At 34.6% G+C, this 53,637-nt stretch carries 50 protein-coding genes, 3 tRNA genes and 1 rRNA gene; 32 read left to right on the top strand and 22 right to left on the bottom strand.

What is annotated here, in order from left to right:
• Nucleotides 1-463: 463 nt before the first annotated feature.
• The 4 genes from X926_RS10205 to X926_RS08630 all read left to right on the top strand — a co-directional run bounded on the left by X926_RS10205 (nucleotide 464) and on the right by X926_RS08630 (nucleotide 6,285).
• Nucleotides 464-616 (top strand): hypothetical protein, encoded by a 153-nt coding sequence (locus X926_RS10205; protein WP_158245239.1) that lies wholly within the window; start codon nucleotides 464-466, stop codon nucleotides 614-616.
• A 681-nt stretch (nucleotides 617-1,297) separates the two neighbouring features.
• Nucleotides 1,298-1,675 (top strand): transposase family protein, encoded by a 378-nt coding sequence (locus X926_RS08620; RefSeq protein WP_103065785.1) that lies wholly within the window; start codon nucleotides 1,298-1,300, stop codon nucleotides 1,673-1,675.
• Between the two features lie 651 nt (nucleotides 1,676-2,326).
• Nucleotides 2,327-3,511: a flagellin gene (locus X926_RS10380; protein ID WP_103065786.1), complete on the top strand. Its 1,185-nt coding sequence runs from the start codon at nucleotides 2,327-2,329 to the stop codon at nucleotides 3,509-3,511.
• A 146-nt stretch (nucleotides 3,512-3,657) separates the two neighbouring features.
• On the top strand, nucleotides 3,658-6,285 hold the full coding sequence (locus X926_RS08630; RefSeq protein ID WP_103065787.1) for a glycosyltransferase: 2,628 nt from the start codon (nucleotides 3,658-3,660) through the stop codon (nucleotides 6,283-6,285).
• 76 nt (nucleotides 6,286-6,361) lie between these two features.
• Here the strand turns inward: X926_RS08630 and X926_RS08635 are convergent, their stop codons facing one another.
• The 4 genes from X926_RS08635 to X926_RS08650 are packed head-to-tail and all read right to left on the bottom strand — an operon-like array spanning nucleotide 6,362 to nucleotide 9,055.
• Nucleotides 6,362-7,054, bottom strand: a complete 693-nt coding sequence (locus X926_RS08635; protein WP_103065788.1) for a PHP domain-containing protein — start codon at nucleotides 7,052-7,054, stop codon at nucleotides 6,362-6,364.
• The gene (locus tag X926_RS08640; protein ID WP_158245240.1) at nucleotides 7,023-8,108 is read right to left on the bottom strand and encodes an ATP-grasp domain-containing protein; all 1,086 of its coding nucleotides are present in this window, start codon (nucleotides 8,106-8,108) and stop codon (nucleotides 7,023-7,025) included. Before X926_RS08640 ends, X926_RS08635 begins: the two co-directional genes overlap by 32 nt.
• Nucleotides 8,092-8,844 carry a hypothetical protein gene (locus tag X926_RS08645; protein WP_103065790.1) on the bottom strand — a complete coding sequence of 251 codons (753 nt, stop codon included), beginning with the start codon at nucleotides 8,842-8,844 and terminating at the stop codon, nucleotides 8,092-8,094. The genes X926_RS08640 and X926_RS08645 overlap by 17 nt, the downstream gene beginning before the upstream one ends.
• Nucleotides 8,834-9,055: a DUF2283 domain-containing protein gene (locus tag X926_RS08650; protein ID WP_103065791.1), complete on the bottom strand. Its 222-nt coding sequence runs from the start codon at nucleotides 9,053-9,055 to the stop codon at nucleotides 8,834-8,836. The genes X926_RS08645 and X926_RS08650 overlap by 11 nt, the downstream gene beginning before the upstream one ends.
• A 302-nt stretch (nucleotides 9,056-9,357) precedes the next feature.
• Between X926_RS08650 and X926_RS08655 the strand changes: the two genes are divergently transcribed.
• Nucleotides 9,358-9,432 (top strand) — tRNA-Val (locus tag X926_RS08655).
• A gap of 7 nt (nucleotides 9,433-9,439) precedes the next feature.
• Here X926_RS08655 and X926_RS08660 read toward each other — a convergent pair.
• The 8 genes from X926_RS08660 to X926_RS08695 all read right to left on the bottom strand — a co-directional run bounded on the left by X926_RS08660 (nucleotide 9,440) and on the right by X926_RS08695 (nucleotide 19,983).
• Nucleotides 9,440-10,303 (bottom strand): deoxyribonuclease IV, encoded by an 864-nt coding sequence (locus X926_RS08660; protein WP_103065792.1) that lies wholly within the window; start codon nucleotides 10,301-10,303, stop codon nucleotides 9,440-9,442.
• Nucleotides 10,304-10,523: 220 nt separating this feature from the next.
• On the bottom strand, nucleotides 10,524-11,879 hold the full coding sequence (locus X926_RS08665; protein WP_103065793.1) for a GlmL-related ornithine degradation protein: 1,356 nt from the start codon (nucleotides 11,877-11,879) through the stop codon (nucleotides 10,524-10,526).
• Nucleotides 11,876-13,033 carry an aspartate aminotransferase gene (gene aspC / locus X926_RS08670; RefSeq protein WP_103065794.1) on the bottom strand — a complete coding sequence of 386 codons (1,158 nt, stop codon included), beginning with the start codon at nucleotides 13,031-13,033 and terminating at the stop codon, nucleotides 11,876-11,878. Before aspC ends, X926_RS08665 begins: the two co-directional genes overlap by 4 nt.
• 295 nt (nucleotides 13,034-13,328) lie before the next feature.
• Nucleotides 13,329-14,669 (bottom strand): 23S rRNA (uracil(1939)-C(5))-methyltransferase RlmD, encoded by a 1,341-nt coding sequence (gene rlmD / locus X926_RS08675; protein WP_103065795.1) that lies wholly within the window; start codon nucleotides 14,667-14,669, stop codon nucleotides 13,329-13,331.
• A 295-nt stretch (nucleotides 14,670-14,964) separates the two neighbouring features.
• On the bottom strand, nucleotides 14,965-16,260 hold the full coding sequence (gene murD, locus X926_RS08680) for a UDP-N-acetylmuramoyl-L-alanine--D-glutamate ligase (protein WP_158245241.1): 1,296 nt from the start codon (nucleotides 16,258-16,260) through the stop codon (nucleotides 14,965-14,967).
• On the bottom strand, nucleotides 16,257-17,180 hold the full coding sequence (gene mraY, locus X926_RS08685) for a phospho-N-acetylmuramoyl-pentapeptide-transferase (RefSeq protein ID WP_369973692.1): 924 nt from the start codon (nucleotides 17,178-17,180) through the stop codon (nucleotides 16,257-16,259). The genes murD and mraY overlap by 4 nt, the downstream gene beginning before the upstream one ends.
• 8 nt (nucleotides 17,181-17,188) lie before the next feature.
• Nucleotides 17,189-18,481 carry a UDP-N-acetylmuramoyl-tripeptide--D-alanyl-D-alanine ligase gene (murF, locus tag X926_RS08690; protein WP_103065798.1) on the bottom strand — a complete coding sequence of 431 codons (1,293 nt, stop codon included), beginning with the start codon at nucleotides 18,479-18,481 and terminating at the stop codon, nucleotides 17,189-17,191.
• Nucleotides 18,481-19,983, bottom strand: coding sequence for a UDP-N-acetylmuramoyl-L-alanyl-D-glutamate--2,6-diaminopimelate ligase (locus tag X926_RS08695; RefSeq protein ID WP_103065799.1), 1,503 nt, complete (start codon nucleotides 19,981-19,983; stop codon nucleotides 18,481-18,483). Before X926_RS08695 ends, murF begins: the two co-directional genes overlap by 1 nt.
• Before the next feature lie 111 nt (nucleotides 19,984-20,094).
• Between X926_RS08695 and X926_RS08700 the strand changes: the two genes are divergently transcribed.
• The 11 genes from X926_RS08700 to rpmB all read left to right on the top strand — a co-directional run bounded on the left by X926_RS08700 (nucleotide 20,095) and on the right by rpmB (nucleotide 30,369).
• Nucleotides 20,095-21,102, top strand: a complete 1,008-nt coding sequence (locus X926_RS08700; RefSeq protein ID WP_012209609.1) for a heat-inducible transcriptional repressor HrcA — start codon at nucleotides 20,095-20,097, stop codon at nucleotides 21,100-21,102.
• A gap of 173 nt (nucleotides 21,103-21,275) precedes the next feature.
• Complete coding sequence (locus X926_RS08705; RefSeq protein WP_103065800.1) at nucleotides 21,276-21,980, top strand: nucleotide exchange factor GrpE; 705 nt, start codon at nucleotides 21,276-21,278, stop codon at nucleotides 21,978-21,980.
• Nucleotides 21,980-23,116, top strand: a complete 1,137-nt coding sequence (dnaJ, locus tag X926_RS08710; RefSeq protein WP_369973693.1) for a molecular chaperone DnaJ — start codon at nucleotides 21,980-21,982, stop codon at nucleotides 23,114-23,116. Before X926_RS08705 ends, dnaJ begins: the two co-directional genes overlap by 1 nt.
• Before the next feature lie 22 nt (nucleotides 23,117-23,138).
• The gene (locus tag X926_RS08715; protein WP_103065802.1) at nucleotides 23,139-24,035 is read left to right on the top strand and encodes a YitT family protein; all 897 of its coding nucleotides are present in this window, start codon (nucleotides 23,139-23,141) and stop codon (nucleotides 24,033-24,035) included.
• A gap of 17 nt (nucleotides 24,036-24,052) precedes the next feature.
• Nucleotides 24,053-25,399 carry a hemolysin family protein gene (locus X926_RS08720; RefSeq protein ID WP_012209613.1) on the top strand — a complete coding sequence of 449 codons (1,347 nt, stop codon included), beginning with the start codon at nucleotides 24,053-24,055 and terminating at the stop codon, nucleotides 25,397-25,399.
• The gene (gene cdd, locus X926_RS08725; protein ID WP_103065803.1) at nucleotides 25,392-25,790 is read left to right on the top strand and encodes a cytidine deaminase; all 399 of its coding nucleotides are present in this window, start codon (nucleotides 25,392-25,394) and stop codon (nucleotides 25,788-25,790) included. The genes X926_RS08720 and cdd overlap by 8 nt, the downstream gene beginning before the upstream one ends.
• Nucleotides 25,791-26,054: 264 nt before the next feature.
• Nucleotides 26,055-26,585: an NUDIX domain-containing protein gene (locus tag X926_RS08730; RefSeq protein ID WP_103065804.1), complete on the top strand. Its 531-nt coding sequence runs from the start codon at nucleotides 26,055-26,057 to the stop codon at nucleotides 26,583-26,585.
• 131 nt (nucleotides 26,586-26,716) lie between these two features.
• Nucleotides 26,717-28,183 carry a glutamate--tRNA ligase gene (gene gltX / locus X926_RS08735; protein ID WP_103065805.1) on the top strand — a complete coding sequence of 489 codons (1,467 nt, stop codon included), beginning with the start codon at nucleotides 26,717-26,719 and terminating at the stop codon, nucleotides 28,181-28,183.
• A gap of 14 nt (nucleotides 28,184-28,197) precedes the next feature.
• Nucleotides 28,198-29,589 carry a cysteine--tRNA ligase gene (gene cysS, locus X926_RS08740; RefSeq protein WP_369973694.1) on the top strand — a complete coding sequence of 464 codons (1,392 nt, stop codon included), beginning with the start codon at nucleotides 28,198-28,200 and terminating at the stop codon, nucleotides 29,587-29,589.
• Nucleotides 29,590-29,685: 96 nt separating this feature from the next.
• The gene (locus X926_RS08745; RefSeq protein ID WP_158245242.1) at nucleotides 29,686-30,087 is read left to right on the top strand and encodes a chemotaxis protein CheX; all 402 of its coding nucleotides are present in this window, start codon (nucleotides 29,686-29,688) and stop codon (nucleotides 30,085-30,087) included.
• Between the two features lie 90 nt (nucleotides 30,088-30,177).
• Nucleotides 30,178-30,369 carry a 50S ribosomal protein L28 gene (rpmB, locus tag X926_RS08750; protein WP_012209619.1) on the top strand — a complete coding sequence of 64 codons (192 nt, stop codon included), beginning with the start codon at nucleotides 30,178-30,180 and terminating at the stop codon, nucleotides 30,367-30,369.
• A gap of 45 nt (nucleotides 30,370-30,414) precedes the next feature.
• Here rpmB and X926_RS08755 read toward each other — a convergent pair.
• The 10 genes from X926_RS08755 to X926_RS08800 all read right to left on the bottom strand — a co-directional run bounded on the left by X926_RS08755 (nucleotide 30,415) and on the right by X926_RS08800 (nucleotide 39,842).
• Nucleotides 30,415-30,491, bottom strand: a tRNA-Arg gene (locus tag X926_RS08755).
• A gap of 24 nt (nucleotides 30,492-30,515) precedes the next feature.
• Nucleotides 30,516-30,605 (bottom strand) — tRNA-Ser (locus X926_RS08760).
• Between the two features lie 69 nt (nucleotides 30,606-30,674).
• Entirely contained in the window at nucleotides 30,675-32,390 is a 1,716-nt protein-coding gene (locus tag X926_RS08765) for a diguanylate cyclase (RefSeq protein WP_103065807.1), read from the bottom strand.
• 12 nt (nucleotides 32,391-32,402) lie between these two features.
• The gene (locus X926_RS08770) at nucleotides 32,403-33,434 is read right to left on the bottom strand and encodes a BTAD domain-containing putative transcriptional regulator (protein WP_103065808.1); all 1,032 of its coding nucleotides are present in this window, start codon (nucleotides 33,432-33,434) and stop codon (nucleotides 32,403-32,405) included.
• Nucleotides 33,435-33,527: 93 nt separating this feature from the next.
• Nucleotides 33,528-34,607, bottom strand: a complete 1,080-nt coding sequence (locus X926_RS08775) for a hypothetical protein (RefSeq protein ID WP_103065809.1) — start codon at nucleotides 34,605-34,607, stop codon at nucleotides 33,528-33,530.
• The gene (locus tag X926_RS08780; RefSeq protein WP_103065810.1) at nucleotides 34,604-35,770 is read right to left on the bottom strand and encodes a type II secretion system protein GspD; all 1,167 of its coding nucleotides are present in this window, start codon (nucleotides 35,768-35,770) and stop codon (nucleotides 34,604-34,606) included. Before X926_RS08780 ends, X926_RS08775 begins: the two co-directional genes overlap by 4 nt.
• Complete coding sequence (locus X926_RS08785; RefSeq protein WP_103065811.1) at nucleotides 35,767-37,251, bottom strand: hypothetical protein; 1,485 nt, start codon at nucleotides 37,249-37,251, stop codon at nucleotides 35,767-35,769. The genes X926_RS08780 and X926_RS08785 overlap by 4 nt, the downstream gene beginning before the upstream one ends.
• Before the next feature lie 190 nt (nucleotides 37,252-37,441).
• Nucleotides 37,442-37,894 (bottom strand): hypothetical protein, encoded by a 453-nt coding sequence (locus tag X926_RS08790; RefSeq protein ID WP_012209625.1) that lies wholly within the window; start codon nucleotides 37,892-37,894, stop codon nucleotides 37,442-37,444.
• 133 nt (nucleotides 37,895-38,027) lie between these two features.
• On the bottom strand, nucleotides 38,028-38,480 hold the full coding sequence (locus X926_RS08795) for a hypothetical protein (protein WP_012209626.1): 453 nt from the start codon (nucleotides 38,478-38,480) through the stop codon (nucleotides 38,028-38,030).
• A 159-nt stretch (nucleotides 38,481-38,639) separates the two neighbouring features.
• Nucleotides 38,640-39,842: a hypothetical protein gene (locus X926_RS08800; protein WP_103065812.1), complete on the bottom strand. Its 1,203-nt coding sequence runs from the start codon at nucleotides 39,840-39,842 to the stop codon at nucleotides 38,640-38,642.
• Between the two features lie 196 nt (nucleotides 39,843-40,038).
• On the opposite strand from X926_RS08800, the gene X926_RS08805 reads away from it, so the two are divergent.
• The 16 genes from X926_RS08805 to X926_RS08880 all read left to right on the top strand — a co-directional run.
• A complete protein-coding gene (locus X926_RS08805; RefSeq protein ID WP_103065813.1) occupies nucleotides 40,039-40,581 on the top strand; it encodes a hypothetical protein in 543 nt (180 codons plus the stop codon).
• A 150-nt stretch (nucleotides 40,582-40,731) separates the two neighbouring features.
• Nucleotides 40,732-41,295, top strand: a complete 564-nt coding sequence (locus X926_RS08810) for a DUF177 domain-containing protein (protein ID WP_103065814.1) — start codon at nucleotides 40,732-40,734, stop codon at nucleotides 41,293-41,295.
• A gap of 27 nt (nucleotides 41,296-41,322) precedes the next feature.
• On the top strand, nucleotides 41,323-41,505 hold the full coding sequence (rpmF, locus tag X926_RS08815) for a 50S ribosomal protein L32 (RefSeq protein ID WP_012209630.1): 183 nt from the start codon (nucleotides 41,323-41,325) through the stop codon (nucleotides 41,503-41,505).
• Nucleotides 41,506-41,509: 4 nt separating this feature from the next.
• Nucleotides 41,510-42,490 (top strand): phosphate acyltransferase PlsX, encoded by a 981-nt coding sequence (gene plsX, locus X926_RS08820; RefSeq protein ID WP_103065815.1) that lies wholly within the window; start codon nucleotides 41,510-41,512, stop codon nucleotides 42,488-42,490.
• 15 nt (nucleotides 42,491-42,505) lie between these two features.
• On the top strand, nucleotides 42,506-44,344 hold the full coding sequence (glmS, locus tag X926_RS08825) for a glutamine--fructose-6-phosphate transaminase (isomerizing) (RefSeq protein WP_103065816.1): 1,839 nt from the start codon (nucleotides 42,506-42,508) through the stop codon (nucleotides 44,342-44,344).
• 132 nt (nucleotides 44,345-44,476) lie between these two features.
• The gene (gene rsfS / locus X926_RS08830; RefSeq protein ID WP_012209633.1) at nucleotides 44,477-44,824 is read left to right on the top strand and encodes a ribosome silencing factor; all 348 of its coding nucleotides are present in this window, start codon (nucleotides 44,477-44,479) and stop codon (nucleotides 44,822-44,824) included.
• A gap of 111 nt (nucleotides 44,825-44,935) precedes the next feature.
• The gene (gene rpsB, locus X926_RS08835; protein ID WP_103065817.1) at nucleotides 44,936-45,802 is read left to right on the top strand and encodes a 30S ribosomal protein S2; all 867 of its coding nucleotides are present in this window, start codon (nucleotides 44,936-44,938) and stop codon (nucleotides 45,800-45,802) included.
• Nucleotides 45,803-45,864: 62 nt separating this feature from the next.
• Nucleotides 45,865-47,184 carry a tRNA (N6-isopentenyl adenosine(37)-C2)-methylthiotransferase MiaB gene (gene miaB, locus X926_RS08840; RefSeq protein ID WP_103065818.1) on the top strand — a complete coding sequence of 440 codons (1,320 nt, stop codon included), beginning with the start codon at nucleotides 45,865-45,867 and terminating at the stop codon, nucleotides 47,182-47,184.
• Nucleotides 47,185-47,218: 34 nt separating this feature from the next.
• Entirely contained in the window at nucleotides 47,219-48,049 is an 831-nt protein-coding gene (locus tag X926_RS08845) for an alpha/beta hydrolase family protein (protein ID WP_012209636.1), read from the top strand.
• 16 nt (nucleotides 48,050-48,065) lie between these two features.
• A complete protein-coding gene (locus tag X926_RS08850) occupies nucleotides 48,066-48,602 on the top strand; it encodes a folate family ECF transporter S component (protein ID WP_012209637.1) in 537 nt (178 codons plus the stop codon).
• 1 nt (nucleotide 48,603) lies between these two features.
• Nucleotides 48,604-49,452 carry a 50S ribosomal protein L11 methyltransferase gene (locus X926_RS08855; RefSeq protein WP_103065820.1) on the top strand — a complete coding sequence of 283 codons (849 nt, stop codon included), beginning with the start codon at nucleotides 48,604-48,606 and terminating at the stop codon, nucleotides 49,450-49,452.
• Nucleotides 49,419-49,967, top strand: coding sequence for a DUF501 domain-containing protein (locus tag X926_RS08860; RefSeq protein ID WP_103065821.1), 549 nt, complete (start codon nucleotides 49,419-49,421; stop codon nucleotides 49,965-49,967). Before X926_RS08855 ends, X926_RS08860 begins: the two co-directional genes overlap by 34 nt.
• Nucleotides 49,968-50,157: 190 nt before the next feature.
• Nucleotides 50,158-51,882, top strand: a complete 1,725-nt coding sequence (gene uvrC / locus X926_RS08865; protein WP_103065822.1) for an excinuclease ABC subunit UvrC — start codon at nucleotides 50,158-50,160, stop codon at nucleotides 51,880-51,882.
• A gap of 1 nt (nucleotide 51,883) precedes the next feature.
• Complete coding sequence (locus X926_RS08870) at nucleotides 51,884-52,669, top strand: DUF4895 domain-containing protein (RefSeq protein WP_103065823.1); 786 nt, start codon at nucleotides 51,884-51,886, stop codon at nucleotides 52,667-52,669.
• A 58-nt stretch (nucleotides 52,670-52,727) separates the two neighbouring features.
• Nucleotides 52,728-53,252, top strand: a complete 525-nt coding sequence (locus X926_RS08875; RefSeq protein ID WP_012209642.1) for a hypothetical protein — start codon at nucleotides 52,728-52,730, stop codon at nucleotides 53,250-53,252.
• 157 nt (nucleotides 53,253-53,409) lie between these two features.
• Nucleotides 53,410-53,637: ribosomal RNA gene (locus tag X926_RS08880) — 16S ribosomal RNA — on the top strand; the annotation flags it as partial.

A 53,637-nucleotide genomic window follows, 5' to 3' on the forward strand; every position in this document is an offset into this window, starting at 1 on the left:
ACTTCCCAAATGAACGGTTATTCATTAACTGTACTTCTTTCGTCTTTATTTTTCCTAAAAAATTCTTCAATCCTAATTACTTTTCAATTTTTTGAAGAATTACTTCGATTTTCAAAGAGCATTTTGGATAATTATCCAATATTTTAGTTCTTTTTCTTCTTGTCTTAACTTACTTTACCTTTCGTTAATCGTTGCTTTGACCTATTTCTGAAGTGGGTATTTTGATAAAAGTGTCTTCTATAATATTTGATGATACAATATAAGCATAAACAACTATTTTCTTTAAAAAAATGAGTGGGTAGTAGAACGCTTGTACTCTCTGAGCTTTTAAGTTCGTTCTAAAGCTTGTTCGCTACCCACCTTCCGCCCATAAATCCGACACTTAATCGGCCTTTCAAGGCCGTATTAGAAGGATAATTGTAAAAGGCGACCCTTAAACAATACTAAAGTGGGGTAAAAAAATATGTGTTTTGTAGGTATTGACATTTCTAAAAATTCTTTTCCTTACTACGTCCGGAATTCAAAAAGGATCAAAATCCTTTCTTCTTCTGCCTTAGTGGCTTTCGTTGGCATCGATTCTCGTGCAGAGGAATCAGGTCAAATGAAAAAAGGTTAGTTTATCAATAGAAAAGGTAACAGGTTCCTAAGAAAAGTTGTTTACATCGCTGCCACCGTTGTTATTCTAAACAATAAATACTTCAAAAATTATTACATAAAACTACGTACTCGAGGTAAATCACATTCTGTTGCTGTGTTAGCTGTAGTGGGGAAATTGTTGAGAATAATATATTCACTGGTGAAGAACAAAAAAATATGATCCTAACTATTATTACAAGTTACAAAATCAAGAACTGAGAGTTCATAGCAATTATACAACAAAAAATATCAAAAAGAAAAAGAGAAATAGTAACTTGAATAAACAACAACCGCTACTTTCAACTTAGAAGTATGACTGAATAAGGATTTTTGAAAATATTTAAAATTTTTTAATTAAATAGGGGACTATCATACTTGACTACTCCGGATATTATATTTTATTATATTTTACCTTATTCATCCGGAGTTATTGTCACCTCTTGATTTTTATCATATCATCTCTTTTTAAGTAATTGTTTATCGTCTGGAATTTGCGAGTTTTTAGCAGACTTTTCCGAAAGTGAAATTTCTGCCTAAAATTTTTCCAAAAATTGTTGCTTTTAATTTTACGCTTACTAAACGAAAAGAAGTTGGTTCTTTCCATCAATGTTAACTTGATTAACTTCAAGTGATGCAATGGATGAAAATCACTTAAAAGAGGATGAAAGGGACGGAAGAAATAGTTAAGTTGTTGGATGAGTGCTTAGAATACGTTAAGCATGAAGTATGGGGAGATAGAATAACGAATTGGGTAAAATCAGCTAAAAAAGAATTAATCTGTCCGTATTGTGAGAAGCTATCCAAAAAAGTACATTCAAGGTATGAAAAAAGTTTTCAAGATTTACCGATACAAGGTAAAAAAACAACGATAGTTGTTATAAGAAGAAAGATGTTTTGTGAAAGCAAAGAGTGTAAGAAAAAGACGTTTGCTGAACCTCTTGACTTTGTGGAACCAAAATTCAAAAGAACGACAAGGTTGGAGAAGGAAATACTGAATATAAACTTGAGCATGAGTTCTGTACAAGCAGCTAAGTTATAGGTAAAAGTTCAATATGCAACTTTTTAAAAAAATAATCCCCATGATAGACAAAAGGAAAGTAGAAAAGGTAAGCATCAATGTTTTTGCAATACCCACTTCAGAAATAGGAAAAAGTAACTAAAGGTAAAGTAAGTTAAAGGAAGAAGAAAAAGAACTAAAATATTGGATAATTATCCAAAATGCTCTTTGAAAATCGAAATAATTCTTCAAAAAATCGAAAAGTAGTTTGAATTGAAGAATTTTTCTGGAAAAATATGCATGAAAGAAGGTTGTAACAGGGGGAGTACTTGGAGTTTTATAGGAGGAATTATGGGGGATGAAAGTTATAAGAAAGATGGCTCTTTTACGGAAATAGTTAACAATTAAACTGGAGAAAAATTAAGTTTATTAATGATCTACCACACTTTTTGGAAGAGACTCACTAAAGGCTAATCATACCCTCTGAATATGTCAAGGGCATTATGAGTAGTTAAGGGAAGTTTTAGCTATGTTCAAGAAACGAAAAAAATTAAAAAGCGATTTAATTTATAAAAACACTAAAGTTTTTAGAAAACTGTTCGATAATATTTATGAAAATCCTTAGCGCTAAGGGAAAAATCCTTGTCCAAGGAAGGGCAAGAAACAAAAAAATCACATGGAGGTGTATGAATTATGAGGATTAATCACAACATTAGTGCATTGAATGCATGGAGATCGATGGATCAAGTAAACCAATCTATGGGTAAAACACTTGAAAAACTTTCTTCTGGTTTAAGGATCAACAGAGCAGGAGACGATGCAGCGGGATTAGCAATATCCGAAAAGATGAGAGGTCAAATTAAAGGTTTAGAAACTGCTGTAAAAAATGCACAAGACTCTATATCTTTGATACAAACAGCAGAAGGAGCTTTGACAGAAACACACTCTATACTTCAAAGAATGAGAGAATTATCGGTTCAAGCTGCATCAGATACCAACACAAATGTTGATAGAAATCAAATTCAGTTAGAATTAGATCAACTAAGAGAAGAGATCGATAGGATTTCAAGAACTACAGAGTTCAACACACAAAAATTGCTTGATGGAAAGATTGAATCATTCAGAGGTAGTGAGGATATTAAAGTTGTTACGGGAGGAAACATAAACGTTGAAGTTCATTCATTAGCGTCACCGTCTGCTACATCTCCTATTTTTGTAGAAGAAGGTACTTACGTTATAGAAGTTGGACAATTAAATGGTGGTGTGTCCTCCTCTTTGGATGTTAGAATAACTCAAATAACTGCTGGTGGAACAACTACAGCGGTAGTCTCTTTGAATGCGGGAGAAACTAATCTCGGAGGTATTTCATTCACATGGACTTCCACAACTTTTAATCTTGGTGATTTTGGGGGATCATTACCTTTAAATGAAATTGTAGATAGTGCCGTTGTTAGAGTTGAAGGAACTTATACCACGAATGATCAGCTTGTTTTCCAAATAGGGGCGAATGAAGGACACAACATTGTACTTGGAATAGACGATATGAGTGCGGGAGCACTTGGGCTCACAACCAGTTCGCTCGTTGCTACAAATCAAGATAGTGCTGAAAGATCGATAATGGTTGTGGACGCCGCAATTCACAAAGTAAGTACAGCAAGGGCATCACTTGGTGCTGTTCAAAACAGATTGGAACACACTATATCCAACTTGGGTGTAGCGTCGGAGAACTTAACCGCAGCAGAAAGCAGAATCAGAGATGCAGACATGGCAAAAGAGATGATGGATTTTACAAAGCAACAGATACTCATGCAAGCATCGAATGCAATGTTGGCACAAGCGAATACAATTCCACAAAATGTTTTGCAGTTGTTGCGATAAAGGGAAATTTAAAGAGGGGGCCTTCGGCCCTCTTTTTGTTAGTTGTATATCTATTTTATCTATTCCCGCCCACCATCCCTTAAGGAAATGGCGGGTATGAACAAGAATGATATAATAGAAGTAGCTTTTTGATGGGAGGCAAGCGTATGAGTGCTGATAAAGAAAAATTGTTATCTGTTGCTATGATCGTTAAGGACGAAGAGACGAATATTAGACGGGCTTTAGAGGCTATTAAAGATGTGGCAGATGAGATAATCGTTGTTGATACGGGTTCTACAGATAGAACACCCCAGATAGTTAAAGAGTATACAGATAAGTTGTACTTTCATGAGTGGCAGAATGATTTTTCTGAGGCTCGAAATTATTCTTTGAAGTTTCCAACTTGTGAGTGGGTTTTGATTTACGATGCGGATGAAGAAGCAACAGAATCCTTTAAAAAAAATATAAGAGAGTTTCTTATGAAACAGCCTAAAGATGTTAATACTGTCTATCTACCAGCAATCAGCTATATGGATATTAACTACACAAGAACCGAAGTTGCTTCGACTCCAAGAATTTTTAGAAAAGGTGCTATTGAATACAAAAACGTTGTACATAATCAAGCTATATATAAACCTAAAGTCGTTCGAGGTAATTTTCCAATTCTTCATTACGGTTACATCTGGACGAGATCATTGAAGAGAAAGAAGTATGAAAGAACCGATACTTTAATAAGAGAGCAATTAAATGAAGCGAAGCATCCTATCGAGAGGTTGTATTACTTAGTCCAGCTGTACAAAACAGAGTCTATCGGGGGGTATACGTATAAAAAGAACCAAGTCGCTTGGGAGACGTTGGCAGAGATAAGAAAAGTGGGAAGAGTTCCTGCCATAGGGCTTGAGTTTTTGTACATGTTTGGATTGGATTGTGTGTTTGGGGGTTTAAAAGGCCTTGGAAAGGAATTGCTACAAAAGTGTATAGATGCTACTCCTCAGTATCCTGATCCTTACTTTGGTATGATGGCTTTGTACGAAAGATCAGCCGATTGGGATGAGCTAATCAGGTGGGGGAAGAAGTTTTTTAATGTCTTAGACGAAGCTATGAAGAATGTTGAGAATTTTGATTGGACTATTATGTCTTTTAAGCAAGTGCCTATGGCACATATTTTGATGGCTCGTGGAATGTTGAAAAGAAAAAATTTTGAAGGATTCAACGATCATGTTTCCCTTGCTTTTGCTGAAGATGAGAACATTAGTATCGATAAAAAGAATTTGTATGTTTTGCTGAACGATATGAAAGAAAATATTGAGAGTAAAGAAGAGTGGGAAATAGTATTACCTGGGCTTAAAGTTATGGTTGAAGGTGTAGAAAAATCAGGGATTGTTATTTATTATGATAGCATCGTTGAAAAGATTGCTGAATTAGAAGTTGAAGTCGATGAAAACTTGTTAGATAAATTATCTTGTAGAAATGAACTTTCAAAATACATAATAAAGAAAATGAAAACATCAGAAGATCAACTTTTAGATTTTTTAACTAAAGATGATTATCTTAATTTTGTAGAAAAAAATGGTATACCGGGAATTTTGCTTTTTTATTCAGTTTTGCAAAATACAAAAGATACTATTGATACGTTGAAGACCCTTTCTACTTTAAGAAAGATTGAAGACGAAAAGATTCAAGGAGTTTTATACGCCTTATTGGGGGATTGTTATCTGAGGTTAAAAAGGTTCAAAGAAGCCCTGAGTCAGTATAAAAAGTCTTTAGAAATACTTCCTGAGCTCTCACGGTTTATTAAGCCTATAATTGAGGATTTGAGCACGAAGTTAGACCCTGAGATGGATGGGGTTTACGAAGAGATATATGCCCATTTTGCTTCTGGGAAAGATTTCATTTTCGACATTATGGGGTACGTTGGACAAGAGAATGCACAGAAACTCTATCTTATTTCTGATGCTCCATTGGCTTTGTACGTTTCGGGGATATCTTTGTTTCAAAAAGACCCACAAAAGGCTGAAACGTTGTTGAAAAAAGTAGAAAATACTGAAGAATTTCCTTTTTATTATTATAGGCTCGCTAAGATATACGAAAAAAAAGATATTAAAAAAGCCTTTGGTTTGCATGTAAAAGCTGTAGAAGAGAATAACAAACTTGCTGATTTGGCACTTGGTAGATACAGTTATTCCGGCCTTTATCCAAATACTCAGATTAGTTTTATGAAAAGCGACGATGAAATGATTTGGGTAGGGAATATTTCAGAAAAGTTTTCCACGCTTGGAATTATTCATCCCATTAGGAGTTGGAAGAAATCAGATACTTTTTTGTACGCTTCTCCTTATCCTTCTGATGAGGCTTTGAGGATTTACGAAGAGCGTGAGAAAGGAGCTTACAAGTCTATTCCTTTGGAGATCAAAAAGGAAATTATTTTAAAGGGGCTAATTGATAGCGGTTTTAAAGATGTCAAGGTTCTTGGAGTTGATAAAGAGAAGTATGAAAGTGTTTTTGAAGATTTGGGTGTTTTTGTAAAAGATACTTCTAACAATCTTTTAATTGTAGGGGAGTTTGAGAAAAATTATGATGTGAGTGATATTTTAAAGGGAGCAAAAAATGTTTTAGCCTTTGTATATGTTCCTGATTTAAAAGATAGAGAGAACGTAGTTTGGTTTATTCCAAAGTTTAGGGTGCTTAGAACAACGAGTCAGTTGATTTCGTTATTTAGGAAAGAAGGGTTTAAGGTTTCAAAGGTTGAGGTTGTCGATGGAAATTTGAGATTTATTGAAGCATATAAAGAGTAGTTTTTGGTTTAAGACTTTTTAATCAACTACTCTTCGCCTATAGAGGCGAGGGTAGTTGACTTAATAACTAAGATATTTATGCTTTGCTCAGCTCCTCACGAAACGATTGCTCAATTGAGGTAATCTCTTCATTTCTTTCTTTTAGATCTTTCACCGAATGTCCATCAATCCCGAGAACCTTTCGTTGCGGAGGGATCAGGTATTGAAGATTTACCGGAGGTAATCCATATTTAATATTATACTCTACATACACACCTTGGTGAATTGCCAAATCTAACAGATACGAGAATAATCTGTTCTCTGTTATGTTGTTTTTCTTGAAGAAAAGTCCTGGATGCACCCAGACTCGTAAAAGATCCTTAGCATATGACTCTTTCAGAACATGTTCCATAGCTTTAGTGTACATTTCAACATCACTAGGAAATGAGTGGCAGGCAATACCTAGTACATCGACTCTGTCCAGTACTTCTTTCGATACATCCAGTGTTCCGTTGGGTAGAAGCTTAGCTTCTACCCCCAGTGAGATTTGCAATGATGGAAATCTGTGACGTGCGTCTTCGAGAGCACGCTCGAATTCCTTAAAATCGTAAGTGCATACCTGCCTTACATGCTCAGTGAAAATCAAGTATTTATAACCATTATTCATAGCAAATGTACAATAATCCTCTATTGAACTTGTGCCATCAGTGAAGTTAGTATGCAAATGGAAAAGGTATGGATGTTGTCGGAGCATTTCCTCAAAACCGACCGAGAAATTCGGTGTCTTCATAGACAGCAACACCTCCCCAGTAGCGAAGGAACCTCAAACCGTCCCGCAAATTTGTCGAATCAAAATGATCAACAGGCTCCCCCATAATTTCCTTAATTGCGTAATAGATCAAGTTGAACCCTGCAAATACCCCTGCAACCATTGTGCCTTGAACTCTAGGGTTACATTCCAGAACTTTTGGAGTTCCATCTTTGTCTAGCTTGAATTGGAACCCAAAGCAATACCGAAGATCAAGATGATCCCCCAATGCGAGCGAATAGTCAATCAGATCCTTGCGCAATTCTGTTAAGCTTTGAAAAGTGATACCGCTTCTAATCTGCTTACGTAGTCGAGGAATAGCTATTTTTAGGTTCTTTCCTCGGAACATGTCTACAGAATATTCCGGGCCTGGTAGATACTCCGAGACTATTAACTCAGGCCAAACACCATGGCGGAGAATGGCAAGAAGATTTTCCAGTGAAATTTCCACTCCTTGTGGTTTCTCCTCAAGGAATCTTTTCACATCCCAGGGTTGACTTGAAATAATCCGCAACCCTCGCATACCATTAGAAACCAGAGGTTTGACCACCACCTTGTTAGCAGGATAGCCAAAGGAATTAACAGCCTCTATAAGTTGCTGCTCGTTCTTAGCCAATCGGTATTGAGGATAAGGTACGTTGGTTTGTTCAGCCGCTATCAGGACATTGAGTTTGTTATTAGCCTTTTGAATGGCGGAGTAAGAAGAGACAATAACTTTTACGCCGGCCGATTCAAATTGATCCTGCATTTGGGCCAAGAGCGATAATTCATGTGTCACTTGAGGAAGAACAACGTCAACATTCTCCTTCTTTACAATCTCAAGGAGCAAGGAAATGAAGGCAGGATCCTGGGCAGATGGCACCGTGTAAAAGACATCAGCAAGATATTTTCCAACCACCTCGTCATGCATGTCAACAGCCACAACTTTTATGGGGAGGTCATCAGGGTTGTTCCTCAAGGCATGGATTGTCCCAGCTGTTCCAGGGGCTCCTGCTCCTGTGACTAATACGGTTAGTGACTTATTCTCCTTGATCATTATTGCACCTTCTTTTCTCGTATAGCACATCCTTGAAGGGTGTGATATTCGTTGCCAAGTATTCTCTGACTTCTTTTAACCTTTCTTGAAGCACAGATTCTCCAAGAGTTCTCAGATCATCTTCATCTCCCCACCAGATGGGATGTACCAAGAGTTGAATTTGATCGAACCGCACTTCCTTCAAAAATTTGCAAGGATCACCTTCCCGCCATATGCGGCGACTATCAGAAATATATTTGATTTGGGAAAAGAAGCGAGGTTCATATGTGCTAGTAAACTGGGGAAATTCTTTGTTTAGGACTTCAGGACTTGGACGATGAAAGGACACTACACGTTCAATGGGAATCATCGCTTCAAAATGATCCAGCAACACCTCAACCAGCTGACTTACAGAGTCCAGTCTCATTTCAGCACACATTGTCGGATCAATATGCAAACCCAGCCAGTGGCCCAGAGATTTGATCTCTTGGATGTAAGTTAACGACCTTGTTTCTAGAAGATTGTATAATGGACTATTTAGAAGAAGGAAATAGGTAGCACTGATTCCCATCTCTGATTCGATCTTTGCCATTGTAAGCGCTTTAGTTAGATTGCCGTCAACATCGTGCCGAAGATATAGCACTTTTTTACTTTCATCAACAGGCGAGGAATCATGAAAACTGGTTATTTGATAACCGGCTTTCAAAGCATTTTCTAAAATCTCTCTATAATGGGAATACGTAAAGTCATAATTCATAGTGTTGATCCTCCTTCAATTCTTTTGCTAGGTTTTTAGCCACCATTTTTGATATGTGATAAATCTCTATTCCAATAATTTGGTCGTGTGCGTCATATTCTACTCTTATATTATCTGATACCTCTTCGGAATCTACTGCGGCACCTTTTCTAAGCGATATATAAAGTATATCATTATCTTCATCAAACCATACTTTTATATTCTCGCCCATCTAATATTCTCCTTTTTGTTTATGCTCCAATTGATTTTAATGATTTAAGAATTTTATATGAATTCCTAAAAGTTGCGAAGGTACCATTGCACGATTAAACATTTTTGCTTAAAAAGAAGATAATGGTAGACTTTCTTCGATTTAATTATACCATAAGTTTGTGGGAATTTGTATTTACTCACATTCAAGTTAAAAGAGAAAAGGTTTGACCGAAGAAGAAAATCATGAACTATATTTGACAAGGAACCACTTTTCATTGACAATATTTGAAATATATTGTATAATTATTTAGAAGAGTTTTGGGGCGCTTAGCTCAGTGGGAGAGCGTCTGCTTCACGCGCAGAAGGTCGTAGGTTCAAACCCTACAGCGCCCACCATCTTTTTTTAAAGCTTTCCTAATTCCTTGAAGATTTCTTTTACTACTTTTATATCTTGGCTATGCTCTGGATCATCTCCAGGGGTTTCAAGGATCAGAGGTAGCTTAGATATTTCATCGAAAGAGAGAAAGGTTTTAAATCCTTCTCTTCCTATGTATCCTTTGCCTATAAATTCGTGTCGGTCTTTAGCTGCGCCCACGTCATATTTTGAATCGTTGAGATGGATCATTTTTAATTTATTTAAGCCGATGTATTTGTCAATTTCGTCTATTAATCTTTGTACCTCTTCTTTTTTTCTTATGTCGTAGTTTGAATCGAATCCATGGCAAGTATCGTAGGTTATGCCTAATCTTTCTTTCCATGGTGATTTGTTTATTATTTTTCCCAATTGTTCCATAGTGTATCCTATGTTTGAACCCTTTTGGGCAACGTTTTCGAGCAAGATAGTGACTTTTGTATTCTGAACTTCTTTGAAGATGATATCTAAACCTTCCAATATTTTGTTTATGCCGAATTCTTCTCCTTCACCTAAATGGCTTCCGGGATGGAAGTTGTAGTGAAGTATTCCTAATTCGTCTGTGGCTTTGATTTCTTCTATCATTGCGTTTATGGATTTTTCTCTGATGTCATCTTTTGGAGAGGCTAGATTTATTAAGTAGCTTGAATGAACTAAGACGTCTTCAAAATGTATGTTGAATTCGTTCATTGCGTTTTTGAAGCCTTCTACATCGTTTTCTTTTAACGGGTTTACTTTCCAAACCCGTGGTGAACTTGTGAAGATTTGGAAGGTGTTGCCTCCTATGTTTGCTGTGTCAGGAGGGACTTTTTTGAAGCCTTTTGAGATTTTCATATGTGCGCCGATTTTTATCATTTTTTTTCACTCCTAGTCGTTGTTAGTTTGCGGATTTGCGGCCCTTTCCCCCGCACCCCACCCGTCTAAGGAAGGACCCGCGGTCCTTTATAACCAACAACGGGAGAGGGCTGCGCCCTGTACCCCTTTTAAAATTGATATCTTATTTTTGGAAAGTTGAACTTTTTTGTAAGCAACGCTTAGTTTTTATTAGCGCCCTTCCACCCCGCTCCCCACCCATCTAAGGAAGGCATTCTATGTCATTTTGTAGTATTTTCTTTGCTATTTCTTTGTCGAGGTTTGCGATAACACCAATGTTTGCGAATATGTAATTTTTGTCGTAGGCGAAGGTTACGTCTTTTGGCGGTAGTAGTAAATCTTCTGAATTTTTTAGCTGCTTTAAGCTTTCAAATATTTCCTTTTTGTATTTTGATCTGGATAGTATTCCTCCAGTGCCAAAGATGATTTTTACGGCGGTTAGATCTTTTCCCTGAGCAACCTTTTTTCTTCCGGTGGGGGTAAAGATGTAATCAATTCTTCCAGCATGTCTTTTTAGGGATGTTAAGAAACAAAACTTTGCCAAGTAAGCTGCAAATTTTTCTTGTTCGTCGTTTTGTGGATATGGGGATATATTTTTTAGTATCTCTTCGTAGTTTTCAAAGTCTTTTTTTATTTGTTCTTTGCCGATCATTTCAACTACGTTATATGCGTTTACGTATATTCCCATGTCTCCATCGACCGTTCTTTTGGAACGAGGTTGTGGAGATACCAAAATCTTTTGAATTTCTGGTGAACCATCGGTAACGGAGTCTATATCAGTTGTGGCTCCTCCAATGTCAACTGTTAGAACATCTCCATACAGTTCATTTAGTAATTCTGTGGTGTTCATAACAGCGGCTGGGGTTGGGATGACTTCTTCATCTACTACATCGTAGATTTTTTCCATACCAGGGGCATGAATTATGTGTTTTGAGAAAACTTCCTGGATTATTTTTCTTGCCGGTTCAACGTTGAGGTGATCTATTTTTGGGTAGACGTTTTCTGTTATGATTATGTTTTTGTTCTTTTCTTTGAAGATTTCTTCTATTTCTTCTTTCACAGCAGTGTTTCCTGCGTATATTATAGGAATGTCTAATGGCAAGTTAGAGAGTAATTCTGCATTGTAAAGAACGGTTTCTTCTTCTCCGTAATCAACCCCGCCTGATAAGAGGATCAATTTTGGCTTAATTTTTAAAATTTGCTTCAAATGGCTTTCTCTAAGTTTTCCGGATGTGATGTATTTTAAAATAGCTCCAGCCCCTAAAGCCGCTTCTTTTGCTGCCCTGACTGTCATATCGTATACCAGTCCGTGAACCGTCATACTTAGTCCACCGGCAGCAGAAGAGGTTGCTAAAAATTTTTCCCAACTTATTTTATCTTTAACTTTTTCTTCCATATTTTTTAGTGCCTTTTCTATTCCAATTGTTACATCACCTTTGTCTATGGTCGTGTAACTTTCTGTTTGAGCTATTATTTCAACGTTTTTTTCGGTGAGCTGGTAAGCTGTAATCACCGTTGTTGTACTTCCTATCTCAGCTACTAATAAATCAATTTTCATACCTTTTCCTTCTCCAAATCCCTTAGGAACTTTTTAAGTATTTCAACCGCTTTTTGCAAATCATCCATAGAGGCTGCAAAAGAGAGTCTAATATGCCCTTCGGAAAAGAAAGCAGAACCTGGGACGACTGCCAGTCCATAGTCGAGTAATTTTTCACAGAATTCTTTATCGTTCAATCCATACTTCGATATGTCGATAAAATAATAGAAGGCACCTTTTGGTTTGTTAAATGTAAAACCGAGTTTTTTGAATTCATCGTACAAGTAGTCCCTTCTTTTTTTGAATTCTTCTACCATGTAAGAATTGTCTGTTTCTAAAGCTTTGAGTGCAGCATATTGAGAGGGTGTGTTCACATTAGAAGTGGAGTGAGATTGAATCTTAGCCATCTGAGTTATGAGTTTTTCGCTGGCAATAGTATATCCCACTCTCCATCCTGTCATTGACCAGGTCTTTGAAAAACTGTTTATAAATATTGTTCTATCTCTTGATTCTTCAAAGGTTGCCATAGAAGTGTAGTTACCATCGTAAATAAGGGTATCGTATACCTCGTCACTTAAGATGATGATGTCATGTTCGATGGAGAGCTTTGAGATAAATATCAAAAATTCTTTATCGTAAACCACACCTGTTGGGTTGTTGGGAGAATTAATTATAATTGCTTTTGTCTTTTTGGTGATAGCTTTTTCTAAATTTTTTTCTTCAGGGATGTAGTTATTTTCTTTTGTAGTTTTAACGTGAACGGGGATTCCGCCAACCATTTTGATTTGTGCATCGTAACTGACCCAAGATGGATCAATAACGATTATTTCATCGCCTGGGTTTGTTATCAAAAAAAGTGAGTTAAATAAGGATTGTTTTCCACCATTAGTTACGATTACATTGTTCTCATTGTAATTAGTTGAGTATTTTTTATTTGTATATTGAGCTATCTTGTGTCTGAGTTCTTTTATACCCTTGTTGTCGGTGTATTTGGTTTTTCCTTCTTTCATAGCTTGGTAAGCTGCGTTTATTATAGGCTGGGGAGTGTCAAAATCAGGTTCTCCAGCCGTCAGCCTGACGATTCGGTATCCTTTGTTTTGTAGTTCTAAAGCCTTTGAGTTTAACTCGATAGTTGTTGAGGGTTGAATTGATTCTATTTTTGTAGAAAATTCCATAGGAACCTCCTTTTTAATTGTTGGGAGTTTATTAGCGCCCTTTCACCCCGCTCCCAGACATTAAGGGGCAAGCCCCTTAAAAACCCCAAATTTAAGGTCAAAATCATTTAAAAACATGGTTTGCATACTGCAACAAACAGGGCTTCGCCCTGTAACCTTTTGAAAATTAAGAAGTTTCTAAGATGTTTATTCTATCTATGTTTGCGCCCCTTCGCCCCGCAGCCCGCCCATTTAAGGAAGGGGCCTGCGGCCCCTTAAACCCAGCAGGGGAAGTTCTTTGCCATGTAACCCCACTTCAATTTTTTTCTAAAATGCCTACGTTTTCGATGTGGTAGGAGTGTGGAAACATATCAAATGGTTGAATTGATTTTAGAGTGAATCCATTTTTTGTAAATAGATTTAGATCTCTGGCAAAAGTTGATGGGTCACAGGATACATAGATTATCCCTTTTTTTGCCATAGAAGAAAGTAATTGGATTTCTTTCTTTTCCAGCCCTTTTCTTGGGGGATCCAAGATGACATAGTCAAATCTTTTATCAGAATTTTTCATGAGATACGGTTTTGAGCTTGCGAGAATGAACCGAACGTTTCTAATAGAATTTATATGAGAATTTGAAATTGCTGCCTTTACTGAAACTTTGGAGGTTTCAACGGATTCTATATGTTTAAAGAGTGGTGAAAAGTATATTGAGAATAAGCCAACACCAGAGTATAAGTCTAACATAGTGTCATCTTTTTGTGTGTTGTTTTTGAAATATTCTAATATGTGTCTTAATAGCTTTTGTGTAACATTGTAGTTGTTTTGAAAAAAGGAGGTTGGTGGAATTTGGAATTTAAAATCATCAAACTCCTCATTTAATACACCCTCACCGAGAAGCGTTTTGTATGGACCTCGTAGTACAACGCTATCCGAACTGTTCATTAGGTGAATTAGTGAATATGGCTGGAAATTCTGTTGAAAAAACTGTTTTATCTCTTCTTCGTAAGGCAAATATTCTGTGTTGGTAACGATAATTACCATCGTTTGATTTTTGGAAAATGATCTTCGAATGACTAAATGTTTCAAGATTCCTTTTTTTGTCTTTTTGTCGTATATTTCGATATTCAATTTGTTAACTAGTTCTCTGAATTTATTTCTTATGTTATCGAATAAGTTTGGTGAGATTGGGCATGAGTAGATATCTAGAACATTATTTGAATTGGCAATATTTAAACCCAGTTTTAGATTGTTATTTTTCTGAAAGGCGTATTCCATTCTGTTTCTGTAACCCCAGATTAAATCGCTTTCGATTATGTCATTAACAAGGGAGCTATCTAACTTACCTATTCTTTCCAACTGTTCTTTTACTATCTGTGTTTTTGATTTTAGCTGGGATTTATAATCGTAATCGAGCCATTGGCAACCCCCACACTCGGGGAAGTGTTTGCATTTGGAGGATACCCTTTGATGGGATGGTTGTAGGATTTCTTTTAGATCTGCGAATACTAAATTTTTATTCGTTCTTGTTGGAATAACTGAGACAAACTCTCCAGGGTAAACGTTGTTTACCATGTAGATTTTGCTGGCATAACGTGCCATGCCATAGCCACTGTAGACTAATTTTTCGATGACGATTTTTACTTCTTCATTATCCATCTAACTACCTCCAAGATTGGGGAATTATTGTCCTTATTAGCGCCCTTCCACCCCGCAGCCCGCCCATTTATGGAGGGACCTGCGGTCCCTAGCCCAGCAGGGGAGAGGGCTTCGCCCTGTAACCCTTTTAAAATTATTTGGTCTCTAAAATATTTATTCTATCTATGTTTGCGCCCCTTCGCCCCGCAGCCCGCCCATTTAAGGAGGGACCCGCGGTCCCTTAGATCCCCGCAGCCGCCCATAAGGAATAAAGGAAGGGCTTTGCCATTAACCCTTGAATTTGCAGCCCGACCATTTACGATTTTTCGACCAATAAATTGAAATGTTCTCCTCTTTCTTCATAATTTTTGTATTTATCAAAACTTGCGCCAGCTGGTGAAAATACCACATTGTCTCCAACTTCACATATTTCACTTAGGTATAAGAATACTTCTTCTAAATTATTTTTGAAGATAAATTTAGAATTCAAGGGGTATTTTTTGACTTCTTTTTCCATTTCTCCGAATACTAATACGGCTTTGGCGTATATTTTAAGTTCTTCGATTAATGGTGTTAAGTCTTCATTTTTAGGGATTCCACTTAGGATTGCTATATAACGCATTCCTCTGAAACTTTTGTAAGCGTTGTAAGCGGAGTGAGCGTTGGTTGCTTTTGAATCGTTGTAATAATTGACTCCGTTTTTACTTTTTATCAATTCCAACCTATACTTTAGTGGTTTAAATGAGTTTATTGCTTCTTCGATAACTTTTTCAGGGATTCCAAGATTTAACGCCGTCACTGCTGATGCCAAGATGTCTTCTTTGAAGATGTCCAGTTCAAACATTTTGTTGTTGACTTGTATTTTTTTGTCTTTGTATTTAATGTAGTTACCTTCAATCATGTTTTTAGAAAAGGTTATAAACCTTTCATTTGATTGATAATCTTTTAGGTTTAAAAGATTCACAGCATCTTCGTTTATAACCGTTACTCCTCCTGATTTTAGGGTTCTTAACAATAATTTTGCTTTGGTCTCGTAGTAATCATTCAAGTTGTTGTGCCAGTTTAGATGATCGGGTGCCAGGTTCGTTAACACGGATATTTCAGGAGAAAACGTTTTTGACCAGAATATTTGAAAAGAGCTAACCTCAACTACGTAGTAGTTTAGAGTTTCTGATGCTTGGGCTAAGGGAACTCCGATATTACCCCCTACAAAGGTTAAAGGATCTGTGAATTTTAATATATGTCCTATTAGAGAGGTGGTGGTTGATTTCCCGTCGGTTCCGGTTATTCCAATAAAAACAGCTTTTTTGTTTGCTTTTTTTATATTCTCCCAAGAATACTCTAATTCTGTAGTGTAATCTATATTGTTTTCAAATATTATTTTAGCAGCCTTGCTGTTTGGGGGGATACCTGGGCTTACGATAGCTAAATCACAGTTTTTTAAAAGGTCGTTGTGGTTGGTTTCATATTGAACGTTGTTTTTCTTAAAATATATTTCATCGCTTTTTTTAAAATCTTTGTCTTGACTGACAAAGATTTGATGGTTTGTTTTTAAAAGCTTCGTCAGTAACTCATTGTTACTTTTTCCGTATCCTACAAGGCATATCTTCACCATACTCCTCCTAGTGCGACTATTCCAGTTAAGAAGTTTATAGTCCAGAACGTTAGAACGATTCGTTCTTCACTCCATTTTTTTAGTTCAAAATGATGATGAATTGGTGCCATTAAAAAGACTCTTTTTTTTCGTAGCTTGTAACTACCCACTTGTATTATAACGCTAAACATCTCTGAAATAAATATAAAACAGGTTAAAATGGTGAAAAGTTCAACAGAATAATATAACGCTATAGAACCTAATATCCCACCTAAAGCTAAAGATCCAGTGTCTCCCATGAATATTTTTGCGGGTTTTATATTGTAAAAGAGATACGCTATTACAGGCAAAATCAATATGGAGATGTGATTAAAATTTATACCTGCAATCAGTGCGGTGAATAGTGCTGATATTACATAAGTTCCTCCAGATAGTCCGTCTATTCCGTCAGTTAAGTTTGTAGCGTTGGACATACCTGTTAGGTATATTACCCCCCACAGTGGGTAGAAAAATTTTAGGTCTAAGCTTTTAGCCGTGAAAGGTATTTTCAATATTGAGTGAGGATTTAGTATTGATATGAGATATACTATGAATATAGAGAATAAGAATTGCATTAACAATTTTTGAATGGCGGTTAAGCCAGTTGAGTCTTTCTTTTTTATACTCAGATAATCATCGAGAAATCCTATAAATCCAAAGAGTAAAGAGGCAACTCCAATTATCAGAAATAAATCTTCTTTTTGAATGAAGTAGGTGAGTAAACTTAGAAAAAAAATAGCAAGAATGAATAAAATTCCCCCCATTGTTGGGGTTCCTTGCTTGTAATTATGAAGGTCTGGTCCTTCTTTTCTGATATACTGCCCAAATTGCCTCTTTTTTAGCCATTTTATAAATATGGGGTAGAGAAAAAGTAAGAAAATAAAAGTTATTAATGTGATATAAAATATCAATCTTTCCAAATTAAGTCACTTTCCTTGAGATATTTGTTTATTCCAGTAGTGTTAGATCCTTTTATATAGATCACTCCTTTGGTGGTGTTTGATATTATTTCATCAATTGTTTTTAGCTCTTTAAAGAAGGTAACTTTATCATTTGATAGATAGGTGAAATTTTCTTGAGGATCGTAGAAATAAATCCGATCAAAAATATTTAAGGCTTCTGTTATAACTTTGATGTGGTATTCTTCGCTGTATTTTCCTAATTCTTTTATTTCTCCCATTATGATAATTTTAGGAGAAAGATTCCACTTTTTTATGCTGTTAAAAGCACTTTTAAAAGATTCGTACGATGCGTTGTATGAGTCGTTCACTATTAGAAGATTTCCACGTTTTATGGTTTGAAAACGATCTTGAGGGATGTTGATGTTAAATAAATAGTATGGATCAACTGGTAAATCGATGAATCTCAAAAGCAGCAATCCTGAGAGTAAGTCTAATATCTGACCTTCACTCCAATAATGGTTCAGCGTTACCATCAAATCTTCCTGTAGAATTCTAGCGTAAAAGGTCGTTGTGTGGTTTTCATTGTACTCGAAGCTTTTTAAAACGGCATCGTTTTCATCTTTTGTTCCAAAGGTTAGTCGGTTCAGATGTTTCGGTGCCAATTCTTTTAATAATGAGTAGTCTCCATTGATTATTAAAACTCCTTTATCCATGTTGCTTGTTATTTTCATCTTTTCTTCAGCTACCGTTTCTAAAGAGTCTAGAAATTCCAAATGTGAAGCCCCTACGTTCGTGATAATGGCAACATCTAAATTAAAATATCTTGATAAAAATTCAAGGTCTCCCTTTTTTCTAAGACCTTCTTCTAGTATGACGGTTTCTTCGTTGTTATAGTTGTTCAAAATCGATAAGGGTATTCCTATTTCCGTATTCAAATTCATCTCGTTTCTAAAAGTTTTGAAATAAGCTAACAACAAATAATACAAGCATTCTTTCGTGGTGGTTTTTCCAGTGGATCCGGTTATTCCAATCTTTAATTTGGCGTTTTCATTGATCAATGTTGAAGCAGAGATAAGCATTTCTTCTAGGACGCTGTTGACTTTGATTATTTTTTCTTTTGGAAAGTCAACAACATCTTTTTCAACAATTACGTAAGACGCTCCGTTTTTCAATGCGTCGTTTATAAATAGGTGTCCGTCGGTTTTCTCACCTTTTAAACATAAAAATACGTCACCTTCATTCACTTTTCGAGAGTCAATTTGAAAATTGTGGCCTTTATATTTTAAACGTTCCAACATTACCTTCCCGAACTCCTTTTGATTTTGTCAATTAGTTTTTTTGTTACTTCGTAATCGTTGAACTTAACCTTTTTTCCATTGGCGAAGAGTTGATATTTTTCATGGCCTCTTCCCGCTATGATTACTATGTCCCCTTTGTTAGCAAATCTTAGGGCTGTATCTATGGCGGTTTCTCTATCGGGTATAACGATGAAATGTTTATCTTGGTCTATACCTTTTGATACGTCTTCTATTATTTGGTCAGGGTCTTCATCTTTTGGATCATCGTTGGTGAGAACTATAACGTCCGAATGTTCACTTACAACTTGTCCCATTAACTTTCGTTTCCCCTTGTCTGCGTTTCCTCCAGCCCCAAATACTGTGATTATCCTACCTTCAGTTATTGATGAAGCGGTTTTTAATACTTCGTTGAGTGCATCGGGGGTGTGCGCAAAATCGATAACTGCAAAGAAACCTAGCGATTTGCTGCCTGGAACGATTTGGAACCTTCCAGAGACACCTTTAAAGGTGGAAATGGAATAGATGATTTTCTCTGGTTCTAGTCCAAATAGGGTTGCTATTACAAAGGCATTTGTTATATTGTAAACGTTGAATTTCCCTATCAAGTGGGATCGTATTTCATAATTTTTGTGTTCCTTTGTCGTGATCGTGAATTTCATTTGTTGAAGCGTTTGTTCGTAATTTTCTATCACAAAGTCTGCGTTTTTTTTAAATCCATAGGTGATAACTTCTTTTCCACCTTTCACGAAGTCGTCTTTGTTCAATCTGTCGAGATTTATTACTATTTTTCCTTCATCTTTTAAATAGTTCATCAGGGATAACTTGATGCTTTTGTATTCTTCAAAATCTTTATGATAGTCCAAATGATCCCTTGTGATGTTTGTGAAAGATATGATATCGAATTTAACGCCTTCAATTCTTCTTTGATGGATCGCATGAGACGATACTTCCATGTTAATAAATTCAATATTATTTTCTTTGCTGTTTTTTAATATTTTGGACAACTCTAAAATACTAGGAGTGGTGTTGTATGGTTCCTTAACTACCTCGTCTTTTATTTTAATTTCTACGGTACTTATTAGCGTCGAGTCCTTATCTGATTTTTGTAAGATGTGATGAACTAAAGATACCGTTGTAGATTTGCCATTGGTGCCGGTTACTCCAAGTATTTTAAAATCATCTGGAGAGATATCGAATAATTTGTGAGATAAATCGGCAGCAGCCTTTTTAATATCTTCTACGATTATGTATTGCAGAGAATCATTTGTTGGAATTTTTTCTTCGTCTTGAGCAATTATTAATGAAGCACCTTTATCAAATGCTGAAAGAATAAAATCATGACCATCGAAGCGGGAACCTTTGAAAGCGATGAAAATATCGTCTTTTTCAACGTTTTCACTGTTGTCTTTGATATCTGCTATATTCAATATCTCATTTTTGATTACTTTCTTTTTTATATTACCGTTTAAAAATTGTAGTAGTTTGTTTGAAGGGATTCTCATTAATACAGCCTCCTAAATGTTAGTTGTTACAATGTGGTAAATTAATATATTTGACAATGTATATAAGACCTGGTATCATATTATTAGCACTTAATATGCGGGAGTGATAAAATGGCTAAGGTGCTACACGATAGACAAAAAGAAATTCTAAAAACCATTGTTGAATTATACCTAAAAAACGATAAACCAGTTAGCTCAGACGAAGTTTTGGAAAACTCAAATATAAAAGCCAGTAGCGCCACTATCAGAAACGATATGCAAAAACTTCAAAAATTAGGATACATTTATCAACAACACTCAAGCGGTGGAAGAATTCCTACAGATTCCGCTTTGAAGATCTATTTTCAAATGATAAAAGACGCCTACAACCAAGAGGATACACATATTGATATTCCAAAAAAGTACAAATTTTATGATTTAAATCTTATGTTTCAAAGCTTGAGTGAACTAATATCCAATACTTTGGAAGGTTTGGTCATCTTTGAATATCCTAATCCAAAGTATGTATATATAACAAGGGTGACTGTTACTCCCTTAATGGAGACAAATAACGTCATTACTATTTTAACAAATTTAGGCTTAGCTGTATCCAGGACGGTTGAAATATATGGTTTGCCACCTTCAAAGGAATTGGAAAATATTTTGAATAACGGTCTTGTTGGCAAGTCTTTTCATTCACTTTTCATGTTTCTTTCAGCTCCAAAATTTGAAACAGAAGATCTAAGGGTGACTAATTTTATTGAGATTTTAGGGCATCTAACATCTGAGTTCAACAGAAAAAAATATATTATAAGTGGTTTGGAAAAAATCATCTCTCAATCTATCCCAGACTTGGAAGCTATAGAAGCGTTGGCTTCTATGGTTGAAAATGATACAATCAAAGAAGGAATATTTAAACTTTTAGATTTCACTGATGATATAGAAATATTGTTTGGCGAAGATTTAAACTCTAAAGCTCTAAAAAAAATGGTATTTTTCTACACTACTTACAAATTAAATGCCGATCCCCTTGGTAGGGTGCTGTTTATAACTCAAAAATACTGTAATTATGAAAAAAATTACTATTTTTTGAGAGAGTATATTTCGAGACTCTCAGAGATTATATCAAAAAATTTATGAAATTAGTATATAATTTTGTTTATAGACTTAGTTTGTTGTAGTATACAAACGATGTTTTTAAATGATTTTGACTTTGAATTCGGGGTTTTTAAGGGGCTTGCCCCTTAACGGTTGGTGAAAGGGCGCAAACTTAAAAATAGTAATGATCAGTTTTTAGGAGGTGTTTTTTTGAAATGGAAGAAAGAAAAAAAACTGAAGAAATAACAGAACAAGAGGAACAACAAGAAATAAAAGAAAAAGGATTAAGTCAGGAAGATATCGAATCGTTGAAAGAGAAATTAGAAGAATTAGAAAAAGAAAATAATGAGTTAAAACACGAGTTGAAAAATCTAGAAAAAGAAAGAGATGAATTTAAAGAGTATTCTATATATCTTAAAACTAAATTTGAAGATTACAAAAATTTAGTGGAGAAAGAAAAAAAGCAGATAAAATTGAACACAACAAAAATGATAATAGAAAAATTACTCGTCCCATTTGAAAAGTTGAATCTTTCTTTGAATTACAAAGATGAACCTGAATTTGTTTCTGCTGTTGAGATGGTTTACAAAGATATGTTGAAAGTCTTTGACTCCTTGAAAATGAATTTTATAGTTCCACAAAAAGGGGATCAATTTGATCCATTCGAACATGATGTTGTTGACAAGTTTGAAACAAAAGAAGTGAGTGAATACTGTATATACGATGTCCAAACCATCGGGTACAAATTAGAAGGTGAAGTAATAAAACCAGCAAGGGTTATAGTGGCTGTTAAACCGAAGGAAGACGCCCCGAAAGGGGTCAAGGAAAAAGTTGAAGACAAGAAAAACCCTTGTGACGAAAATGTTGATTCTGACGAACAAACTGCGGAAGGGATCGACTCAAAAGAAGGTGACAAATAATTATGGCGGAAAGAAAAGATTATTACAAAATCTTGGGAGTAGATAGAAACGCATCACAGGAAGAAATAAAAAAAGCCTATAGACAAAAAGTCAAAGAATGGCATCCTGATAGACACATTGAAAATAAAGAAGAAGCAGAGCGCAAATTTAAAGAAATTCAGGAGGCTTACGAAGTTTTAAGTGATCCACAAAAAAGGAAAGTGTACGATAGATTCGGCTTCGTACCAGAAGAAGGAACCGCCTATACAGGGCAAAGTAATCCAGGCGGTGGCATGGGTGATATTTTTGGAGATATATTCGGAGAAGGTTTTGGTGGAGGCACCGTTTCGGACTTTTTTGATATGATTTTTGGTACTGAAGGAAGCGGTAGTAGATCTTCCTCTAGGCGAAGAAACGTAGTCAAAGAACGTGGAGAGGATATTAATGTAGTAATCAGTTTAAAATTGGAAGAGATTATTTATGATGTTAAGAAAATTGTCGAATACAACAGGTACGAAGTATGTCAGCACTGTCATGGTACCGGGGCAGAAAACGGCACCAGTTTTGAAACTTGTCCAAGGTGTAACGGAAGAGGAGTTATTAGAGAGGAACAAAGAAGTTTTTTTGGAAGTTTTGTAAGGACTTATACATGTCCAACGTGTAACGGAGAAGGCAGAATAGTCAACCGTAGATGCCCTTACTGCGGTGGTAGCGGAAAAGTTTTGAAAAAAGAACGAATGGAAATTACGATACCTGCAGGAGTTCCAGATAACTATACCATGAGAATAAGAGATAAAGGAAATGCAGGTAAGAACGGAGGTCCAAATGGTGATTTAATTGTTCAAGTAAGAGTTCTTCCGCATGAAAGGTTTATCAGAAAAGGAGCAGATTTAGAAACAGAGATCACAATAAATTATTTGAAAGCAGTTTTGGGAGGAACGGTCAAGATTCCTACGTTGGAAGGAGTCATCGAGGAAGAGTTGTCAGAAGGAACCAACCCTGGAACAATTTTGCGGTTTAAAAATATGGGACTTCCTGAATTTGGTGGTGGCAAAAGGGGAGATTTATATGTCAAAATAAACGTGAAAATCAACAAGCCATCAAGAAAAGAAAAGAAGATCCTTAGTCAACTTTTAGAAGAAACAAACGTTGAGTAATTCATCTTTGGGGGTATAAAGATTGAAATTTAATATCTCTGATCAAAAAATAGTCATCAAGGATTACATCATTATTACGTTGGGTACTTTGATAACTGCTATAGGGTTAGTTCTGTTCATGATTCCTTACAATATTATTGCTGGTGGAGTTAGTGGACTGGCTATAATATTAAACAATTTTTTTGGTTGGTGGGTAGGGGTACAAATGTTTGCTTATAATTTAATTTTGTTCTTTTTGGGGTTTTCGTTGCTTGGAATAGGATTTGGAATAAAGAGCATATATTCGGCTGCTTTACTATCCTTTTCCACCGATTTTTTTCAGCATGGTTTGGGCTTAGATCAATTAATTCCTACATTGATGAAAGAAACAGGGAATGCGGGACTGGAAATGACCTTATTGGCTGCATTTTACGGAGCTCTGATAGCTGGATTTGGTATGGGGCTAGTTATATGGAAAGGTGCAACTACCGGTGGAACTGATATAATCGCAATGATTTTCAACAAGTATTTCTCTTTAAGTGTGGGTACGGGTCTTATGATTGCTGATACCGTAATAACTGCATCATCCATATTGATTAGTCCTTTATTACCAATGTATGGAATAATAGCAATTTTCGTAACTGCAAAAACTATAGATGGGGTAATAGAAGGATTTGAATCTACAAGAACAATTTTGGTTATAAGTGATCATTATGATAAAATTAAAGAGGACATATATAGCAAATTAGATAGAGGAGTTACCTTTTTAAAAGGTGTAGGTAGTTACACTAATCAAGAAAAAAATGTTATAATGGTGACTATTTCCAGGTCAGAGATAGGCTTGCTTAAGAAGATTATAAGGGAGAGGGATAGCAACGCGTTTATGGTTATTTTGCCAAATAGTGAAGCCATAGGATATGGTTTCAAAAAAATATCTTAACAAGGAGATGATGGAAAGTGGATGACCCCGGTGGTTTGTGGGGCTCATTAATATTACTGGTTGTTCTTTTATCTTTGTCTGCTTTTTTTTCAGGATCTGAAACTGCTTTGACTACAATAGGGAGATACAGGATAAGAGAACTGATCGATGAAGAAAAAAATGAGAAAAAAAGGAAAAAATACCAACATTTTGTTGAGAATCCGAATCATTATTTAACAACCATACTTATAATGAACAACCTTGTAAATATCTTAGCTACATCTACGGCGACAGCTTTTGCAGTTAGTTTAATGCCCTCTTCTCATAGTGGTGCCATTGGTTTAGTAACAGCTATAATGACCCTATTGATATTGATTTTTGGAGAAATAACACCCAAGGTATATGCAAGAGAAAATAGAGAGAAATACTTTAATTTTGCCTTTTTTACAATCTATTTTTTAAATCAACTTTTAACACCTGTGGTGTGGTTGCTTGTAAACATTACAAACGTTTTTATTAAGCTGTTTGGTGGCGAGACCATTACCAATGCTCCACCATTAATCACAGAGGACGAAATAATTTCTTACTTGGACATAGGGCATGAAGAAGGGGTAATTGAGAAAAGTGAAAAGTACCTGATGCAAAGAAGTCTAGAGATGAAGGATACCTCTGTCAAAGAAATTATGACTCCAAGAGTTGATATATTAGCGATTGAGGATACAAAAACCATGGAAGAGTTGATAAAGATAATAAATGAAGAAGGGTACTCGAGGATTCCTGTTTTCAAGGAAACGTTGGACAATGTAATTGGCATAGTTTACGCAAAAGATATTTTCAAAAAGCTCGATGAGGTAAAAGATTTTACCAAACTGCAAAAATTAAGAGTTGTAGAAATTATGCATAAACCATTCTTTGTACCCATAACGATGAAAATAAGAGATGTTTTCAGGCTGTTTTTGAATAATCATACACATATGGCTATAGTCGTTGATGAATATGGAGGAACCGCTGGATTAGTTACTTTAGAAGATATAATAGAAGAAATGACCGGAGAAATTTTTGATGAGTACGATGACTACAGCGATGAAACTAATATAATAAGAGTAGCAGAAAATGTTATACTAGTTGATGGCACAACACCAATTAATGACGTTGAAAGAGAGTTGGACATAGAATTTCCAGAAACTGAGTTTGAAACCATTGGTGGATTTTTACTTGAAAGGTTCAAAAGATTTCCTAAACCTGGAGAAATATATTATATAGAAAATATTGAATTCGAAATAGTTTCCGTAACTATCAATAAGATAGATAAAGTTAAAATAACTGTACATCCAAAAATGCAAACAGAAAACCAAGAAGGGACTGGTAAAGAGAAAGATGAATGATAAAACTATTGTTGAAAAATTGTATGAAGAAGCTATGAAAGCAAGAGAAAATGCATATGCCCCTTATTCTAATTTTAAGGTTGGAGCATGTTTGTTATCAGATGATGGAGAAATATTTTCAGGTTGTAACGTAGAAAATGCTTCTTATGGGTTATCTATATGTGCCGAAAGGAACGCAATATTTTCTGCTGTTGCCAAGGGCAAACGTGAATTCAAAGCCATGTTAGTCGTTGCAGAAGGAGAGGCACCTGTAAAACCATGTGGGGCATGTAGGCAAGTAATGGCTGAGTTCGGAGATTTCGACGTTTATCTAGCAAATACGAAGGGGAAAATAGAAAAAACAAAGGTAAGCGTGTTACTACCAAATGCCTTTAGCCCCAAAGATCTGTGAAAGATCTAAACATCCGTTTCATAAAGTAGGCTAGTAGGAGTTGAGACTAAGTCTTCTATTTTTCCTTATGCTTGGGAAGCGGGCGCATCTTTCAAAAATAAGATTTTGATTTTAAAATGGGTTCCAGGGCGGAGCCCTCCCCCTGGTGGGTTAGGGACCGCAGGTCCCTCCTTAGAAGGGTGGGGAGCGGGGTGAAAGGGCGCTATTATAAAGTTTTTGTGTTTCTAAAAACACCAAAATCAAAATATAGGAGTTTAACTAAAAATGGATTTAATAGAAAAAGAATTATCAAAAGAAGTGATCTTTAGAGGGAAAATCTTAGATCTAGAAAAATACCACGTTGAATTGCCCAATAAAAACACTTCAACCAGAGAAGTTGTCAACCATCCAGGGGCAGTAGCGATATTGCCGGTAGATGATGAAGGGAACATCTATCTTGTTAAACAATACAGATTCCCAATAAGAAAAGTATTAATAGAAATACCTGCAGGAAAGTTTGATTCCCCCAATGAGGACCCTTTGGAATGCGGTAAAAGGGAATTAGCAGAAGAAATAGGGAAGCAAGCAAATAAATGGATTGAATTAGGATACATATACACAACCCCGGGTTTTTCAAACGAAAAAATATATTTATATTTAGCAAAAGAATTAACTGAAGTAGGAGTCAATCCTGACGATGACGAGTTTGTTGAAGTCTTAAAGGTAACAACAAATGAAATGAAAGAGATGATAAGAAAGGGCGAAATTACCGATTCGAAAAGTATTTGTGCTTTCTACAAGTATTTGCTCATTTAATAAGTGGGTGGGCAGCGGGGCGAAGGGAAAGCCTTTTAAACTTCCTTAGAGGGCGGGCAGCGGGGCGAAGGGGCGCTAAAACAAGTTTTAGAGTTTCTAAAAACAATAAAATTATTTTGGAGGACGAAACAATGATCTCAAATACTGTAAGAACAAGGTTTGCACCAAGTCCAACAGGATATCTCCACGTTGGTGGAGCTAGAACGGCACTTTTTAATTATCTCTTTTCAAAAAAAAATGAAGGAAAATTTATCTTAAGAATCGAAGATACAGACATAGAACGTTCAACAAAAGAATCTGAAGATCAACTTATAAACACTCTAAAATGGTTGAATTTGAATTGGGATGAAGGACCTATAATTGGCGGAGATTATGAACCTTATCGCCAAAGTGAAAGGTTAGAAATCTATCAACGAAGAGCAAAGGAACTAATAGAAAAAGGTAAAGCATACGAGGCATATATCTCACCAGAAGAAATAGAAGAAGTAAAAAACCAGTTAATAAGCGAAGGTAAACCGCCACATTATACCTATGATTTGATTTCAAAGTACAACACAAAGGAAAGAATTGAAGAGTACAATAACAAAGGGTTAAAACCCGTTATTTTTTTGAAGATGCCTCAGAAAGATTATGAACTCGATGATAAAATAAAGGGTAAAGTTATCTTTAAGAAAGGTTCTATTGGTGATTTTATAATTTTAAGAAGTAATGGTATACCTACATATAATTTTGCTGTCGTTGTAGACGATATCGAAATGAAAATCACCCATGTTATCAGGGGGGACGATCATTTACCAAATACTTTGCGACAAATGGCGATTTATGAGGCTTTTGAGGTGGAACCCCCAATATTTGCACATGTTTCAATGATCTTGGGACCAGATGGCAAAAAATTATCCAAAAGACATGGAGCTACCTCTGTCGAAGAGTTTATGGTTCAAGGATATTTGCCTGAAGCTGTTGACAATTATCTGGCACTGCTTGGTTGGTCTCATCCTGAGGGTAAGGAAATATTGCCTCTCTCTGAAATAATTGATAATTTTACTTTGGATAGAGTCAATTCAAGCCCTGCAATATTCGATGAGAAAAAATTAAAATGGATGAATGGGCAGTATCTAAGAAATAAGCCTTTGGAAGAAATCTATCAACTTGCAGAACCTTTTGTGACTGGATCAAAACTTCTAAGCAAAGAACAATATGAAGTAAACAAAAAATGGGTTATTAAAGCTTTAGAAACTATTCTTTCTTCTGTTGAAATATTGAGCGAAATACCTGAAAAAATGGAAGTTTTTTTAAAAGATGTTTATCCAGATACAAACGATCCTGAATTTAAAGAATACTTTGATAAAAGAGGAGTAAAAGAAGCTATCAACTTGATTTATAAGTATTTCAATGAAGATGACAGATGGGATACACAAACTATAACAGAGAATTTAAAGAATGCTATGAACGAAGCCAATCCTCAAAAGAAACCATTTTACATGTCTTTAAGAAAAATTTTAACGGATTCATTTCATGGACCCGATTTGATAAATACGATATTTTTATTAGGTAGGAATACTGTTTTGGAAAGACTTCAAAGGGTGATCGAGATTTGAAAAGATTTCCTACAATTAAAATATACGATACTTTAAGTGGACAAGTAGTTGATTTAGTACCGGTGAAAGAAGGCGAAATAAAGATTTATCTTTGTGGACCAACAGTCTACAACTTGTTACACATTGGCAATGCAAGACCTATTATAATATTCGATGCCTTTAGACGTTTTTTGGAATATATTGGTTACAAAGTTACATTAGTACAGAACTTCACTGATATAGACGATAAGATCATCGAACAAGCAAAAAAAGAGAACTTACCTTTCGAAGAGGTAGGGAAAAGATATATAATTGAATACTGGAGAGATATGACGGCTCTTAAAGCTAGGGCTTTTAATTTCCACCCAAAAACTACCAACTATGTTGATGAAATTATTTCTTACATAAAGGAACTTGAAGAAAAAGGCTATGCTTATAAGGCTGAAAATGGAGATGTTTACTTTGAAGTGGGAAAATTTTCAAGATATGGAGAGTTATCCCACAGAAAGATTGAAGATATGAAAGTAGGGGTTAGGGTAGAAGTCTCCGAATACAAAAAAAATCCTTTGGACTTTGCCCTATGGAAGGCTTCAAAAGAAGGGGAACCATTTTGGGAAAGTCCATGGGGAAAAGGTCGCCCAGGGTGGCACATAGAATGTTCTGTTATGTCGTCTGAAATATTAGGCGAAACCTTCGATATTCATGCGGGAGGTAACGATCTCATCTTTCCTCATCACGAGAACGAAAGAGCCCAAGCTATAGCAAAAAGTGGTAAGGATTTTGCAAAATACTGGATGCACAACGGAATGATTCGTATGGCACAAGATAAGATGTCAAAATCTTTGGGGAACGTCTGGTATTTAAGAGACCTTTTGAAAAAGTTTGATTCGGATGTCTTAAAAATTTTTATACTCAGCAAGCACTATCGTATACCTATAGATGTAAGTGAAGAATTGCTTCGTAACCAAGAGGTATCAGTTAATAGAGTTAAAGAATCTTTGAATGAGGCTGAAACTTTCTTTAACGGGAAAGTCCCTTATCCTCAGAAAATGAATTATTTTAAAGAGCAAGAGGAGTATCTCATTAGTAGCCTTTCGAATGATTTTGATACACCATCAGTTGTGGCAAGAATTTTCGAATTATCAAGAGATTTAAACAAAGCGTTAAATTCACGTGATGAAGAAACAATAAAAAATAATTATTATATAATAAGAAATATTTACGGGAGTGTCCTGGGGGTTTTTGAAACTAACGAACAAATACAGAAGAACAATGTAGAATTAAATCAACTAATGGAAATCATTCTAAACGTAAGATCTGCTCTTAGAGAAGAAAAGTTATACAATCTTTCAGACTATATACGGGATAACTTAAGCAAAATTGGCATAGAAATAAAAGATACCCCTGAAGGAACAAAATGGTCTTAGAACTGGAGGTGTTCTCAAATAGACGTTAATATAATAAACTCAGTACTCGCCTCCCTCAAAAACACCTTTAAAATAATCACAAAGATGGATATACAATTGCAAAAGCCATATGTCGTTAAAGAAATTGAAAAACACTATGATGTGGTTACTAATATTGGTTTTACCGGTGAACTTGAAGGGAACATTCTTTATTCTTTTACTGAGAATGTAGCAAAGGATATAGTTAATAACATGATGGATGGTATTATGAAAATAGACGAGATTGATGATATGGCGATTAGTGCAATAGGAGAACTTGGCAACATGGTTTCTGGATCCATAGGTACTAATCTTGAAAAATATGGTTACAATATAATTGTAACTCCTCCTTCCGTATTTACTGGTAAGATTGTAAAAGTCAATTCTAAAGGTGTTATAATAGAATTCCCAGTTTACGTTTCTGGTGACAACGAGATGGATTTGTACTTTATTTACAGAGAAATATACAAGAATTCTTAGTAAGGAAAATTGTTTTTGCCTTCATAAAATAGTTATAAAATTTCAAAATTTCTAAAAACAGAAAAAAGTATAGGCTAAGGAGGAATATAGATGGCAAGAAAATGTGAAATTTGCGGAAAAAGTCCTGCAACAGGAAACACCGTTGCTAAATCAAAAGTAACAACAAGAAGGGTATGGAAGCCCAATCTTCAAAAGATAAGAGTAGTAACAGACGAAGGTACAGTAAGAAGAATGTATGTTTGTACGAAATGTTTAAAATCAGGAAAAGTTCAAAAAGCTTAAGTAAAAAATCGGTCTAAAAGAAGACCGATTTTATTTTGCATAATTTGGCGTGCCTGGCCGGATTTGAACCGGCAACCTCCGGATCCGCAGTCCAACGCTCTATCCAATTGAGCTACAGGCACTTTATAACAATAATTGATAAAAAATGGCGGAGAGGGAGGGATTCGAACCCTCGGTAGAGTCACCTCTACACTTGCTTAGCAGGCAAGCGCCTTCGGCCACTCGGCCACCTCTCCGTGATTTTTGTTTCTTATTCAACCCTGAAATATTATAGCATTGATATTCTCACCTGTCAAGGAAACATTTCATTTCTTAGCTTTTTTCATCTCATACATCTTATTATCAGCTTCTTTTATTAATGATTCAAGGTTTATATCCTTTTGAAAATCTTTATATTCCGAAACACCGTAACTTAAATTAATCCTCACATTACCATCCACTTTTACCTCTTTGAGTTGCCTTAAAATTCTTTGAAAAATTTTGTGAACATCGATTTCTTCCGCATTTGGAAGGCCTAAAACGAATTCGTCCCCACCTACTCGTATTATCAAATCTGATTCTCTTAAGGTATTTTTTAAAACATCAGTTACCTTTCTTAGAATGTAATCTCCTGCATCGTGGCCGTAATTGTCGTTTATGTATTTAAGATTGTCAATATCAATAAAAACAACAGACAAAGGCTCTTGTCTTCTTTTGGCAAGTTGAAAATATTTTTCTAAAGCATAAAAACCCGCTCTTCTGTTGTAAGAACCAGTTAAATCATCGAAAGTTGCGTATTTTTTAAGTATTTCTTCAAGTTTTTTCTTTTCAGTAATGTCTGTTATGACCAAGATAATTCTACTCACATCAACTTCTTCATACGTTACACCCGTTATTAAAACTGGGACTTTGTCACCGCTTTTCGTAACTAAGTTAGATTCGAAAGAAATTGCATTATTGGTGCTTCTTTTTAAATTTTTCATATTTTCATTAAAACTTTCCCAATCCCTTTGATCTAAAACTTTTTTCAAATCTAAAATTCCGTCATCAAACTCAACCATTTTGTAGAATGATTTATTAGCATATTTAACCTCTAAATCAAAATCTAATAAAACCAGACCTTGTCCCATGTTTTCAACGACTTTTTCAATAAAATCTTTCTCTTTCTTCATTTCGTCGACTTTCTTCTTGTTTTCAGTTATTTCTAAATAAGCTCCAACCATATTCAAAGGCAGCCCAAACTTGTTTCGTTCTAAAACTTTACCCCTTGAAAGAAACCATTTATCATTATTGTTCACATCTTTTATGCGGTACGTTCCTTCAAATTTACTTGCTTTGGTTAAAAAATGTTCTCTTATATTTTTTATTAATGTTTCAGTATCTTCCTTATTGATCGACTCTTCAAATTTGCTCCATTTGCCTTCAAAAGGGTCTGTATTGGTTCCTAAGATTTCTTTGTATCTTTCGTCATAACTGAATTTACCACAGTTTACATCCCATTCCCAAATTCCTATTTGAGAAACTTCTAAAGCTTTTAGAATAATTTCTTGGTTTTTTTGAATGATTTCAATCTCTTTTTTGTATTTTTCACTTTCGCTTAAATCCTTTCCAATTAATATGTAAAGGTTTTCATCGTTTATATGAAAGGTTTCTAATTTGAATTCAATAGGTATTTTTTCTCCATTTCCGTTGGGAAAGTATGATTTAAAAATCAACAACTTGTTCTGATTTTGCCTTCTAAAGAAATATTCGATCTGTTTCTTAACGTGAACCTCAAAAAAAGTTATGACATCTTTACCGATAAAATCTTTTTTTGAAAAACCGAAATTATTTATCTTTTTGTTGACAAAAACAATTTTTCTAAAACAATCCATAATAAGTATGAGGTCGTTCAAGTCATCTAGAATGTAAGAAGGAAAGTTCTCTTCGTTAAATTCGAAGGTTTCGTTTTTTGATTCTTCTAACTTTTTTTGAAGTTGAGACAGTATGAAGTCTTTCTCTACCCCTGTAAGTTTTTCGTAGTTCTCGTTAATTTCATTCACCCCTTATCATCCTTATTCTACTTTAACTATAGAATATGTGAAACCTTTTTCATTTAAAAGATTATTAATCTTTTTAACGACAATCTCTCTACTATCAGAAAGGTTTTTAATTCCTCTAAATAAAATATATATATGTTGAGAATTATAAGTTATTAAATCTTCTTGCCTTATGATCTTTTTCAATTCATTAATTAATGAATCGTCAAAAGAAGAATGCATTTTAATCTCCACTAATAGGTGATCTTTATCTCTTTTAATTTTCTCAAGTTCAACAACTATATCAAATAATTCTGACGACAAAAGGTTACCATTTTTTTCGTAAAATGGTGTTAATTCTCCATTATTTACGATGGGTGGAGAGAATGGAAATTCTTTTGCATGACCAAAAATATCTTTGTATTCGTTGAATAAACTTTTAGCTTTTTCAAGTTCATTGTTTTCTGTGTAGAATTTAATCAATCTTAACCAACTATCTTCTCTTTGTGAATAATAAAAAGCTTTTTGAAAATAATAATGCGCATCTATTGGGTTATTCATTTTTTGGTGAATATTGCCCATTTCAATTAACATATCAACGTATATACGTTTTAAATATTCCCTTTTTTCTCTTACCCATTCTTCGTGAACGTTTTCTTGTAATAACTCACCTTTGTATAAACTAACCGCCTTTGAGAATAAAAACAAACGTCTATTGATTTCTTTCTCTTTAAACCCTTCATCGCTTAAGGCTAAAAATTCTTCAAAATCTATATATATGTCTTTTGATTTTGAAAACGTGCAAAAATCCTCTTGTAGAGTTAATTCATCGCTACTCAGTCCTAAATTTTTTCTAATATAATAGAGTGTGGTATTTAAATTTTGTCTCGCACTTTCATCGTCGAAACCGGGCCAAAAGAGATCGTACAAATCAAAAACGGAAACCTTTTGGCCTCTGTTGAGAATAAGATATTTTAGAATTTCTCTAGCTTTTCTTGACTTTAAATTTTCTATTGGATTGTCATCAAGAAAAATTTGAAAATCCCCTAACATATAAATATTTAACATAAGGTATGCTCCTTTAAAAATCAATCCATTAATATTTAGCACTTTTGATAATAAACCAAAAAATATTAATGTTTTTAAAGCGATCAATAACTACTAAAATTCATAGAAGGAGGTTAAAGAAAAAGAAAATGAGTTAGAAGCAAAGTTATAACCACCTAAGGTCTCAAATTTAAAATTTGATATCTGATTCGAGATGCCTCCTGTTAAGGAGAAGTCATACTGATTTTCTAAATAACTCAAATCTAAGCCAACAAAAAAGTTGTTGTTCATATTTTCAGTCAATTTTTTGAGCTCTCTTCCAAGATAAAATCCAAGGTCTTCAAAATTCAAAGCTTGTGCTATTTTCTCTCCTAAATAAAAACCTTGTTCTTCATTAGTAAGTGTATCCTTTAAATCGACGATTTTAAACGTAGGGAAGTTTTTGGTAACTGTGAATGCAAAATCACCTTTGAAATCAAGGCTGTTATTGGAAAATGTGTAAGGTACAAAAATTCCATCGAATTCAAACGAGTCAATATAGGTTTTGTCGTTCAAAAACAGATAAAAGGTATCGTTTTGATAGTTAGCACCAACTTTCATTCCATTAAAAATTACTCCTAAGTAATATCCCCCATTTTTGTAATCAAGTAAGTTACTCATGCCAAAGAAAACTAAATCATTTAATTCCACTTCTGTTTCGGTAATGAACTCATCTTCATAATAAGAAAATTGGTTGTAATAAGTTTTAAAGATAATTTTATTATTTTTTGAAGTTTCTTCTTGATCTGTGAACTCTAATTTTTCAACGTTGTTAACTTGGAGATAGATATCCAAAGTCTTTTCCTCTTGCCCTTCTAAATAATAAATCGAGGTGACATAGTTTTTTTTGTTTTTTGAGAGGTCGATAGTGTTTTCAAAGTGCATATTTACACTGTCTATAATAATTTTTGTTCTAACCTTATCCCCTAAGTCATTGAGAGGAGTGATTCCGAAAGTAGCATCAATATTGCCTTTTGAAACAAAATTGAAAGTGTAACCTTGAATAACAGCCACGCTACCGACCAACGCTTCACTTCTGCTATCATTCTTCAAAACAGAATATATTGAGTAATTGTACATTTGAGAACTTTGTGAAAAGGCTAAAATTTGAAACACCAAAACGAAGAGCATTAAAAGATAGATATACTTTTTCATTTTTGATCAACCCCTTCTAAGGTTGGGGTAGCAGTTAAAAAAATCATCATCCGTTTGCTCTCATCAGTGTTTTGGTTATCACCGAATAAAAATCTAAGAAAAGGAAGATCTTTCAACAACGTTGTTCCCCCATTTTTTGAATAAAGTTGACTCAAATCTAAATCAGCAATTAGCAAAATTTCGTTGGGGTTTAAATTCACTTTAGTCTCCAACTCCGATTCTGAAAGTAAATAGCTATCTTTTGTAACTTCCATTAAGTTTGTTGTTTTTGTCTTAAAAGAAATTTGAAGTATTTGATTCATCATAGTTGGGGTCATTTCTATTTCTATTCCACTTTCAATATTTCTGAATTCGTTTCTGTAGGTAGTAAAAACGATACTCTCTAGATTCTTCAAACTTAATAACGCTGGCTCACCTGGTAAAACTTTGACAACCTGTTTAGTAACTAAATTTGCGGTTTCGTTCTTTTCGTACATCTCTATTTCAGCTTCAAAAAGATCTTGTACAGAAAATCCAATTGAGGGACTCGTAAAAGAAAAACTGTTAATTATACCTTCTTGGTTTATGTTGAACACGTTACCCTTTATCAAATCAGAGTACCTTTCATTTGTTTCAACGATATAAACGGTTAATTCAATATATGGTTCACTATTATCCAACTTGTCAACCAGATCTTTTATATAATCTATTGTATTTTGTGGAGCGTACACGACTATTTGGTTAGTTTCTTCGTTAGTTTTTATGTATTGGTGTAGATTTTCGGGAATCAAATTTAAAAATTTTTCCACCGAAATATAATTCAAAGAAAACACTTGCATTTCAGCTAAGTTCAAAAAATTATGACTTTGAGGATCAGCTAATCCCACAAAGTAAACATTTTCATCAATTTTTTTGTAAGAGTAGCCACCGGGAAGTAGAAGTATATTCAACGCTTTTTCTAAATCCACTTCTACAAAGTCTGCTGTGACCAAGCCACTCACGTATTGATCGGTTAAAATTGTAACCCCTGTTTGAAGAGATATTTCATTCAGAGCTTCTATCAAATCGGTGTTATAGAAAGTTGCAGTCACTTTTGGTGCAGTAACTTCTTGAGAAAAGGCTAATAAACACATAAGTGATAAAATAACAAAAGAAATTGATCTTTTTAATATTTTTTTTATCACATTAACTCCCCCTCGAAGACTTTTAACCTCTGTTCGTTGTCATAAATAGTGAGGATGTATTTATAACCTTCCCCTTCTAAAATGGGTACTTCGCCAATCAGCATAGTTTCTTGGCTTGGTACCAACCACTCTTGATTAGATGGAAGAACATCGTAAACACCTATGCTCACACCATCATTGTCTAAAATACTCAAATTTCCTTTAGGGATTATATATCTACCTCCTGTATTTTTGATCAAGGCACTAAAAATTCCGCTACCTACTATTTTTTCATAGTTTGAGCTCACTAACTCAACATCATAATTTACTTCGCTTATAATCGTTTCAACGTTGACTTTTTTCTGAGATAAAAATTCTCCCGATTCATCGTAGGCATTTAGAACGATTTTGCCGTAGTAAGCACCATTTTCGACTTCTTTTGGTACGTTTATTGAAAGTATAACTCTTGAGGTTCGTTGAGCATTAACTGTAAAAGATGACGGAGACCTCAAAGTGATCCATGATAGCAAGGATCTATCTTTAGGTAAACTCGCAAATTCTTCTCCACCAACTTGTACCGTGACGTTTTGATTAGACAAATTTTGTAGATTTATAACAAAGGTTTTAACAGCACCAGCGTAAAGTTCATAACTGAACTCCGTATTGTCTAATATAAGCGCAAGTTCCGTTGGAGGAGTGAAATTAAAACCTTCTTCAGGAACGTTTATATCGTATGTAAACACTCTTTGCCTGTTGGAGTAGTTAACAAAGAGGTTTACCTTGTAATCTCCAGGAGCTAACAGGTAGGTGGGTTTACCTGAAAATACAACTTTGTTCCCTTTTAATACTCTTTGGGTGGTTATATTGTTTTTTTCCATGTAAGAAGATTTTAAGGGCAATCTTTCTATCATCTTACCATATTTATCTCTCAAAATGGCTTCAGCAGAAATTACTAGGTCATAACTTGAGCCATTAGAGATGGTAGCTTCGATTACTGGTTTGCCTTCTTCATCTGGAACGACCTTCACATCTTCAACTTCCACCCTTGTTATGACAGTTCCTTGTACATGAACTGTGATTCTTATAGCGTATCTAATAATTATTCCTATCGTTCCAGTAGTTTCAACTTCGGGGGTAATCATAAGGATAAAATTGTAAGTTCCAAAAGGAGCGTTTGAGGGGATATTGACACCGACTTCAACTGGTGTCGTTGATCGAGGGGAAACGGTAATGGAGTTTGGAAATTCGATCCAATTTGAATAGAGAAAGTTATCTGGAGTTGCTTCTACATAATCAAAATTTCCATCAAAGTCCTGACTCAGTAGGTAAAGCTCTATATTGACGTTTTGTGTAGTGTTGCCTCCAATGACGTTTATAGTGGCAATGAATTCTTCCCCTGCCCTGACGTCTTTTTCAACGGACAAAGGCGAAACTGTTATCTGAGTGAAAGAAAAAGTTGTAAAAAGTAAAAAAACAATAGATAGAATATAAAATTTCTTCATGATTATTACCTATCCCCTTTTTTGTTTCTATTATAGCACAATTAAAATTTATAAAATCTTTAATAATTATATTCACTAAAATAAAGTGCACGTGTATATTAATAAAATTACCCCTTTTTAAGTGCTCTAATTGGAAAAAGGGGTAATTGAAAAATATGGGATATTATTAATAAATGTTCTTTAAAAAATCTTAAATTGAGGCTATGGTAAAGGTTACATCAGCGATTTTTGTATTTGTAGGAAGTGCACCTAGATTTAAGTTACCTAGAACGTCAAGTGTTGCAGTAACATCGAAGACCACATTTCCTGCTCCTCCAAAACCAGCTGCGTTGGTGTCTATGGAAATTTGTAATAAACTAGCCCATGAAGCATAACCAGTCACTTCAGCTATACTAGAAGAAACACTATAATTAACATTTGCCTCTGCTAAGAGCTTTACAGTATCTGTAGGATTTGCAGGATTTGCTGGATCAAATACTAAATCGAACTGGGAATCAGGACTTGTAGTATCTACTGACAATCTCACAAATGCTGGAACATTCAAAAAAACTGGAACGTTAACAGTATCAGAAACTTGTGCCAAACCTGAAACTGAAATCAACATCACCATCATCAAAACTGCCAAACTTAAAACTTTTTTCATAATTTTCCACCCCTTTTAAAATTTTCGTTTTATTTGAATTATCTTTATTTTACTTTTCTAATTTAATTATACTTACTATAATAAAACAACAATAATTTTTAATAAAAATCCAATCAAAATTTATGTTACAACTTCAGTTGCTAGAAACTGTTATTTGAATATTCCCAATTTGACCTTCCATAAAGGTGTATATAAGTCCTTCCAACAGGCCTACATCCAGCTGAAAAGTTAAAATATAATTGTGGATTCCAGGAGTTCCTCCAGTGCCTGACAGTAGCAAATCATAAGAACCTAGTATCAAATATTGCTGCCACCCAGGTAGCGAGCTAAGTACCGTAAAATTAGCTGTTAAATTATAATTTATGTTAGATTCAACATTAAAAGTTAAACTGTCTTCTACTATGTCGCCCCAATTGGCAACTGTAGCATACAAGTCTAAACGTGAATCGCTAAGGTTGGTAATTTTCAAGTATTCAGGTACGGCTAAATATATAGGGACAGTGGTCTCTTTGCTTATAGCAAATGAGGTTGATGAAATGATAATTATGAAAGAAAAAATTAATGTATATTTTAATTTTTGAATCATTAACCCTCACGCCCTGACTTCATTTTTTATAAAACTAATTCTGTTTTAATTATACTCGGGCTAATAAGATAGCAATTAATTTCAATAAAATTTCAATAAGAATTTTGAAGAAAAACAGTAAGAAGAAAATAAAAAATAAGAAAAAGATTCAGGAAGGTATCAAGAGGACGAAAGAGTAATGTAAACATCACCTATATGGATAATTTCATTGACCGTGAGCACCTCATTTTCAAAAAGGGATAGTATTTGCTCACGTTTGTCATTCCACAAATCAGCAAAATCTGCCTTTATTTCAATATCAAAATCGGTATTACCATTCTCTACGGATATTACTTCGTCACTTTGTAATATAATATAATCTTCCAAAAAATTGTAACTGTCAAAAATATCCAATGAAAGATAAATATCGTACTTTGGCAAAGTTGACTCAATGTGCGCGGGAACTGAGGAAATAACATTATTCTGAGGATTGGCAAGGTCAAAAGTTAGTTGAATTGTGCCTTCTCCTCCGACGATGAAGTTTATAACAGGTTCAGGCACCTTAAAGTAAATAGGAACAGCCAAATAACTAAAATACCCACCCTCCATAGGGATAGAAACTACCGCATCCCCCACGTGAAGTCCCTCTTCAGGGAAGCCAGCCTCGACATATTTTTCTTGTAATAAACTTCCATAATTTTTAAATAGGTTACCTAAATCAGAACCAACCGTGACATTGAATTCTACATTTGGATTACTTAAATAGATATCAGGAGAACTTAAAAATTCTAAATAACTATCTTCAGATAGGAAATCAAATCCATCTAAATAATCAATATAAACATAAACATGAAGAGGAACTAGATTAGATTCAAGGGATACATTAGAAATTTTTTGATCATACCACTTCCCACTACCTGGATAAGGTGGGGTGAATTCAAAGACTATATCGTTTGAAACGTTATAGTCGACAAAAAAGTTGTCAACTACGAAATAAACATCAATAAAATCTAACTGTTCCCCAGTAGAGTCTAAAAGCAAAACTTCTCCTATTTTTGTCCCTGAAGAAGATAAAAGTCCATTCTGAAACATAGCCAGAATTTTTTGGTTATTGTTTTGCCATAATGGTTGGATATTAAACCCTAGTTGTAATGTATAAGTACTTCCGCTTCCCCAACTTGAAAGGTTAAAATAACTATGAAAGAATTGGTAATTACTATCTAGTTGTAATTCTACCCGATAAACGTTGGACAGGTTAAGAAAAATTTGAGTTTGCTGATAGTTGTAATTGTCTAAATCCAATTTAAATTCGAAATAATTATTTGCTGAAAATATGCTCACAGTTAAGAATAAGAAAGTTATAAAGACAATCATTTTCTTCATTTTAATCACTTCCTAATAGTTTTCTTTTTAAATTATACATTATTTTTTATAAATAATTTTAACTATTTCAATAAAAATTCAATAAAAATGATTATAATTCGCTTTTAATCGTACATAAAAAAATAATAAAAGACTTGACATTTTTATTTTTATTTAGTATAATTTTATTAGACTTTTATTAGAGGTGGCGAGTGTAATGAAAAAGACAATTTTTTATAACCTTGACTCCATTCGGGACGTTCTCCTTGACCCCGCTCGGGGCGTTCTTTTAACAATGTTGTTGGTTTTAAATATCAGTGTTATTTCTTTTTCTCAAACTTCTGATGGTGTTAATATCCCCGTCTATATTAGTGTTTCTAGCTATGCTGCAATTGACTCTGTTGATAAAGAAAGTTTAGATTATGAATTGGATTTGTCATCTCCTGAAAACAAAAGTGAAGAGGTTAACGTGAAAATAGTAGCAAATACTGCTTTTGAACTTATGGTTGAATTTGATGCAGAAGGAAGTAGTTTTAACGAACAGAACCAAGCATTGTTTGAATTGTTGAATAGTAGCTTTAATTATTCTGTTGATAGTAACGATTCATTGTATGGAGTTATTGAAAAAACTGTTCACGTTGGATTCAATTTTCAACAGGTCCTCGATAGCGACCCTGAAATGAGAGAATTGCTTTTAAAAAATGGAGAATATAATGATAAGGTTGGTAATTTTGTTTTCACAGTTTCCCCCGCAGTTTAAAGACAATTTTGCGCCCCTTATTTGCATAGTGCAGCAAATGCTCGAGAGGTAGGTTAATTCCTGCCTCTTTTTTTATTATTGAAAAATTAACAATTATTTTGTATTTGATAAACGTTTTTGAAGTACAATAAAACGGTTGAGGTGAGAATAATGTTTAACGAAGAATTGAAAAATAAATACCTTATAATTGAATTAGAATCTTTTGAAAAGTTACTAGAAAGGGAAATCATCATTAGAAACTGGAAAGAAATTGAACTACCTTCTGAAAAGGCGAAGATACTTGCCCCAATAGATGTAAATGTTTCTTTGGAGAAAGGCGACAGTCAAGTATTGGTAAACGGTAAAATTGAAACTATGGTTCAGCTTCATTGTTCGAGATGTTTGAAACCTATAGAGTATTGGATCGATGAAAGTTTTGAAGCCGTATATATGAGTAGGAGTTTTGAAAAGTATTTATCGAAAACTGAACGTTTAAAAACGTTAGACAATCTCATTTACTATGATGGTCAAACAATAGATTTGACAAATCGAGTAATAGAGACTATAATATTAGCAGTGCCAGAAGTTCCACTGTGTAAAGAAGATTGCAAAGGGCTATGTCCTATCTGTGGAGTAGATTTAAACGAAAATCCAGAGCATTCTTGTGAAACAGAGGAGATTGACCCACGTTTTGTAATGCTAAAAAAGTTGTTGGATAACGAAGAATCAAATTAATACAAAATACCAAAGGGGGAAACATACATGGCAACGCCAAAACAAAAGGCTTCAAGAGGTCAAACACATTCTAGAAGAGCGAAATTTTACTCTGCATACAAGATCAATGTTGTAAAATGTCCGAAGTGCGGAGAGCCAAAATTACCACACCGCGTTTGTTTGAATTGTGGATACTATGGTGACAAACAAATCTTAGAAATAGGTGAATGAGCCTATGAATAGTGTAAAAATAGGTATCGATCTATACGGCGGTGATAATGCGCCCAGTTCTGTTGTTGAGGGCGCACTTTTTGCTTTAAAGAATAACTTTCTTTCTCCAGACGAATTGGTTATAGTGGGAAACGAAATTTCAAAGGAAGATTTAGATAAAATATCGAATTTACAGATTGTCCCAGCTAAAAATTTGGTTAGTAACGAGACAAAACCAACGGAAGTTTTGAAAATGAAAGAATCTTCGATGTACGTAGGCTGCGAAATGTTGAAAAATAACGAATTAAATGCTTTTGTTAGTGCAGGTAACACTGGTGCATTACTATCAAGCGGTACATTTGTTGCAGGTAGACTACCTGGTATAAAAAGGCCTGCCTTGGTTTTAGCCCTTCCTTCTAAATCCAATAAACCCAAAATTTTGGTGGATGCAGGAGCAAACGCTGAAGTAAAGGCTGAACATTTTTATGATTTTGCAAGGGAGGGAATAGCTTACGCTAAATTTTTGAATCTTGAAAATCCAAGGGTTGGGATTTTAAATATCGGTTCTGAAGACGAAAAGGGAAATTCAATTGTTAGAGAAGCTTCTAATTTGTTGAAAGAAGAAAAGAAGTTTAATTATGTTGGCTATGTAGAAGCACGTGAGTTGTTTGATGATACGTGTGATATAATAGTTACAGACGGATTCACCGGTAACAACGTTTTAAAAACTATGGAAGGTACAGCTTATTTCATCCTTCATGAATTGAAAGAAACGATTAAAAAAGGTGGGTTATTCACAAAATTAGGAGCCTTGTTTCTAAGAGGTTCTTTGAAATCTTTAGTCAATAAAATTGATTATAGGAGTTACGGAGGGACATTCTTTTTGGGGGTCAATGGTGTTTTAGTTAAGGCGCATGGGTCTTCAGACGCTGAAGCAATAGCTAATGCATTGTACGTGGCTTACCGTGCCGCCAAATTTGACTTGATCGAAAAGATTGAGATTTAAAAGGGGGTTTAACAATTGTGTGGGATAGTAGGGTTTGTTTCCGATAGAAAAGTGAAAGTTGAAGATCTTATTTCTGGATTGAAAAAACTTGAGTATCGAGGATACGATTCCGCAGGTTTAGCTTACAACGTGAATCATTCTATAAAATACCTAAAAATGCCGGGAAGAATAAGCGAGATTGAAAAATTACTATTAAATGAAGGTTTATTGGAAGAAAGTTTTTATTCTGGAATAGCCCACACGAGATGGGCGACACATGGTGTTGTTTCAGAGCAAAATTCTCATCCACATTTGGATTGTAAAGAAGAAATAGCTGTTGTACATAACGGTATCATAGAGAACTTTCAAGAGTTGAGAACAGAGCTTGAAGTTAAGGGCCATATCTTTAAATCAGAAACGGATTCAGAAGTTATCGCTCATTTGATAGAAGATAAGTACAATGGAGATCTTTTTGAATCTGTTTTAAAAGCTTTAGAAGAACTCGAAGGTGCGTATGCCATTGCTGTTGTTCATAAAGACAAACCCGATCAAATAGTTGCGGCAAGAAAAGGCAGTCCTCTAGTGATTGCAAGTAATAATAGTATTAGCATGTTAGCTTCAGATGTTACTCCTTTACTGAAGTATTCAAAAGAGATGAATTTTTTGAATGATGGAGAGGTAGCTATTTTAACTCCTAAAGGGTATTCTTTATTTAACTTAGATGGTGTCCCACTTGAGAGAAAACCAATACTTATAACCTGGGATGAGTCGCTGGCAGAAAAATCAGGATATCCTCATTTCATGTTGAAAGAAATCTTTGAGCAACCAATAGCATTAGAATCCGTTCTGGTTGGTCGATTAAAAGATGGAAAACCACAGATAAAAGAAGTACAATCTTTAGAAGATTTTGTTAAGGGCCAAATGAAAAAAGTATATGTGGTTGCATGCGGTACGAGTTATCATGCTGGTTTAGCTGCAAAATACTTCATGAATAGATATTCAGATATTGATTTTGACATTGAGGTTGCATCAGAGTTCAGATACATGAATCCGGCGATAGATGGTAATACTTTGGTGTTGGCTATCTCTCAATCTGGGGAGACTATAGATACGTTAGAAGGTGTCAGATTAGCAAAGAAAAAAGGTGCATATGTATTAGCTATAAGTAACGTAGTTGGGTCAACTATTCCGAGAGAATCTGACGCAGTCCTTTATCTCAACACTGGTCCAGAGATAGGGGTTGCTGCAACGAAAACTTATACGGCACAGATAGCTTTGCTTTACACCTTAGCTGCCCAACTCATCCGTTGGAAAGGTTACAAAAACGAAGAGTTGGAAGAAATTATGAGAACCATCGAAAAAATGCCAGAAATATTTAAAATGATCTTGAATGAAACAAACGGTCACATGATGGAATTGGTAAAGAAGTATAAAAACTTCAAAGATATGATGTACATAGGTAGGGTTTTTGGTTTTCCTGCAGCTTTGGAAGGCGCTTTGAAATTAAAAGAGATCAGTTATATCAATGCCATTGCCTATCAAGCGGGAGAATTAAAACATGGTCCAATAGCACTGTTGGATGGGAATTTTCCAGTATTTGCAATAGTTCCGTCTGGGAAGCTGAGAGAGAAGATGATTTCCAACATTATGGAAGTAAAAGCTCGGGGCGCAAAGGTTATAGCTTTAACCCCGAAAGATGATGAGCAAACAAAAAAAATATGTGATGATTACATCGATGTGCCTACTGTTTCGGAACCTTTAATACCGTTGGTAGTTGCACCTATTACTCAACTTTTTGCTTATTACACAGCGGTACAAAAAGGCTTAGACCCAGATAAACCAAGAAATTTAGCAAAAAGTGTCACCGTAGAATAATTTGGCCAATTGTGGGGCGGGCAGCGGGGCAAAACATTGATTTTTCTTCCTTATGGGTGGGGAGCGGGGGAAGGGCGCTAATAAATTTAGAAATGCTAAAAGTAAAAAAATTTTAGTGGAGGTGGTAAATTTTTGTTAAAAACTGATGTTTTGAATTCCGTTAAGGAAATAGTGGAATTGTTAGAAGAAAAAGATGGAGAAAATATTGTTGTACTTGACATGGAAAATTCTGAATTGATGGTTGATTACTTTGTTATTGTTACGGGAAATTCAGAACCACATAGAGTAGCTTTAAGAGACCAAGTAGTTAGGTATTTAAAAGATGAAGATATACCCATAACTTTTTACGATAAAGGTAAAAGTACCGATTGGATGATAATCGACGCGGGTATTTTTATAGTTCATATATTCTCGGAAGAGAGTAGAGAATTCTACGATTTAGAAGGGCTTTGGGGAGAACAAAATAGAATGGTACTATAAAATAATACTCACATCTTTCGTTTTTCACCTCGGTGCCCATAAAAGGGTCGGTGAAAAAAAGAAAGGTGGAGGTTAGAAAACCAAATCAAACAACTACGGAGGTGTATTTTTGTGTCAGTGGTAAGTATGAAACAGTTACTTGAAGCAGGAGCTCACTTTGGTCATAGGACGAGAAGATGGAATCCCAAGATGCAGCCTTATATCTTTACTGCAAGAAAAGGTATTCACATTATTGATTTACAAAAAACTTTGAAAAGTATTGACGAAGCCTATGACTTCCTAAAAAATTCGGTCATGGAGAAGAAAAGAGTATTGTTCGTTGGGACTAAGAAACAGGCACAGCAGATTGTTGCCGATGAAGCCCGCAGATGTGGAGAGTTTTTTGTAAACAACAGATGGCTTGGTGGTTTGTTAACAAACTTCAAAACGATAAAATCTAGAATTGATAAGTTGGAACAACTAACAGAATATGTTGAAAGCGAAGAGTTTTCGAAACTACCCAAAAAAGAGCAAGCAACCATACGCAGAAATTTAGAAAAATTAGAAAAAAACTTGGGTGGGTTACGTGGAATGAAAAAAATTCCAGATATTCTTTTTATTATTGATCCTAAAAAAGAAGAAATCGCTGTGAAAGAAGCTAATTTGCTTAATATACCTATAATAGCAACGGTGGATACTAATTGTGATCCGGATGTTATTGATTACGTTATTCCAGCAAACGATGATGCTATTAGAACCATAATGCTCATTGTTTCAAAAATGGCTGATGCGATTATTGAAGGAAAAGAAGGTAGAATTGAAACTCTCGAAGAAAGTAGCGAAGTAGAAGAAGAAGAAGAAGAAAAAGACGAAGTAATTGATGAAGTGGACGAAAAATTAGAAGCTGAAGAGAAATACGCCAGTTATGCTGAAGAAGTAGAAGAAGTGGAAGAAGAATTTATACCTTCAGAAATAGAAGACGAAGACGAAAAATTTTAATTTTTGGTTCTACATAATACACCGGGGGATAGCTCCCGGTTTTTTTATAAGAGGTGATAATTTTGAAATTTTACATACGGACATTTGGTTGTCAAATGAATATTAATGAAAGTGAAATAATGGCAGGTCTTTTGAAAGAAGAAGGCTTCGAATGGACTGAAAATCCAAAAGAAGCCGACATAATATTGATAAATAGTTGTGCTGTTAGAGAAAAAGCAGAAAATAAAATGTATGGTGCCATAGGCGGTTACGGTAAACTAAAAGATGAAAATAAGAATTTAATCTTAGGTGTAGGTGGTTGCTCTGCAGAAAAAGAAAGGGAGAATCTGCTTGAAAGATTTAAAAATATAGATTTTGTCTTTGGCACTAGAAATGTGGTAGACATAGGAAATTTGGTAAAGCGTGCTTTAAATGGAAAAAGATTTGCTGATTTTAGCGACAAATTGAATGATGTCAATTACGATATTCCAAAGATGCCAATAAGTAAACATCATGCTTGGATTACTATCATATACGGATGCAACAAATATTGCTCGTACTGTATAGTTCCATATACCAGAGGTTTTGAAAAAAGTAGACCTATGGAAGATATAATAAGAGAAGTTGAAAGCTATGCAAAAAAGGGCTACAAAGAAATAACCTTTTTAGGTCAAAATGTTGATTCCTACGGTAAGGACTTTGGAGATAAAAAATCTAAATTAGACCTACTCATACAAAAGGCAGCAGAATTTGATTCCATAAAACGAATTTGGTTTTTAACCTCATATCCATCGGATATAACCGATTCTTTAATACAGACTGTTGCCAACGAAGAAAAAGCGGCAAATTATTTTCATCTTCCAGCTCAATCGGGAAGCAACAAGATTCTCAAAGCAATGAATAGAAAATACACAAAAGAAGAGTTCATAGAACTTGTAAATAAGGTAAAGAAAGAAGTGGCAAACGTTACTGTATCTAGTGATTTTATAACAGGCTTTCCATCTGAAACAGATGAGGATTTTGAAGAAACGGTAGATTTGATTAAGCAATGTAGATTTGAGAGGATAAATATCGCAGAATATTCCCCAAGAGAAGGGACCATAGCTTATAAATATCAAAATGACGATGTTCCTAAACATATTAAAAATAAAAGATTGCAGTATCTCATGGAGTTACAAAAAAGGATAAACCTTGAAGAAAATGAAAAGTATCTTGAACAAGAAGTTGTTATAATTCAAGAGGGAAAAGCGGGTAAAAATGGTACTTATATGGGAAGAACTATGAACAATAAATTAATAATCTTCGAAAGCAATGAAGAGTTGAACGGTGAATTTTTGAAAGTAAAGGTCAATAAAATTACACCAGGTCCATTGTATGGTGAGGTTGTAAACAATCTTTACTGACGGCCTAATAGATACAAAAAAGGGGTGTTCACATTTGATACATGGAAAAGTATATGAATCTTTATCGTTTTATAGCCGAGCACTGAAAAGTGATGTGAAATATTCTATTTATCTTCCACCTAAATACGACATTGAAACCAGGAAATATCCGACTATTTATCTTCTGCATGGACATGGAGGGAACGAAACGAGTTGGCTAAGAAAAGGTCGAGTAGATCAAAGTTTGGATTTAATGATAACTAACAATGAAATTCCACCTTTTGTTGCCGTGATGCCTGATGCTAAGAACAGTTGGTACGTTAATTCTCCAACTGGTGTTAACTATGAAACCGCTTTGATAGAGGACCTTCTTCAACATATAGAAACGCAGTACAAGGTTTATAACGAACGTTCTTCAAGATTCATAGCTGGCCTATCTATGGGAGGATACGGTGCCTTAAGGTTGGCATTTAAGTATCCAGAGTTATTTTTGTCTGTTGCTAGTTTAAGTGGGGGAATAACCAGAGAAGTTCCCCCAGAGAAAGAAGTCGATTTATATGGCAATGAAATTCATGTAAGAGAAGATTACTATCATGACGCATTTGGCTGGCCTTTTGACCCAAAGTTTTGGGAGAAAGAGAATATTTTTAATTATATAGAAAACGTAAAACAAAGCGGCTTAGAGCTTCCAGTTTATCTTTCTTGTGGAAGTGAAGATTACTTTTACCTATATTTAGGTGCTTCTGAACTGCACCATGAATTAAGAATCAATGGCATATCTTCAACTCTTTTCATAAAACCAGGCGACCATAATTGGTTTCTTTGGAGCCAAGAAATAAAAGATGTATTAAGGTTCTTTGCAAAAAATATGCTAATTATCCATTAAAGTAAGGAGTGAATTTATGGACCAAAAGAATGCCACCTATAGGTTAGTCATGAATTCGTTGTTTATAGTTCTATCCATACTTTTGTCAAGGTTATTAGCGATTAGAATTCCCATAGGCAATGTGGAAGTTATTAGATTTGGGTTTGGAACGATTCCTATGTTTCTTTCCGCCTTTATTTTTGGGCCCCTGGATGGTTTTATCGTTGGAGGTTTATCTGATTTGATTGGTTTTTGGATAAATCCAATGGGGGCGTTCCTTCCCCAATTCACGTTGACCTCAGCCTTACACGGTTTGATTCCAGGTATAGTTTTTAGGTATTTTTTTAAAAGAAGAATCAATTATTGGTCACTAGCCATTTCCTGTGGTTTAGGTGAAGCGGTAGGAATAACCTTAACACCATTCTTTATTCATCAAGCTTTTGATGTTTCATATGCGGTTCTTATGCCTCCACGAATCGGTGGCTATGTGGTCTCATTCTTTTTGAACGCCTTTATAATGCTTTTATTACTCACGAGAATTCCTCAAATTAATAAAATGATGGAGAAAAAATAAGATGGATAAATATTATGAGTTTGTTTATGAATTAAAAGCCAGCGAGGAAGAAAAGATAATAGATCAGTTCATAAAATATGGGTTTAATTCCTTTTACTTTGAAGAAGATGTAGAAAGTTCAAAGACTTTTCTGAAGTTGTATGTCAAGAAGGAAGAGCAAATCAAAGATATTTTGGATTTGCTTTCTATGTATGGTTTAAAACTCCTTTCGAAGGAAATTACCGAAGAATCAAAATGGTTAGAAGAATGGAAAAAAACAATAGATGTTTTTGAACTTATAGATGGAATTTGGATCAATCCTTTTTCCAATAAAAAAATAGAAAAACCGGGAATAGTATTGAATATAATACCAGGAAGTGCATTTGGAACAGGTTTACATTCAACCACTAAACTGGCAGCCGAACTTTTAAGAAAGGTTGGTTGCACAGGCAAAGATGTTATTGATGTTGGAACAGGTAGCGGAATATTGTCCGCTTTGGCTAAAAAGATTGGGGCTAATCGTGTTTTGGCTTTAGATAACGATGATTTGGCTACAGAAAAAGCAAAAGAAACTGCTATTTTAAACAATGTCGATATTGAGATAAAAGAATCCGATTTGTTAAGCGCTGTTGGAGAACATGAAAGATTCGATATATTAGTTTCTAATATTGTGGCTGAAGTACTGATACAGTTAATGAAAGATCCTAAATTTGATAAAATACTTAAAAATAAAGGATTTGTCATCCTTTCTGGTATAATTGAAAGTAAGGAGAAATTGGTTATTGAACAAGCAAAGGATGTAAATTTAGTATTGAAAGAAAAAATGGAGGATGGTTCTTGGATAGCTTTGTTGTTTCAAAAGAAGATTTAGAAATAATTGAAAAACAATTGGGACGGTGCGTTAGTAATGTATTAACTATAGGAAAAAGATGCATATATGGCTATCCTCAAGTAATAAAGAGCTTTCCTTTAAAAGATGGAAAGCCTTTTCCCACTCTTTACTGGTTAACCTGTCCTTATTTAGTGGAAGAAGTTTCAAAATTGGAAGCACAGCAAAAAATAGCGGAAATTGAAAAGATGATACAAAATGATCCAGGATTAAAACAACAAATGATCCGCGCCCACGAAGTAGAAATTGAAAAAAGAATGAAGCTATTAGGAGAAAAAATCAATTCCCTACCTGAAAATATGATCAAGAAACTAAAAGAAACGGGAATAGGTGGAATTGAGGATTTCTCTAAAATAAAATGTTTACATTTACACTATGCATCGTATTTAGATGGGGAGAACAATCCAGCAGGGAAAATAGTGAATAGTTACATTAGTAAGAAATATTGTGACGACAAAAGATGTGAAAAATGGGTGGGATGCGGGGCTGAGCGATGATTTCTCTTCCTTAGAAGGGTGGGGAGCGGGGTGAAGGGGCGCTAAAACAAGATAATGAAACAAAGATTCATGGGGTTTTTAAGGGGCGAAGCCCTTTTGCAGCTTTGTGCAAAAAGACTTTTTAAAAACAAACAAAGATCTTGGGGTTCTTAAGGGGTTTACCCCTTAATGCAAGGAGGCGACTCAACCTATGATTGACAGATCAATTTTAAACAACATCCCTAAAAAACCAGGAGTATATATTTTTAAAAACAATAAAGGTGATCATATATATATAGGCAAGGCAAAAAACTTAAAAAACAGAGTTTCTTCCTATTTTAACAAGAAAAACTACATAGGAAATGAAAAAACTTATGAAATGCTAGAAAAAGCCACAAATTTAGACTACATAATAACTTCAAATGAAAATCAAGCATTTATCTTAGAAGCCAACCTCATCTATATTCATAAGCCAAAATACAATATAATGTTAAAAGATACACGAGTGTATCCATATATTTTAGTAACGGATGAACAATTCCCCAAGATAAAATACATTCGTACAAAAAAAGAAGAAAAAGGTAAATTCTATGGTCCATACTCTGATGTTAAATTTGTAAAAGACGTTATCGAAGTACTCCAAAGCGTATATAAAATCAGAAGTTGTGACAGAGATTTAAGCAGGAAAAGCAAACCATGTTTCCTTTACCATTTAGGAAGATGCTATGGTCCATGTTACAAGGATGTAGACGAAACGGTATATCAAGAATCAGTGGAAAAGGTTAAAAAAGTTTTATCAGGAGATATTGAAGAAGTGAAGAACTATCTTCAAAAAGCAATGATGGATTATGCCAAAATAAAAAATTATGAAAAAGCCGCTCAAATGCGTGACACATTGTTCAAATTAGAAAATTTATTTGAAGAAGTAGCGGTTGAATACAAAAACGGAAAAAATTTAGATATAATAATGTATGAACCTCCAGTTTATTTAGTTTTAATAGTAAGAAAGGGATACTTGATTTCAAAACTTTCCTTCACGATGGAAGGGACGTTGGAAGATTTCTTGTATCAATACTATATTGTTAGAAAGAATGAACCGCCTTCTTTGATATCGACATTATACAATGAAGAAATTTCTCCAGAAATATTGGATTTTCTGAAAGAAAAAGGCTTAAAAAGAATCGAAAAGATAGGTAAAAGTTCTAAAATATATGAAATGGCTTATACAAATTTGCAAGAAGAAATAAAAAGGCAAAAAGACTTAAGCTTTGCCTTAAAACAAGCAAAAGAAATACTTTCTTTGAAAAAAGAACCAAAAATTATTGAAGGTATAGATATATCTCATCTTCAAGGGTTATATACCGTTGCCTCTTTAGTACGTTTTGAAAACGGCAAGCCCAAAAAAGAAGGATACAGAAAGTATCGATTAGATGATATAAAAGCCCCAGATGACTTTGAAAGTATCAGAACAGTTATAAAAAGAAGATATCAAAAGCATGAATTACCTGATCTTTTATTTATTGATGGAGGAAAAGGACAGGTAAATTCAGCTGTAGAAGCACTAAAAGAAATCGGCTATTCTTTGAAAGATGTCGATGTTGTAGGTATCGCCAAAGAAGATGAAAGGATAGTTTTACCTGGTGACATACCCGATCTTCACTTACCTTTGGATCATCCAGTGTTAAGATTACTTATATACGTAAGAGATGAAACCCATAGGTTTGCTATAGGCTTTAACAGAAGTCTCAGAAGTAAACGATTCGAAAAAACAAAGTTGGATGATATTTACGGTATAGGTCCGAAAAGGAAAAAAGAATTAATAAAACATTTTGGAGGGATTCAAAAATTACTGGAAGCATCAATTGAAGAGATATCGAAAGTCGTTAAAAGTGAAAAAATCGCTAAAAGAATAAAAGAAAGTTTGGGAGAGAAATAATTTGGAAAAATTAATTGAATTTGCCATAAGTTACTTAAATAAATACAAAAGCTTTTTAGCCGATGAATTTCAGCATTTTTTCTTTGGCGCTGTTTACGATGGTGAAGACAAATTTCCAGTCTACTGTATTTTTATAGATGAAGAAGGAAGAGTTTTTGAAACTCTGGGACCTGATAAACCAGGAAAAGTTATGAGTGTCTTATACCCTACGTATTACAATGATCCTGATATATTACTAAAAAAATACACAGAACTATCTAAGCAATACAATAAAATAATACAACCCGACACGGCATTTGGAATAGTACAATCACCTTTTAAAATTACATCATACAGGGTATGGGGAAATGAAAGGCTTATAAAAAAGCTCATATTCTCTGAAAAATTAAAAGGCGAAGAATACATTTCTCTCTATCAGAGCATAACAGATGAAAAATTGAAATTCATAATAGAACATTACAAGCAATGGGATGATGACATATTTTATTTTCCATATTTAAAGGACATTCATGTTTTATTTAAAGTTCCCGATCATATAAGTAGTTCAGAAGTATCTATATATATTGAAATAGGTCGAATATTAAAAGAAAAAGTGCTTCGAGGATACAATTTTTTGGAAAATTCATACAAACTTCCAGAAATGAAAGTTAAAGCACCAGCATTAGCCGTATTCAAAACACCTGCAGATCGTATCCTTGATATAGACTTCAAATCTATTTATGATCAATTTATAAAAAAGACTGCTAAAATAGTTGACCAAATTAATGAAATAAAAATTGAACTATAAAAGTTTGGGGCGCACCCTAGATAATAGGAATGTAATATTTCTACAAAAGGAGAGAACAATGAAAGTAAACATTGAAGATTATTATAAAAGGACTAATCAAAATCTAACGCCAAAAAATATAAAAAAAGAAAAAAAATCTCCTTTTACACTCGCTGAAATGCTATATGGTACATTTAATATAGTTATTTCTGTAATATTTATATTACTCGTAGTAATAATGAACACTGTAAAACCTATTATTAATGATCTTCTTAACCCCAATTTTCCGTTAGAAACCAGACAAATATTTTTTCTATCTATATTAATGTTGGTCTTAGGAATACTGTTTGAAATATATGCCATAGAAAAAGCTAGACTTCACAGATACTCGTTAATAGGCGCTATCTCTTTTTTCTTTTCAATCTTTATGACTATTGCTATAACTTATATAATAATAAAATATTCTTTAAACTGGGTAGGAATACAATTGTTCGGACAAACTGAAATAGGCCAAAACAAATGGTTTTATTTACCTTCCATAGCCTATTTAGGATATTCGATATTCAATGTATACTATTCTTTTTCTTTGATGAATTCACAATAATTTTCAAATAAGTTCATAAAAAAGAAATTGACAAAGTGGAGAGAGATGTGGTAATATATACAACGCTGATGGATGAAAGAGAGAAAGAAAGAAAAAAGTAAGAGAAGAAGGAAAGGGAAAGCTCATTGAAAAGTAGATAGAGGAGGCCCAAGAGTATAGGATGAAGGGTTTGATCCTGGCTCAGGGTTAACGCTGGCGGCGTGCGTAACACATGCAAGTCGGACGGGTTATAGATCTTCGGAGATATAACCAGTGGCGAACGGGTGAGTAAAAGGTAGGGACCTGCCCTAAGGACAGAGATAGCTACTGGAAACGGTAGGTAAACTCTGATAAGCCAGCGAGGGGAAAATGGCAGACAGCCTTAGGTTGGACACACTATCCATCA

This window comes from Petrotoga sp. HWHPT.55.6.3 (assembly GCF_002895495.1).
Taxonomy (GTDB): Bacteria; Thermotogota; Thermotogae; order Petrotogales; family Petrotogaceae; genus Petrotoga; species Petrotoga mobilis.

What these genes read in the sequence shown, in the direction of transcription:
- X926_RS10205 (WP_158245239.1), top strand. Translation starts at nt 464, where the DNA reads ATGTGTTTTGTAGGTATTGACATTTCTAAAAATTCTTTTCCTTACTAC.
- X926_RS08620 (WP_103065785.1), top strand. Translation starts at nt 1,298, where the DNA reads ATGAAAGGGACGGAAGAAATAGTTAAGTTGTTGGATGAGTGCTTAGAA.
- X926_RS10380 (WP_103065786.1), top strand. Translation starts at nt 2,327, where the DNA reads ATGAGGATTAATCACAACATTAGTGCATTGAATGCATGGAGATCGATG.
- X926_RS08630 (WP_103065787.1), top strand. Translation starts at nt 3,658, where the DNA reads ATGAGTGCTGATAAAGAAAAATTGTTATCTGTTGCTATGATCGTTAAG.
- X926_RS08635 (WP_103065788.1), bottom strand. Translation starts at nt 7,054, where the DNA reads ATGAAGACACCGAATTTCTCGGTCGGTTTTGAGGAAATGCTCCGACAA.
- X926_RS08640 (WP_158245240.1), bottom strand. Translation starts at nt 8,108, where the DNA reads ATGATCAAGGAGAATAAGTCACTAACCGTATTAGTCACAGGAGCAGGA.
- X926_RS08645 (WP_103065790.1), bottom strand. Translation starts at nt 8,844, where the DNA reads ATGAATTATGACTTTACGTATTCCCATTATAGAGAGATTTTAGAAAAT.
- X926_RS08650 (WP_103065791.1), bottom strand. Translation starts at nt 9,055, where the DNA reads ATGGGCGAGAATATAAAAGTATGGTTTGATGAAGATAATGATATACTT.
- X926_RS08660 (WP_103065792.1), bottom strand. Translation starts at nt 10,303, where the DNA reads ATGATAAAAATCGGCGCACATATGAAAATCTCAAAAGGCTTCAAAAAA.
- X926_RS08665 (WP_103065793.1), bottom strand. Translation starts at nt 11,879, where the DNA reads ATGAAAATTGATTTATTAGTAGCTGAGATAGGAAGTACAACAACGGTG.
- aspC (WP_103065794.1), bottom strand. Translation starts at nt 13,033, where the DNA reads ATGGAATTTTCTACAAAAATAGAATCAATTCAACCCTCAACAACTATC.
- rlmD (WP_103065795.1), bottom strand. Translation starts at nt 14,669, where the DNA reads ATGGATAATGAAGAAGTAAAAATCGTCATCGAAAAATTAGTCTACAGT.
- murF (WP_103065798.1), bottom strand. Translation starts at nt 18,481, where the DNA reads ATGTTGGAACGTTTAAAATATAAAGGCCACAATTTTCAAATTGACTCT.
- X926_RS08695 (WP_103065799.1), bottom strand. Translation starts at nt 19,983, where the DNA reads ATGAGAATCCCTTCAAACAAACTACTACAATTTTTAAACGGTAATATA.
- X926_RS08700 (WP_012209609.1), top strand. Translation starts at nt 20,095, where the DNA reads ATGGCTAAGGTGCTACACGATAGACAAAAAGAAATTCTAAAAACCATT.
- X926_RS08705 (WP_103065800.1), top strand. Translation starts at nt 21,276, where the DNA reads ATGGAAGAAAGAAAAAAAACTGAAGAAATAACAGAACAAGAGGAACAA.
- cdd (WP_103065803.1), top strand. Translation starts at nt 25,392, where the DNA reads ATGAATGATAAAACTATTGTTGAAAAATTGTATGAAGAAGCTATGAAA.
- X926_RS08730 (WP_103065804.1), top strand. Translation starts at nt 26,055, where the DNA reads ATGGATTTAATAGAAAAAGAATTATCAAAAGAAGTGATCTTTAGAGGG.
- gltX (WP_103065805.1), top strand. Translation starts at nt 26,717, where the DNA reads ATGATCTCAAATACTGTAAGAACAAGGTTTGCACCAAGTCCAACAGGA.
- rpmB (WP_012209619.1), top strand. Translation starts at nt 30,178, where the DNA reads ATGGCAAGAAAATGTGAAATTTGCGGAAAAAGTCCTGCAACAGGAAAC.
- X926_RS08770 (WP_103065808.1), bottom strand. Translation starts at nt 33,434, where the DNA reads ATGTTAAATATTTATATGTTAGGGGATTTTCAAATTTTTCTTGATGAC.
- X926_RS08775 (WP_103065809.1), bottom strand. Translation starts at nt 34,607, where the DNA reads ATGAAAAAGTATATCTATCTTTTAATGCTCTTCGTTTTGGTGTTTCAA.
- X926_RS08785 (WP_103065811.1), bottom strand. Translation starts at nt 37,251, where the DNA reads ATGAAGAAATTTTATATTCTATCTATTGTTTTTTTACTTTTTACAACT.
- X926_RS08790 (WP_012209625.1), bottom strand. Translation starts at nt 37,894, where the DNA reads ATGAAAAAAGTTTTAAGTTTGGCAGTTTTGATGATGGTGATGTTGATT.
- X926_RS08795 (WP_012209626.1), bottom strand. Translation starts at nt 38,480, where the DNA reads ATGATTCAAAAATTAAAATATACATTAATTTTTTCTTTCATAATTATC.
- X926_RS08800 (WP_103065812.1), bottom strand. Translation starts at nt 39,842, where the DNA reads ATGAAGAAAATGATTGTCTTTATAACTTTCTTATTCTTAACTGTGAGC.
- X926_RS08805 (WP_103065813.1), top strand. Translation starts at nt 40,039, where the DNA reads ATGAAAAAGACAATTTTTTATAACCTTGACTCCATTCGGGACGTTCTC.
- X926_RS08810 (WP_103065814.1), top strand. Translation starts at nt 40,732, where the DNA reads ATGTTTAACGAAGAATTGAAAAATAAATACCTTATAATTGAATTAGAA.
- rpmF (WP_012209630.1), top strand. Translation starts at nt 41,323, where the DNA reads ATGGCAACGCCAAAACAAAAGGCTTCAAGAGGTCAAACACATTCTAGA.
- plsX (WP_103065815.1), top strand. Translation starts at nt 41,510, where the DNA reads ATGAATAGTGTAAAAATAGGTATCGATCTATACGGCGGTGATAATGCG.
- X926_RS08850 (WP_012209637.1), top strand. Translation starts at nt 48,066, where the DNA reads ATGGACCAAAAGAATGCCACCTATAGGTTAGTCATGAATTCGTTGTTT.
- X926_RS08855 (WP_103065820.1), top strand. Translation starts at nt 48,604, where the DNA reads ATGGATAAATATTATGAGTTTGTTTATGAATTAAAAGCCAGCGAGGAA.
- uvrC (WP_103065822.1), top strand. Translation starts at nt 50,158, where the DNA reads ATGATTGACAGATCAATTTTAAACAACATCCCTAAAAAACCAGGAGTA.
- X926_RS08875 (WP_012209642.1), top strand. Translation starts at nt 52,728, where the DNA reads ATGAAAGTAAACATTGAAGATTATTATAAAAGGACTAATCAAAATCTA.